Below are 57,671 nucleotides of genomic sequence, written 5' to 3' on the forward strand. Positions count from 1 at the left end.
CACCTCCGCCAACAATGACGATCTTGCCGGTTGTGGTCATGCTCCGACCGTATCCGGAGGTCCCGCGGCCGAACCCGCGTATTTCCCCGCCTGGAAGGACATCCCCGATATGGATGGAGGATGTGCACCGGGGCCACGCCACATTGCGCGGCAACAGCGAGGAACGCCCGCTGGTCCGGCTTGCCAAAGCCGATGCGGCATGACGGGAAGAAGTCGCTCACCCATGGCGCGGTGCGGCGCCGAAGCCCTTCGGTGTACGCATCCGTACCGGTCACGCTGGACAACGTCCCGACGGTCGCCACCTCGCTCAGCACGTGCAGCGCCTGCACGGTTCCGGGGAAGGACATGAGGGGGCCGACGGCAGGTCCCGGGGGAAGTCGGCGGGCGCGACGTGCAGGGCCTCGCACACGTCGGCCACGACGGCGTCATCGAACAGCGACTGCGTGTGCAGGCGATCACGGATCATCTCGCGCGCCTGCTTCGGACGGTGGAATGCGGGACTTAGCACACAGATCCTGTTCGTCAAGGGCTTCGGCAGAAGATTCCTACGGACAGCTTGTCCGCTCACGGCGATAGCAGAGTGGAATGGTCTCTGCACACCCAGTCGCAAGGGGGCGTTCCTATGGAGTCCGGCGCGCGGTTACCCGTCCAAGCGTGGCCGCACCAGTCGATGAGGGGCTTTCCGGCCACCACCCGCAGACGTTCCGCAGCATTCCAGCCGACGATCGTGACCACCGCGCTTGATTTTGGCGATTTCCTTCACAAGCAAGTGATTGGTACTAAATTCCACCGTCGCGGCGCCCACTTGCGAGACCTGCCCGCCTACCCGCCCTCAGGACGTCGAAGGCTTCTGCGGTCCCTCCCGAAGAGGCCATGCCGTACACCATTGGAGCATGACGTAGATCACGTTCACCTGGTCGACGCGGGCAGGAAGGCATGGGTGGGCAGCCGCGCCTCCAACCTCGTTGGCGGGAAGCCGGCACACGTGCCTCGTTCCACCGAGGACTGCCCGGCGCAGGAGGCCGCACCTGTCGAGACGAATGCCGCGTCGGTAACGCGGCATCGCACTACTCGGGAGGGTCATTGGGCTGTTATCGCATCAGGAAGGTGTTGCTTGGTGGGGGTTAACGGCGATATACGGCTGCCGCGCAGGCGCCCAGCCAACGGGTCCGACTGCCAATCACCGCCACCATCCGTCCGAGACGTGCTGTATCGCGTCAGTCTCGGGCTTCCCATCGCTTCGGGGACGGTTGGACGCGCGATGCTCGACCTCGCGGCTCTGCCCGACCACGCGGCCCGGGACAACCTGTTGACCGCCGTGCTGACAGGTCTCATGGCTCGCGGTCCAGCTGAAAGTGATGTCGTCGAGGTTCTGCGTGCGGCCCTCTCACTCGACGAGGTGGAGACTTTCGATCTCCCCTCCCCTTCGGGATCACGCCTGTTGCTTCTCGCGGGAAGCGGTAAGAAGGGGATCAAGTCCTTCAACGTCTCGACATCGAGCGCGATCGTGGCCGCCGCAGCCGGCGCCTCCGTGGTCAAGATGGGTTCACGGGCCACATCCTCCGTCATGGGTTCACGGGACCTCGCGGAAAGCCTCGGCCTACCGCACAGCCGTACCCGCTCAAGCATCATTACGGCGGTCGAGCGCTCACGCTTGGCGTTCGTCCCGATCGAGGACATGATTCCCGTCCTGGACCAGGTGTACGGGGGCCGATTCCACGTCCTCAACCCACTCAGCTTCGGCCTGGCTGCCCTTGCGGCGCGACTTCGCGGTGGGGTCCTGGTCTTCGGCCTCGCGCACCCGAAGGTCGATCTGGCAGCCCGCGTGCTCGGCCATCTCGGGGTCTCGGAAGCACTCGTCGTGGCTTCGGGCAACACCGCCGGCTACTTCGCTGACGAGTTCGGGCTGGGGGATCGTTCCCTCACCTGCCGCCTGACAGGCGGCACCGTCGGCGCCGTCCACACGTTCGAGGCAGATGACCTGAAAGACCTGGGGTTGAGCTCGCCGAACTCCGTCCACCCACCGAGATCAGCGACGGAGGCGGTGCAGTGGGTGCTGGACGCCCTCGCCGGAGAAGGAAACCCAGCGCATGTACATCTGATCGCCTTGAACAGCGCCGTGATGCTGATGGCAGCCGGGCTCGCCCGGGACTTGACGGATGGCTACGGCCAGGCGGAAGCGGCGATCAACAGCGGGCGAGCGTGGGCGAAAGTCGAAGCACTCAGGGAGGAAGCGCTGTGCCAACAAACGATATAGCCGCTGGCTACGTGGTCGAGCCAGGGCTCGATCCCGACCTCTACTTCCTTCCGTTCGGCTATGAACAGCGGGGTACGCCGGAGTACTTCGTCGATGACGAACAGGACGGTGTCGTCTGGCAACCGGACGTCTACCCCTTCGCCGCCCAGGTGGCACTGGCCAACGATTGCGACGTGGTCATCGACCTTGGCTGCGGACGTGGTGGCAAGCTCGTCACTCTGCAAGCCGCACAGCCCGGTTGGGAGTACATCGGCGTCGACATCGGCCCCAACATCGCCTGGTGTCAGCAGAACCTGCCGTTCGGGCAGTGGGTCGAAGCGGACTTGGAGACGTGCCGCACACTTTCGCTACCTGTCGAAGTGCTTCGTCGGACTGTCCTGGTCTGTTCGGACGTGCTTGAGCATCTTGTCCATCCCGAGGTTGCGATGGACCTCATCGGATCGCTCCTCCACGGTGGTGCGCGAGCGGCGGTGCTGTCGACTCCGGCACGCGAGCTGCGGGCCGGCCCCGCGGACCCGGGCCCTCCCCGCAATACCTCCCATGTCCGAGAGTGGGCCAGCCGGGAGTTCTGTGCGTTTGTTCGGGCACGAGGGTTGGAGATCGCCGACTTCTCGCTCACCCGTAGCGATGACGCCGGGGGAGGCAGGACCACCCAGTTGGCACTCATCCAGAGCAGGGTGGAGCCGGAGAAAGGCGCTGCACGATGAGGCTGCCGCATCGTCCTCGCGTGTTGTGGATTCCGTACGCGCAGCGAGGCAGCCTCTATCCGATCGTTCCGGCAGTGCAGGCGCTGGGAGGCCTGAGTACGGACACAATGCTTCTGGGCCTGCCGAGCTTGAAACCTCTCGCTGACACGCTTGGCACGCGCTTCATGGCCTATGAGTCCAGCATCACCTATGACTGGTCCCGCGCCGAGGGACGCGACCAGCACGGTCTGGGCCCTGCCGGCGGCACCAGTTGGTTCCATCACCGGGTGGCCTCCGAGTACGCCGAGATCGAACGAGCCACACGGCTGTTCCGCCCTGACGTCCTGCTGGTTGACTCCTTCGTCATCGGTGCCGGCCTTGCCGCTGAACATCTAGGCGTCCCCTGGGCCTCCTACGTGCACTACCTGTTCGACGAAGGTGCCGAGACCGATGCGATGCACCGCATCTGGTGGGAGAAGACCAGCGTCCCAGAGATCGAGGCGTACTCCGCTTGGTGGAACGGAGTCCGGGCGGCGGTCGGTCTCGGCCCTGAACCGAGGGAGCGGCAAGAGGCACCGTGGTTCCGGATGTCTCCGCAACGCACCTTCCTCCTCGGCCATCCGCACCTTCGCCGGGGCACTCGCCCACTACCGCACTTCGTCACCCGGACCTCGCTGCCCCCGTGGGACGAGCCCGGGCTGGCTTCTGCAGCCGCCAGCGCGAGTACGGCTTTCGGAGGGCGTTCCCGTGTCCTGGTGGCCAACAGCAGCGCCTGGCAGGACGATGTCGACCTCGTACGCGCGTCCCTGGAAGGGCTCGCGGACACGGACATGGAAATCTTGGTGACCGTCTCGGCGGACCACCCTCTCGGCGTCGGGATTCCACGCAACGCCACGGTGCTGGGCTATTACCCGCACGCCGACGTGCTGCCGTCGGTGGACGCGGTGGTCACGACCTCTGGGTATGGGATCACCAGCAAGGCGTTGTGGTTCGGCAAGCCGCTCGTCACCGTGCCTCGTGCCCGCGACCAGCACTATGTGGCGGCAGCCGCACAAGAGGCCGGGTGTGGACTCACCGTCGCATGGCCGCCCAAACCGGACGCTGTCGCTACGGCCGTCGACACCGTGCTGTCTTCCCCTGCCCACCAGGAGCACGCCCGCCGCTTGTCCGGCCCGATGCCCGGTTTCCCGTCGGCGAGCGATGTCGCTGCCGGGGTCCTTTCCCTCGCCCGGAGGACGTGATGGGTAGCCGGACGAAAGTGGTGCATGCGCCCGCCCGCACTCCGTATGCCCGCAAACTCACGAGCGAGCATGTCGAAATCGTCAACGGCACTGCACCGCACGGCACTGAAGCAGTGCCTCGGGACATGTCACTGCGATGGCTGCTCGAACACAGACCCTTCAACTGGTTCGACGTTCTGCATCTGCACCACGTCGAGTTCGACGACCTGCCGACTCTTAAGTCCGTCCTGTCAGAATGCGCCCGATTCCGCCGACGCGTGATCTTCACTGCCCATGACATCAGCCCCGTCTTCAGCGGCAGAATCGACTACCACCGCAAACTGCGCGCCCTGGTGAACGCACGCGTCCCCTTCGTCTGCCTGACCGAGGCGTCAGGGGCCGAGATACGCAGACGGTTCGGCAACCAGGTGGAAACCGTCACGATCCCGCACGGGTACGTCGTCCCGCCCAATGCCGTTCCCCGTCACCGGCCTCCGGGCAGTGGGCATGCGCGGTACTTTCTGTTCGGCTCCCTGCGGGACAACCGCGACATCACTACGGTGCTGTACAACTGGCGCTTCGGCCGCCATCAGCACGACACCTCCCTTTCGATGCTGCTCAGGGCGCGGGGCTACATCAACTTGCAGCAGGAACACGACCATTGGGCCGTGCTGCTCGCTACGGCCGTAGCTGAGCCTCGACTCCAGGTAGATGTCCTGCCCTTCCCCACTGATGAGGAGGTGGCGGAGACGGCGTCGGGATGCGACGCCCTGATCCTGCCGTATCGATGGGGATCGCACTCGGGACAGTTGGAACTCGCCTTCGACCTCGGACTGGTGCCGGTGGCCTCCGCTGTGGGCTACCTCCGCGATCAGTACCGCTGTCATACGGGAGTAATCGACGAGCCTGTGTGGTTCGACTGGTCCGACGGGGCGGAGTACGCCTACGGAGCCCGATTCCTCACCTCGCTGGACGAGGCGGCCGAGCGCCTCCGCAAGGGGCATCGTCTCGCTCCGTCAAAGGAGTTCAGCGAGCACCGGATCGAGGAGCATGCGGCGATCATGGCCACCTATCTGGAGGTCTACACACGCCCATGGACGTAGATCTCGCAGTGAACGCCAAGGCCGTCGGCAACACGCTCCCCAATATTTCGGTGTGCGTCCTCAGCCACAACTACGCCCACTTCCTGGGCCAGGCCGTAGAGAGCTGCCTGGCGCAGGAGCCCGGCGACTACCGTCTGGAAGAGATCGTCGTCCTGGACGACGGATCGACCGACCGGACGTTGGAGGTGTGTGCCGAATTCGGCTCTCGAATCCGGGTGATCACTCAGCCGCACCGTGGGTTTGCGGCGACACTGACGGAGAGCGTCCGGCACTGCCGTGGCGACTGGGTGGCTTTCCTGGACGCCGATGACTGGTTCGCGCCGGCCAAGCTCCGTACCGCGTCCGGCTATCTCCGCACCGGCGCCATGCTCGTGCAGCACTGGGAGCACGTTGTCGATGGTGACGGCAGCCCTCTGGTGCCCGATCCCCACCCGGGTGGCAACACGAGCACCATCATCGTCGACCGTGCTGCTGCCCTGAAACTGCTGCCGGTGACGAACGAGAAGTTCTTCCACGTACTCGACGACCTCGGTCTCGGTGCCCGGATGACGCACCCTCTGACGTTCTACCGGGTACACGGCGACAACATGACCGATCGAGCCACCCCTGGTGTCCACCAGGAATACATGGCGGATGTCTGCGGCGAAATCGCAGTCCGCCTCGCCGGCCTTCGGGTCACCCCTCCCCCGTGGGCCAGTCGGAGTGCGCTACGTCGGCTGACATGGCACTACCGGGCCGAGGCCCGAGCCCACGAGGTAGAAGCAGCCCTGCAACGAGGCCGTCGGCGAGCGGCCTGGGGGCCGCTGCTGCGCGAACTGGCGTCGACCGTGCTGGCAGGTCGAAACTACCGCGACCGGGGCCCCAGCATTCACAGCGTGCTGACCGGCCGCCCCTGCGTCCGCATGGCCCCGTCACCGCAGGAGGAGCCGTGACCATCCCTTCGCCCGGCCCCCTCGCGTATCCACAGGCTCTGGTGCTCGACCTGTTCGGGACACTGGTCGACGCGCCGACACGAGCGCAACGACTCCAGGCGGCCGAGACGATAGCTGCGGCCACCGCGGTACCCGCCGCCGTCATTGAGCAGGCGTACATCGACAGTTGGGCCGAACGCCATGATGGACGGTTGCCGACGCTCGACTCGCTCAGCGACCATCTCTGGCAGCGCTGCGGCGAAAGCACGCCAACTCCGCAGGACCTGTGCACCATCCTCCTGCGGCTGGCCACCGCCCGGCTCTCTGCGTCCCCCGACGTAGTTGCCGTCCTGCGGACGTTACGCGGGCGCGGTCTCCGGATCGCGGTGCTCAGCGACGCGTCCGCCGACATCGCCGAGGCATGGCAGGACTCAACGCTAAGCGAATCCGTTGATGTCGCGGTCTTCAGTTGCCGCGCGGGAGCCGTCAAACCGAGCATCAGCCTCTACCGCGCGGTGACGGGACAACTCGGCGTCGCGCCACAGGACACGATGTACTGCGGAGACGGCGGGGGCGACGAACTGCGCGGAGCGACCGCCGCCGGCCTGACCCCGGTTCGCGTCGAACGCAGAGGCGGCCCCTCAACCATTGCCTTCGGCGACAAGCCCTGGCACGGCCCTTCCATCAGCGGCGTCGAACAACTACTTGCCTTCATGCCGGTCTCGCGAGCACCACAACGACCGAAGGAAGGGGATGTATGAAGGCATGGGAAGTGCGCGAGGGCGCCCTGTCGTGGTCACGCCTGGCACGCCCGGAACCGCAGCCGGACCAGACGCTGGTCAAAGTGGCGTTCTCAGGTGTGTGTGGAAGCGACCTGGCCAAGATCACCAAGTCGCCTATTCCCACGCCTGGTCACGCCTGGCGCCCAGGCCATGAAGTCGTCGGCTGGGACCTCAATGCCCCCTCCGGCCCTCTTGTGGTGATCGATCCCCTTGTCCCCTGCGACAGTTGCGCGAGCTGCGCGACGGGAGCGATCCATCTCTGCCCGGCCATTCTTCGGCTGGGCTGGGACCTGCCCGGAGGATTCGCAGAGTTCGTCGTTGCACCCCGCCGCAACGTACTGCCTCTGCCCGAGGGGGCCGACCCCGCGCAGGCCGTCCTCGCAGACGCCCTCGCGGTCGCTATCCATGGCGTCCGCTGCGGCTTGTCGCACCATCACCCTGGAAACCTTGCCGTCGTCGGCTCCGGCCCGCTCGCTCTCTGCAGCGCGGCTTACGCCGCCTCCCAGGGCTGGTCAGTCACCGTACTCGTCCGCAACGCCGGCAAGCTGACCGCCGTGGCCGATCACATAGACGCCACCTTCACGTCCCTCCACGAGGCCCCAAGGAACGGATTCGAGGCCGTGGTGGACGCCGCGAGTGGCCGGGACGACCGCCCTCTCGACGCCGCCTTGTCCCTTGTCCGCGACGGCGGCACTGTCCTCGTACAGAACGCCTACGATCCGGGCGTGCGCCTGCACCACGACCTGCGGAACGTCTTCCGCCGGTCGATCACCATCACCGGATCGTTCAGCTACTGCCGCCAACACGGCACCGGCGACCTCCCGGAGGCCCTGCAGGTGCTTGCCCAGCGCCCGGCGTGGGCTGACCCGCTGGTCCGGTGCCGATTCCCGCTCCGCTCCCTGCCTTCGGCTGTCGCGGCCGTCACCACCGGTACGAGCATTCGACCGATCAAAGCCGTACTCGTTGCCGAAGCGACTTCGCCCGCATGACCTCGCCGAGGAGAGACCATGACCGCCAAACCCGTACTGTTCTCCGAGGACTACTACCGGAGCATCGTCAAGGAATACGGATACAGTCCCTTCGATCTCCAGAGGTTCGACTTCGACCTGGCCGGGTTGAGCCAGAATGAATTGAACCTCCGCTATCTGTGCCATCATGCGGCCGACCTCTATACAGCCGCATCCACGAGTAGCCGAATCGTTACGACGGGATTCGGAATGTCCGGACCACCCCACATGGCAACCGCCTCTCACATCATGAAGATGGTGCGCCTGCAAAACGGCGGAGAGAAGTGCCAGATCGTTTTGGGAGATCTCGACGCCTACAACGGTCGCGGACGGTCCTACGAGTTCACCAGTGAGCTGTCCGAACGCTTCCGTCTCTTCGCGCAACGTCTGGGATTCGACGATTCGAACGGAATCCTCCGCAACCAGCGAGACCATAGTGAAGCCCTGACCAACATGTACCTGCTCGGGCGATACACCCAGGAGAACGACTTCCTGACCGCAGAGGAGGACAACCACGCTTACTACGTCGCACGCGGCATCGTGGACGCGACCATGACCTTTCGCCGCCGCCTCTCGCTTGCCCTGATGGCCTCCGACTTCGTCACCTTGGGCCAGACCCACGAAGCCGTCCTGGTGCTCCTGGGTGTCGACGAGCACAAATACGTACGATTCGCGCAGGAGGTGGCCCGCCGATTCGATGACGACGCACCCTTGAGTGGCGGCTTCACTTTGGCCGCCCTGTACGCTCGACTTAACTCGGGGTTCAACGGCCACCCGAAGTTCTCGAAGAGCATCCCGGGGTCAGGGATCAGCGTCGAAACGCCGAACGACGAAATCCTCCGGCTCGTCCAGGACGATAATTGTCAAGACCCTGCGTCGTCGCCCGTTTTCCAACTGATGCATCAGATGACCTACTGCCCCCACGAGGATCTCATGCGCATCCATCAAGACTGCGCCGAGAACAATCACCGATGGAATTCGGAGAAGAGAAAATTCGCGGATTTTCTGGTGCACGTTAAAGAGCTGTGGCCATGAAAAACGCCAGCATCGGACACGTTCCCTCAGGTATACTCCGCCCGTCCTATGAGCGAGCCTTCGATCCATACAGGAACCCCATGACACGCCTTGGCGAATCCGAAGCGCGAGCCCTTGAGCTACTCGCGCAGGACCTCTCCTCTGACAAGACCGTCGAGGACCTTCTGGCCGAGACCAGCGCCAGGCGTCAGCTTGACCTGTCCGACCTCAGTCCCAAGGAGCAGGCTGAGCTGATCGCCGGCCGAACCGTCGGCATTCTGCCCTCGCTGGACTCTCTGACTTCGGCCATTGACGTGGCCAGGAGCGAGGGGAGGCCGCTGCGGGTCAAGCTCGGCATCGATCCCACCTCCGCCGATGTCCACCTCGGCCACACCGTCCCGATGATCATCCTCAGCCGGTTCCAGAGGATGGGACACCACGTTGTGCTCATCATCGGTGACATCACCGCGAAGATCGGCGACCCCTCCGGCCGGTCCGACGAGCGGCCTCCGCTGACAGACGAGGACATCGCCAAGAACCTGGCCACCTACCGGAACCAGGTGGCACCGTTCTTCGACTTCCAGCGAGCGGACTTCCGCCACAACAGCGAGTGGCTTGCCGAGATCCGACTGCCTGAGCTGATCGGGGTGCTGTCTCAGATCCCCGTATCGATGTCGTTGCAGCGAGAGGACTTCCGAACCCGCCTCGCCGAGGGCCAGGGTCTGGCGATGTCGGAGTTCATCTACGCCGTAGTCATGGCGATCGACTCCGAGAAGATCCACGCGGACATCGAGCTTGGCGGCGTCGACCAGCTGCTCAACATGCAGATGGGGCGCAAGGTCATGGAGATCGCCGGCCAGAAGCCGCAGCTGGTCATCAGCATGCCGCTGATCGAAGGCACCGATGGCACCGGTGCCAAGATGAGCAAGAGCAAGGGAAACTACATCCCTTTGACTGCCGCCTCAGACGACATCTTCGGCAAGATCATGTCGATTCCGGACCGGCTGACTGTGCCGTACCTCAAGGCATGGACTGAGTGGACCGACGCCGAGGTGGACGCCGCTGTCGCCCGGATCGAGAACAAGACCCTGCATCCGATGGACCTGAAGAAGGTTCTCGCCGGCGAAGCCGTCGCAGCTGTGCACGGCCGCGAGGCAGCGGCTGCCGCCCGTCGGCACTTCACCTCCCAGTTCTCCAAGCGCAGCTTCAGCGACGTCGAGTCGCTGCCCGTGGTGGATGCTTCGCACGGCGGCGAGTCGGTGGGCGCCGTACTGACCCAGGTCCTGGAGTTCACGCCCAGCATGTCCGCGGGCCGCCGCCTTGCCAAGCAGAACGGTCTGCGCGTCGTAGTGGAGACCGAGGAGGGCCAACGGACGGTGAACCTGTCGGAAGACGACATCGTCCGTCCTCTGCACGAGACCGTGACCGCCGCCCTCTCCGCCGCTGACCTGGTAGGAGTCTCTGACACCGTCTACCTCAAGGTCGGCCGCAAGGTGGCCAAGATCGAAGGCGTGTAGCGCAGAGCAGCCGCGCCGAAACCAGCTCCACGCATCAGGCACCAGTGGGGCGTGTTTATGCATCCAACGATGCACAAACACGCCCCGTCCCAGTCGCATTCTGGAGGGGAAGTCCGAAGTGTTGGTATTCGCGCTCAAGCCAGGCCACGACGGGACCGTCGCGGTGATCCGCGACCGGCAGCTGCTGTACTCCCTGGAGTCCGAGAAGGACTCCTTCGGACGCTACGCAGCCGTGAACGTCAACACCATCCTGGACATCGCCGAACACGTCGACCAGCTGCCCGACGTCGTGGCCCTCGGAGGATGGCGTGAGCAGGGGGCCATGCGGCATCGCTCGATCGGCGCCGGCTACGACGGGCTCGACGCCCTCACCCAGCGCCCGATGCGGTTCTTCGGCAAGGAGGTGCGCCTCTTCAGCTCCTCACACGAGCGCTCCCACCTCATGATGGCCCTCGGTATGGCACCGCGGGGCGAACACCCACTGCAGACCGTCCTCGTATGGGAAGGAGACACCGGTGCCTTCTACCTCGTCGACCAGCATTTCAAGGTCGTCAAGCACATACCCGTGCTCACCGAGCCCGGAGGCCGCTTCTCCTTCCTGTTCGCCCTCGCCGACCCGAGCTTCCCCGACGAGGGTGCGCTGCCCCGGCTGAACGACGCCGGAAAACTCATGGCCCTGGCGGCCTACGCCAATCCCGAGGACGCCGACGCGGACATCAGCGCCACCGTGGACCGGCTGCTGAAGACCGACAGTGTGTACCCGGCCCCCAAGAAGGACTTCCGCGACTGCGCGCTGTACAACGCCGGCGTTGAGTCCCAAGTGACCAAAACGGCCGCCGCCCTTCTCACCCAGCGGATCTTCGCCTTGTTCGCAGACGCGGCCCGCGAACACCTACCGGCTGGCACTCCCCTGCGCATCTCGGGCGGCTGCGGGCTCAACTGCGACTGGAACGCCGAGTGGGCCAACCTCGGCCACTTCTCCTCGGTGTTCGTCCCTCCCTGCACCAACGACTCCGGTTCAGCCATCGGCACCGCGATCGATGCGCTCACCACCATGACCGGCGACCCCTACATCGACTGGAACGTGTACAGCGGACTGGACTTCGTCCACGACACACGGCCAGACCCGGCCCTGTGGCAGCGCACCTCACTCGATCATCGAGCACTGGCACAAGCCCTCGGCCAAGGACGCGTGGTGGCCTGGGTCCAGGGCCGCTGGGAGATCGGGCCCCGTGCACTGGGCAACCGCTCGCTGCTGGCCGAGCCGTTTCGGCAGGACACCAAAGACCTCCTCAACACCATCAAGCAGCGCGAGACCTACCGCCCCATCGCACCGTGCTGCCGAATCGAGGACGTCGACACGGTCTTCGACGGAGCCTTCGAAGATCCCTACATGCTGTACTTCCGCAAGGTCAGGCGTTCCTCGACCGTCCAGGCCGTCACGCACGTGGATGGATCCGCCAGGGTCCAAACCGTCAGCCGAAACAGCAATCGGGAACTTCACACCCTGCTCTCCGCCTTCGCAGCCGAACACGGCGTCGGTGTCCTGTGCAACACCTCCCTCAACTTCAACGGCCACGGATTCATCAACCGGATGTCGGACCTCGTGCGCTACTGCGAAGCACGAGGCATCCACGACATGGTCGTCGGCGACCAGTGGTTCCAGAGGCGCCCAGGGGTGTGAAGGTGTGCCGTTCAGATGGCCGCAGCGGCGATGGGTAACGTCGGCAGGCTGCAGCCGTTCGTCGGCGCGGCACTCCTGGAGATGGCCTTCGACCCCATACGCCCGGCGGCCGATGTGAATCTCGCACCGCTCCAGAGGCTGAAGCGCACCAGTGTGACCGACGAGGTGACTTCGGGCGGGAGAAAACGATCTCTCCGAGTAACGACTGCTCGTTGATCGTCTGGTTCACCGCGGCGAGAGCGCTCAGCCTCGGTCCGTTGCTACATCAACGGTTAAGCGCACAGGCAGTGAGGCTCGCCGACCGCGTGCCCAGGATGGCCGCCCTCTGAGTGTTGGCGCTCCAGCCCGAGCAACTTCAGCAGATCGGCCGTCACCACCCGATAGGCGTTCCCAAGCCGCAACACCTTGACCGGATACTCCCCCTGCTTGGCGAGCCCGTATCCGGTGGAGCGGCCGATCATCAGCGCTCGGTTCGCGGTGTCGAGGTCGATGACCGCCGGGAGAGCAAGCAGTTCGTCGCTCGTGAGCGCTCGCGTCTCACGGGAAGCGTCAGGTGCCTTCATGATGCCCTCCCGGGGCCTATTAGTGCCGCAGTGGTGTCATAGATGTATCACGGAGTTGCGGCAGCACCTTTTACCGATCTAAAGTGCATCCATGAAACCTGATCAATGGCCGACGGCGTTCACCGCTCGCGTCGTCCAGGGGATGCGAGAGGCGCGTAGGGCCGCCGGCCTCACCATGGGCGATGTCGCTCATGGCTGCGCCGACCGCGGTTTGACGGAGATCACCGAGCAGTCCGTGAAGAACCTGGAGTCCGGCCGTAAGGCGAGCATGACGATCGCCGACTTCGTCGTCCTGGCCGACGTCCTCGGCGTCCCGCCTGTGACCCTCCTCTTTCCGCTCGGCACCTCCGCCACCGTGGAGGTCCTGCCTGGGCGCGAGGTATCAACCTGGGACGCGCTCGCTTGGTTCACCGGCGAGACCCCCTCGACTCACCCCAACCCCGAGGGCACCGCCCGCGAAGTCCTCGACGTCTTCCGCAACCACGGCGACCTGGTGGCCGCAGCCACGGCCTCCACCGCCCTGGCTAAGGAACGGCGGCGAGCGGCGAGCACCACCTTGGACCGGACCCGCCGAGCCACCCTCCTGCAGCGCGCCGAAGGCTACGAAGAGCACGCCTTCGAGGACTGCCAGGAACTGCGCGCCTTCCGCGCCCGGATGCGTGAACGCTCCCTCGTACCCCCGGCCCTTCCCGACGAGATCACCTTCGTCGACCAGCCCGAAACACAGACCCAGCCGGAGGACGGCCTTCAATGAGTGGCACGACCACCCGGCGGTGTTCCTGCCGCGACCCGAAGACCGGGAAGAACTACGGCAAGGCGTGCCCGAAGTTCGCCAGCAAGCGTCACGGCACCTATGCCGTACGCCACGAGTTGCCCGCCCGCCAGGACGGTACCCGGCGCGAGTACCGCCGCTCGGGCTTTCCCAGCGCCACGAAGGCATCCGAGGAACTGGACAAGATCCGGGCACTGCTGGCCATACCCGACGAGGACGACCCCGCCGGACTGATGCTCATCAGCGATCTGCTGGAATCCTGCGCCCGGAGCAAGGAGCCGCTACCCGACTACGACGAGACCCGGCGCCGGTTCACCACCGGGCAGACCCTCAACGCGAAGACCACCGTCGCCGAGTGGCTCGACCTGTGGCTCGCGGGCCGCAAGCGGCTGCGGCCGACCGGACTCAAGCGCTACGAGCTGGACGTGCGCGTACACCTCAAGCCGCACCTGGGCGAGCTGCGTCTGGACAAGCTCCGGGTGCACCACCTGGACAAGATGTTCGACGCCGTCAACGAGGCCAACATCGAGATCAGCGAGCAGAACGCACAGCGGCGGGCCGCCATCACGCAGCTCAGGGCAACCTCGCGCAAGGGCGCGGACGGCCGGGCCCAGCGCGCCGCGCTCCAGGAGTCGATCCAGGCCATGCCGCCCTTCCGCCGGGTCACCGGGGCCAGCACCCAGCAGCACATCAAGGCCACCCTGCGCGCCGCGCTGAACGTTGCCATCGCCCAGCAGGCGATGCCGAACTTCAACCCGGCCGAGCACGTCGAAGTCGAGCCCGGCGCCAAGCCCAAGGCGCTGGTGTGGACCGACGAGCGCCTCGCCCACTGGCAGGCCACCGGCACCAAGCCCTCCCCGGTCATGGTCTGGACCCCGGAACAGACCGGCCGTTTCCTCGACTTCATCGCCGATGACCGCCTCTACGGCCTGTGGCACCTCATCGCGTTCCGGGGACTTCGGCGCGGTGAAGCCTGCGGGCTGCGGTGGATGGACCTCAACTGGGCGGACTCCTCGCTCGCCGTGGCAACCCAGCTCGTCCAGGACGGCTGGGAAATCACCGAAGGCGCCCCCAAGACGAACTCAGGCATACGCACCATCGCATTGGACGAGGAGTCCATCGCCTACCTTCGCGAGCACAAGAAGCGGCAGGCCGGCGAGCGCGCTCAGTGGGGTTCCGCCTGGAAGCTGACCGGGCGCATCTTCACCCAGGAGGACGGCTCCTGGCTCCACCCCGGCAAGGTTTCCGACCTGTTCGAGCGCCTGGTGGCCACCGCCGGACTGCCCCCGGTCCGCCTCCACGACCTGCGCCACGGCGCCGCCACCCTCATGCTCGCCGCCGGAATCGACATCAAGGTCGTCTCCGACACCCTTGGCCACTCCGACACCCGCATCACCCGGGACATCTACCAGGCCGTTCTCGACGACCTCGCCCGCGCCGCAGCCGAAGCCGTCATCAAGCTCGTCCCCCGAGCCCGCACCCGGGGCAGCAAACCCCGTGCGGCGGAGCCGCCCCGGCCGATGCCGGGCATGGCCCCACCGAAGCGCCCCCATGGCCACGCGGATACGGCCGACGGCCAGAGCGCGTAAGCGCTCCAGCCAAACATCAGGCCCCGGTCAGCATCTCGCTGACCGGGGCTCTCTCGTTGCCATCTCAGCAGGGCGAACCGTCCGCCAGTCATGGAAGCGAGCAGGCAATAGCGGCCCTGCCGCAGGCACATTGCAGCCACCACCCTGCTCTGCGGAGATCCTGCGTCAGAGTCGATACTGCGCCACCAGTCTCCCCGCCATGCTTCCCCCGCGGCAAGGCCGGGGGGCGACCACCGCCTCGGGTGTCGCGACCGCACTACGGACCGGGGCGAAGCGCCTCGGCGTCGAGCGCGCCACCGTCGCCCGAACCCGCCGCACCGTACGCGGCGGCCGAGCCACCGCCACCCTTCGCGTGCACCACTGCGCCCGCTCGCAGGTCGCCCAGATCGCCGCGCGTACAAGCCGCGCAAGGCCGGCTGCAAGGCCGCGACCGCCTGCCTCGCCCGCACCGTCACGGCGGCGTGGTCAGCGCAGCGCCCTTGGGGGAGCTACCGCCCGCGACTTCGCTCAAGCTCTTCGAAAGCGCGCATTTTACGCGCGACTTACTGGATGGTAACCGACCTTAGGGCGACGCCCACCAAACGGAGAAGGGGCACCCCCGTCCGATCCGCCAAGGCCACTAAGACAAGAGGCAAGCGGCCTCGGACCCGGTGTTCACGGGACCGAGTCCAAGGCCTTGACCAGAACCTGAACCCACCAGGAGTGATCGTGAACCACACCACACAGTCCGCTGCCGCCCTGACCATCCCGCCGCTATTCGACGCCGACGCCCGCACCACCGAGCCCACCATCCAGGACCGCGCCAACCTCACCCTCGTCCCGTCCGCGCCAGCCTGCATCGTCTGGTCGTGGTGCACCGTCACGGGCGACCACGAGATGCACACCTCCCACGACGTCACCATCGAGCAGTCCGGCGGCGGGACCGTCCTGGACGCCCGCGTCATGGCCGAGGACGGCCGCGACGGCGGCCCCGGCCTCGCCCCGTTCATCGACTACTGCGAGACCGACCTCACCCCCGATGGGCTGCGCGCCGAGGTCGCCAACATCCGCGCTGCCCTGCCCCGCCTGGAGGCGCTGGCGGACATCGTCGACGGCACCCCGACAAAGCTGTCGGTTGCCCAGGTTCTCGACAGCCTCGACCGGTTCCTCACCACCGACGGCGACCCGAAGGTCACCGCCTTCGTCGACTACGTCAAGGAACAGGTCGCCGAGTCCGACGACCCTGCCGCGACGGTGGAGGACATCGCCTTCGCCATCGCCCACCACCGGGCCAGCAAGTCCGTCACAGCCCGCCAACGCCTCACCGAGTTCCTCACCGAGCACAACATCACCCAGATTCCGGCCAACGGCCCGAACGGTGACGCGCTGACCGGGCCGCTCTACTTCCGCGAGCGCGACGGCCGCCGCTTTCTGGTGACGCCGGTCGGAGCGGCCCCGGCCGAAACGCTGGAATACCTGCGCGGCGTATTCACCGCCCAGGAGCAGGCCGCACCAGAGGCACGCACCTGGTCCATCACCACCGAAAGCGGGGCGACCGTGAGCGGCCACCTCCCGGCATGGACCGAGGGCGACCCGAGCAGGACCGATCTGCCCGACGACAAGCTCCAACTCCACCTCTCCGACGTGACGCACTACCAGGCCCTCCCCGGCCAGCCGATGGTGATCAACACTCCGTTCGGCATCGATGGGGGCCGCGAAATCTACGAAGAGAACGTGTTCTGCGCAACGATCACGTGCTCCCCGCATTCCCCCATCCCCGCCCACCGTGTCCCGACCGCGACCATCACGGTCGTCGAGGACTGCGTCATGGAGGACTTGGACCCACAGGACGTCACAGCCGTCGCGGCCAAGCTGTGCGCGCAGGCCGACCGCCTCAACCAGGTCGCGCGGCAGCTCGCCGACGCCCGCGCAGACTGGGCCGCGAACGCCGAGGCGACGGCGTGACCGAGCAGCAGCCGACGGCCGGGGCCCAACGCCCCGACCGTCCGGCCACCGACCACATCCTGTGTGTAGGCCAGCGATAGCCGGGCACACCATCGCCACGTCCGACCACGACGGCGTCACCGTCCCCGAGCCCGCCTGGTGCCTCGGTCACCACCCAGTCGGCGCATACCGCGGACATCGGCCAACGGCCGCTCACCGAGCGCGAGCCCGGTACCGGGGCGGTCGTCAACCTCAGCTCGGCGGCAACTGGTACCTCACCACCCTCACCGGATTCCTCGGTCGACACCCTCCAGCAATGGGTGGTGGGCGACTCGCAGATCATCTCCCTGCGGTCGAGGAAGACTCGGTGGTGGGCGGCGAGGGCGCAGCGAGCGACGCCGTGCCGGCAGCGCGCGAGTGCAAACTGCGTTAGCCGGCCGACGCGGCCTTCGTGCCAGATGGATGGTGCAGCCTACGCCGGCTGCGGCAGCACGAGGCCCATTGCATGTACGAAGTCCGTCGAACCGTCGCCGCGAACACTCGAGGTCGCCTGTCCTCGGCTGGGTTGCATCGGCTGGTCTGTGCACGCCTTATCGAGTGTTCGGTGCGTGTTGGCATCGCCGAGCGTCGAAACAACCTGTTCGAGCAATTGACGCCGCACGATGAGACCCGCCATTACCGGGCTGGCTCCATCACATGGCGATTACTGCTGGCTCAAGCGATGGGCGAGCGCAGCGTCGGCGCGCAGGGTCGCCGACATGCCCGCATCCACTTCGTTCTGGTCGTGCTCATCGCCGCAGGGGCAGATACTCCAGCCGTCACGTTCGACCCGTAGGGCTACCGTCTCGCCGATGTCGGCGAGTTCGGTCAGGACACCGACCGGGGTATCGGCCTTATCGCCGACGCCTGCGAAGGCCAGGGCCGCTCCGATCTCGGTGGCCAAGTCCAGCGCATGGGAGGCGGTGCGGCCGTCACCGTTCAGCGCCGCGTACTTGCCAGCCTGGCCGGCAGCCATCACCAGGCGGCCGGCAACCTGTACGGGGACCGCGACGGTGCGGGCGTCGACCCGTACCGGCCGCACGGCGTGCACGTTCTCAGCGCCCTGACGGCCCGGATCCGCGGCAGCGGTGATGGCCTCGGCCACCGCCTCCGGCTGGACCAGGTGGAGCGCCTCCTCCTCGTCCATGCCGATCCGCTCGGCCACGGAACGGACCATCAGCGTTACCACGTCGCGTACGGCCACCGGTTCGACCTCGACTCCGCGCGTCAGCAGCACAGCGCCCGTCTGGGCGACGATCGCCTTGAAGCCCACGTTTTCCTGAATGTCCGGCACCCCTTCAGCCTACGGGCTGCTTCTTGTCGGGATGCGACAACTCAGTAAGGGCAGCGCACCGCTCCACGCGTCCGCCGTCGGGTACCTGGCTCTGCCCGCCGGACAGTCGCGAGCGCCTGCTGGCATCGCTGGACCACCACACGAACAGCGCCCCCAGTGAGCCCCTGCGGCGCGCACCGCGCGCTCCCCAGAAACGGCCCGTTGTGCTCCGCCTGTCCCGACGCGCTCCCCTCGCGCTCCCCTGGCCATCTGCGGGGGCCCCCAGCCGAACCAGCGGAACCGCGATGCACAGGGAGAAAGCAAAAGCCCCAGGTCACGGCGAGTGAGTCCTGAGGCTTTCACAGAGCCGCCTTCGGGATTCGAACCCGAGACCTACGCATTACGAGTGCGTTGCTCTGGCCATCTGAGCTAAGGCGGCGCGCTGGCCGCACACCATGGTGGGTCAGCAACGTCGGCAAGTCTACACAGTTTCCGAAGGTGCTCCGCACACCCCCCGGACGCCTCCCCCGGGGGTACCGCGTCGGGCGTGAGGGGGTCATGAGCAGCGTTTGCCCTGGGGTGGAGGGGTGCCTCGGAGCAGGTAGGTGTCGATCGCGGAGTCGATGCATCTGCTGCCGCGGCCGTAGGCGGTGTGGCCGTCCCCCGCGTAGGTGAGGAGGCGGGCCGAGGTGAGCTGGCGGGCGAGGGACTGGGCCCAGCGGTAGGGGGTCGCCGGGTCGCGGGTCGTGCCGACGACCATGATCGGGGCGGCGCCCTTCGCCTCGATGCGGTGCGGTTCACCCGTGGCCCTGACCGGCCAGTACGCGCAGCCCAGGGAGGCCCAGGCGAGGCCCTCACCGAAGACGGGGGACGCCTTCTCGAAGGCGGGCAGCGACTTCTCGACCTGGTCGGTGGAGGTGAAGGCGGGCGGGAGGTCGAGACAGTTCACGGCGGCGTTGGCGGACATGAGGTTCGAGTAGCGGCCGTCCGCGTTCCGCTCGTAGTAGCTGTCGGAGAGGACGAGGAGCCCCGCGCCGTCCTTCTCCCGCATCGCGGAGGTGAGCGCCTCGCGCAGTCGCGGCCAGGTCGACTGGTCGTACATCGCGGCGATGACGCCGGTGGTGGCGAGGGCCTCGCCGAGTCTGCGGCCGTCCGCGTCGCCGGTGGCGATCGGGTGGGCGTCGAGTTCGCGGAAGAAGGCCTTCAGGTTCGTCCCGACCCGGCCGGGTGTGGTGCCTCTGCCGCCGAGCGGACAGTCCGTCTGCCGTACGCAGTCCCTCGCGAAGGACTGGAACGCCGTCTCGAAGCCCGCCGTCTGGTCGAGGTTCATCCGCCGCGCGGGGAGGGAGGGGTCCATCGCGCCGTCCAGGACGACGCGGCCGACCCGGTCCGGGAAGAGGCCCGCGTACGTCGCCCCGAGGAACGTCCCGTACGACGCCCCCACGTAGGCCAGCCTCCGGTCCCCCAGGACCGCCCGCAGGATGTCCATGTCCCGCGCCGCCTCGACCGTGGAGACATGGCGGAGCAGCTTCGCCGAGTGCGCACCGCAGCTCGCCGCGAACTTCTTGTCCTCGGCGACGAGTCCGGTGATCTCCTTGCGGTTGTCGGGGGTGGTGTCCGTCTGCGTGTACGTGTCCATGTCGCGCCCGTCGAGGCAGGCGACGGGTTCGCTGCGGGCGACGCCCCGGGGGTCCATCGCGACCATGTCGTAGCGGGCGCGCACCTCGGCCGGGTAGCCGACGCCGGCGTACTGCTGGAGGTAGCCGACCGCCGAACCGCCGGGTCCGCCCGGGTTCACCATCAGCGAACCGAGGGGCTTGCCCTTGCCGGTGGCCTTCTTGCGGGCGACCGCGAGCCTGATGTCACCGCCGGCGGGCCGGTCGTAGTCCAGGGGGGCCTTCATCGTGGCGCACTCGAATCCGGGCACTCCGCAGGTGCGCCAGCTGAGCTTCTGCCCGTAGTACGGGGACAGCGTGCCCGGCGTGGAACGTGGCAGCGCGGCCAGCACCGCCTCCGCCGCCTTGGTGGTGGTCGTCGCACTCCCCGTGGACGCGGAGCAGGCCGACACGAGCAGCGAGGTGGCGGCCAGGAGCGCTCCGGCGATACGGGCCGTGCGGGCCGGGGAGGTGGTGGGGGCCGTCCGGTCGCGCCGGCTCGTGCGGGCAGGAGGGAGGGGAGGACGCCTGCTGTGCAAGTGCATCATGCGAGCGTAACTCTGAGCGATCGGTCGGACGCCCCACGTGAGGGATGTGCCTCTTACGAGTGACGCCGTCAACGCGCGGCACCGCGCACCGCCTCGGCTCCCCCGGGGCCCCCCGCCCGGCTCTCAGCCCGCTCTCAGCGCCATGGTCATCGCCTCCACCGCCAGCAGGGGTGCCACATTGCGGTCGAGCGCCTCCCGGCACGCGGCGATGGCCTCGATGCGGCGGAGCGTCGACTCCGGGGAGCCGCCGCGGGCGAGACGCTCCAGGGCCTCCTCCGCGTCGGCGTTGGCGATAGCCACCCGGGAACCGAACTGAAGGGCCAGGACATCGCGGTAGAACGCGGTCAGGTCGGTCAGCGCGAGGTCCAGGCTGTCGCGCTGCGTACGCGTCCTGCGGCGCTTCTGCTTGTCCTCCAGGTCCTTCATCACGCCCGCCGTGCCGCGCGGCATCCGGCCGCTCTGGCTCGCGCCCATGGCGGTCTTCATCTCATCGGTCTCCTTGCCGTCCCGCTCCTCGGCGAGCTGCCTGGCGTCCTCCGAGGCCGCGTCGACCAGTTCCTGGGCCGCCTTGAGGCAACTCCCCACGTCGTCGACGCGCAACGGCAGCTTCAGCACCGCCGCCCGGCGCTCCCGGGCGGCCGGGTCGGTGGCCAGCCGGCGCGCCCGGTCGACGTGCCCCTGCGTCGCTCGGGCGGCGGCCGCGGCCACGACCGGCTCGATGCCCTCCCGCCGTACGAGCATGTCGGCCACGGCGTCGACCGACGGCGTGCTCAGGTTCAGGTGGCGACAGCGGGAGCGGATGGTGGGCAGGACGTCCTCGATCGAGGGGGCGCAGAGCAGCCACACGGTGCGGGGGGCGGGCTCCTCCACCGCCTTGAGGACGGCGTTGGCCGACTTCTCGTTCAGCCGCTCGGCGTCCTCCACGAGGATGACCTGCCAACGGCCGTTCGCCGGCGAGGTGAACGACTTGCGGACCGTGTCCCGCATGTCGTCGGCGAGGATCTGCGAGCCCACCGCGGCGACCGTGCTGACGTCGGCATGGGTGCCGATGAGCGCCGTATGGCAGCCGTCGCAGAAGCCGCAGCCGGGGATTCCGCCGAGCGCCCGGTCGGGGCTGACGCACTGGAGGGCGGCGGCGAAGGCCCGCGCGGCCTGGGTGCGGCCGGCGCCGGGAGGTCCCGTGAACAGCCAGGCGTGCGTCATCTTCGACGCCTCGGGCGGCGCCGTGCCGGTCGCGACGGCGGTGACCAGGGCGTCGGCGTCACGGGCTGAGGCGGCGAGCTGGTCGCTCACCTTCTCCTGGCCCACCAGGTCGTCCCACACGCTCATGGGTCACCGGCCCTTTCGTCACGCCGCGCACTCGGGGTTACGCGATCCATTGTGCGGGGCGCCACTGACAACGCGGTCCGAGGCGCCGGCACGGACCCTCGCACCGGCGCCCACAGTGGCCTCGACGCCCCTGACGCCCTCAGCCTCGGCGTCCCCTGCCGCGGCCCCTGCCGCTCGGGCCGGGGCCATCGCCGTGCTCGTCGTCATCGTCGCGCGGGCCGAGCAGCTCGTCCGCCAGCGTCGGCAGGTCGTCCAGCGGAGTCTCCTCGGCCCAGTCGGGCCGCGGCCGGCGCCGGGGCGCCCCCTCCTCGTCGACCTGCGGCAGCTCCCGCGTACGGTCCTGACCCGCGCCGGAAGCCGCGTCCGCAGGCTTCCCCTCCGGGCGGCCACCCGGCCGCTCGTCCCGGAAGAAGCCCGAGGGCACCCGGTTCGAGGGACCCTGCCCGCGCACCGGAGGCAGCACCGCCGTCTCGTCCGCCGCCCTGGAGGGAACGGGAGGCAGTACGGCCGTCTCGTCCGCCGCGCCCTTGGGCACCGGGGGCTGCGGCAACTGAGCCGTCACCTCGGACTCGGAGACGGCCGCGGACCGCTCACCCGACCGCCCGGCACCGGACACCGGCCGCAGCACCGCCGTCTCCTCGGCTGAACGAACTCCCTTGCCACGTTGCGCTTCTGACTGACCGTCAGCAGACCGTCCGGTTCCCGGTCGGCCTGCCCCGGCCCGGCTGCCCGCACTCGGCGGCCTGACCATCGGCGTCTGCACGGTCGACGCCTCCGACGGCGTCCCGGCGGGGTCGGACGGCCGGCGAGCGGCCACCTCGGCAGCGGCGGCGGCCTCCGCCGCGAGCCGCCGGGCCTCTTCGGCGGCGAGCAGGGCCGCCTCCGCCTTGCGCTGCTTCTCCCGGCGGCGCTCCTCGGCCTCGGCACGCAGCCGGGCCTCCTCCTCGGCCTGCCTGCGCAGCCGGTCCGCCTCGGCCCTGCGCCGGGTTTCCTCGGCGGCGCGGGCCTCCTCCTCGGCGAGCAGGCGGGCCTTCTCCTCCTCGGCACGCCGGCGCGCGTCCTCGGCGCGCTGCCGGGCCTCCTCCGCCTGGCGTTCTGCCTCGCGGCGCTGCGCCTCCTCCAGCTCGCGCCGCTTGCGCTCCTCCTCCTCGGCGCGCAGTTTGGCGAGCTGCTCCTGGCGCTCACGCTCCAGGCGCTCCTCCTCGGCCTTGCGGGCGGCCTCTTCCTCGGCCTTGCGGCGGGCCTCCTCCTCGGCGGCCCGGCGGGCTTCTTCCTGGGCCCTGATCTCGGCCTCGGAGAGCGGCAGGACGGTGTCGAGCCGGTGCCGGATCACGGTGGTGACGGCCTCGGGCTCCTGGCCCGCGTCGACCACCAGGTAACGCCCGGGATCGGCGGCGGCCAGGGCCAGGAAACCGGACCGCACGCGCGCGTGGAACTCGGCGGGCTCCGACTCCAGCCGGTCCGGCGCCTCCGTGAACCGCTCGCGGGCGGTCTCCGGGGCGACGTCCAGGAGGACGGTCATGTGCGGGACGAGTCCGTCGGTCGCCCACCGGTTGATCCGGGCGATCTCGGTCGGGGACAGGTCGCGGCCCGCGCCCTGGTAGGCCACGGAGGAGTCGATGTAACGGTCCGAGACGACGACCGCGCCGCGCTCAAGAGCCGGTCGTACGACGGTGTCGACGTGCTCCGCGCGGTCGGCCGCGTACAGCAGCGCCTCCGCGCGGTGGGACAGTCCCGCCGACGACACGTCGAGCAGGATCGACCGCAGCCGCTTGCCCACCGGGGTGGCGCCGGGCTCGCGGGTCAGCACGACCTCGTGCCCCTTGCTCCGTATCCACTCGGCGAGCGCCTCGGCCTGGGTGGACTTGCCGGCGCCGTCGCCGCCCTCCAGGGCGATGAAGAAGCCGCTCGTGGCGGGCACCGTGACCGGGTCGTCGCCGCCGAGCAGCGCGTCCCGCAGATCGTGCCGCAGCGGCACCCCGGAACGGTCGTCGACCTTGGCCAGTACCAGCGCGGCCACCGGCAGCAGCAGCGCGCCGACCAGCATCAGGGTGAACGCCGCGCCGCCGTGCGCGAACACGAACTTGCCGTTCTCCAGCCGGTGCGGGCCGATCAGGGCCGCGACCAGGGGGGCGATCAGCGCGCCGAGCGCGACGGAGATCCGGACGACCGCGTGCAGGTGCTCGGTGGTGCGGCCCCGCCGGTAGTCCTCGGCCTCCTGGTCGAGCAGCGTGTGCCCGGTGTTGGCGGCGACGCCCGCGCCGATGCCGGCCAGGGCGACGATCAGCAGCACGGTGGTGACGTCCGGGACGAGTCCGGCGGCGAGCAGGGCGACGCCGGTGAAGGCGATCGCCAGCGCCAGCAGCCGGCGCCGCGACAGGGACACCAGCACGGCGGGGGCCGTACGGATGCCGACGACGACACCGCCGGTGAGCACCAGCACCAGCAGCCCGAAGGTCACCGGGCCGCCGCCCAGGTCCTTGGCGTGCAGCACCGCCACGCCGACGACGGCCGCGACCGCCCCGGCCACGGCGGCGCAGGCGAGCACCAGCAGCGGGATGGCGCCCGTACGGCCCTTGTCGATGCCCGTGCCGGTACGGGGGCGGCGCAGTCCCTCCAGCGGCGACCGCGCGCGCGGGGTGCGGATGCCGGGCAGTTCCAGGTAGGTCAGGACGGAGAGGGATCCGGCGAACAGCCCGGCGGCGACGTAGGAACCGAGGGCGACCTGGTGCTGCGCGAACCAGGTGATGCCGGTGCCGAGCAGGTTGTTGAGCAGGGCGGCGACGACGAGGGCCGCGGCGGCGACGGGGATCGTGACGAAACTCGTCCGCAGCGACAGCCTCCGCAGCGCGTCCATGTGGTCGGGCAGCGGCCGGACCGTCGCTCCCTCGGGAGGCGGTCCCGGCAGCAGGGCGGGTGCGGCGCTCTCGCGGCACACCGTCCAGAAGCGCTCGGCGACTCCGGTCACGAAGGCGGTGACCAGGAGAACGGCCAGCGCGTTGGCGGGAGTCCAGTCGATCCAGAGCGGGGCGACGATCAGCAGTGCGGCCCGCAGACCGTCGGCGCCGACCATGGTCCAGCGCCGGTCGAGCGGGCCGTCGTGCGAGGTGAGCGAGGTCAACGGGCCGAGCAGGACTGCCCCGAAGAGCAGCGTCGCCAGGACGCGCGCCCCGAAGACGGTCGCCACCGCGAACGCCGCGCCCCGGTAGCCGCCTCCGAACGAGCCCTGGCCGATCGCCGCTTGGAGGGCGAGCACGACCAGCACCAGGAGGGCGAGGATGTCGCCGACACCTGTCACGAGCTGTGCGCTCCACAGCCGCTTGAGCTGCGGTTGGCGCAGCAGGGCGCGGACGGCACGCTCGCGGGAGTCCGCGACAAGGGCGTCGTCGGGGGCCGGCTGGTGGGCCGTTGGCTGCTGGGCTGGCGTCATGCTTTCAGCCTATCGGCAGCCACCGACAACCGGCCGCGCCCGCCCTGACGTCCGAACGCCCCGACACCAAAGTGATGCCGAGGCGTTCGTTTCGCGAAGCCGAAACCGAGAACCATCCGGTCCGAACCGGTCGATCAGTCCTCGGAAGTGGCCTTCGAGGCGGCCGTCTTCTTCGCGGTGGACTTCTTCGCGGCCGTCGTCGTCTTCGCCGCCGTCTTCTTGGCGGTCGTCGCCTTCTTGGCCGGAGCCTTCTTCGCGGCGGTCGCCTTCTTGGCGGGCGCCTTCTTCGCCGTCTTCTTGGCGGGCGCCTTGGCCCGCTTCTCGGCGAGCAGTTCGAAGCCGCGCTCCGGGCTGATCTCCTCGACGCTGTCGCCGGAGCGCAGGGTCGCGTTGGTCTCGCCGTCGGTGACGTACGGCCCGAAGCGGCCGTCCTTGACGACGACGGGCTGTCCGCTGACCGGGTCCTCGCCCAGCTCCTTCAGCGGCGGCTTGGCGGCGGCCCGGCCGCGCTGCTTGGGCTGGGAGTAGATCTCCAGCGCCTCTTCGAGGGTGATCGTGAAGAGCTGGTCCTCGGTCTGAAGGGAGCGGGAGTCCGTGCCCTTCTTCAGGTAGGGCCCGTACCGCCCGTTCTGCGCGGTGATCTCCACGCCCTCGGCGTCCTTGCCGACGACGCGCGGCAGCGACATCAGCTTGAGCGCGTCGGCCAGGGTGACCGTGTCGAGGGACATCGACTTGAACAGCGAGGCCGTGCGCGGCTTGACGGCGTTCTTGCCCGTCTTCGGGGTGCCCTCGGGGAGCACTTCGGTGACGTACGGGCCGTAACGGCCGTCCCGGGCGATGATCTGGTGGCCCGACTCGGGGTCGGCGCCCAGCTCGAAGTCGCCGCTCGGCTTGGCGAGCAGTTCTTCCGCGTGCTCGACGCTCAGCTCGTCAGGCGCCAAGTCCTCGGGGACGTCGGCGCGCTGGTGGTTCTCGGAGTCCTTCTCGCCGCGCTCGACGTAGGGGCCGTAGCGGCCGACGCGGAGCATGATGTCGTTGCCGATCGGGAAGGACGACACCTCGCGGGCGTCGATCGCGCCCAGGTCGGTGACGAGTTCCTTGAGGCCGCCGAGGTGGTCGCCGTCGCCGTTGCCCGCCTCGGCGGCGCCGGTCGCCTCGCCCTCGCCGAAGTAGAAGCGCCGCAGCCACGGCACGGCCTGCGCCTCGCCGCTGGCGATGCGGTCGAGGTCGTCCTCCATCTTGGCGGTGAAGTCGTAGTCGACGAGCCGGCCGAAGTGCTTCTCCAGGAGGTTGACCACGGCGAAGGAGAGGAAGGACGGCACCAGGGCCGTGCCCTTCTTGAAGACGTAGCCGCGGTCGAGGATGGTGCCGATGATCGACGCGTACGTCGACGGGCGGCCGATCTCGCGCTCTTCGAGCTCCTTGACGAGGCTGGCCTCGGTGTAGCGGGCCGGGGGCTTGGTGGCGTGCCCGTCGACCGTGACCTCCTCGGCGGAGAGCGGGTCGCCCTCGGTGACCTGGGGAAGCCGGCGCTCGCGGTCGTCCAGCTCGGCGTTCGGGTCGTCGGCGCCCTCCACGTAGGCCTTCAGGAAGCCGTGGAAGGTGATCGTCTTGCCGGAGGCGCTGAACTCGACGTCCCGGCCGTCGGACGACGTGCCCGCGATCTTCACGGTGACGGAGTTGCCCACCGCGTCCTTCATCTGGGAGGCGACGGTCCGCTTCCAGATGAGCTCGTAGAGCCTGAACTGGTCGCCGGTCAGGCCGGTTTCGGCCGGGGTGCGGAAACGGTCGCCCGAGGGGCGGATCGCCTCGTGCGCCTCCTGGGCGTTCTTGACCTTCGCGGCGTACACGCGCGGCTGGGCCGGCAGGTAGTCGGCGCCGTACAACTGCGTCACCTGGGCGCGGGCGGCGGTGACCGCCGTCTCGCTCAGGGTCGTGGAGTCCGTACGCATGTAGGTGATGTAGCCGTTCTCGTACAGCTTCTGCGCGACCTGCATGGTGGCCTTGGCGCCGAAGCCGAGCTTGCGGCTGGCCTCCTGCTGGAGCGTCGTCGTACGGAACGGGGCGTACGGCGAGCGTCGGTACGGCTTCGACTCGACGGAGCGGACCTTGAAGTCCGTGTTCTCCAGGGCGGCGGCGAGGGCGCGGGCGTTGGCCTCGTCGAGGTGGAGGGTGTTCGGGCTCTTGATCTGACCCAGGGAGTCGAAGTCACGGCCCTGGGCGACCCGCTTGCCGTCGACGGCCTGGAGGCGGGCGACGAGCGACGACGGGTCCGAGGAGTCTCCCGCGCGGCCGGTCGAGAAGGTTCCCGTCAGGTCCCAGTATTCGGCGGACCGGAACGCGATGCGCTCGCGTTCCCGCTCGACCACGAGCCGGGTGGCGACGGACTGGACACGGCCGGCCGACAGGCGCGGCATGACCTTCTTCCACAGGACCGGCGAGACCTCGTAGCCGTAGAGGCGGTCGAGGATACGACGGGTCTCCTGGGCGTCGACCATCAGCTGGTTGAGGTCGCGCGGGTTGGCGACGGCGGCGCGGATCGCGTCCTTGGTGATCTCGTGGAACACCATGCGCTTGACCGGGACCTTGGGCTTCAGGACTTCGAGGAGGTGCCACGCGATGGCCTCGCCCTCGCGGTCCTCATCGGTGGCGAGGAAGAGTTCGTCGGAGTCCTTGAGCAGGTCCTTGAGCTTCTTGACCTGGGCCCGCTTGTCGGCGTTGACCACGTAGATCGGCGCGAAGTCGTGCTCGACGTCCACTCCGAGGCGGCGGACCTCACCGGTGTACTTCTCGGGCACCTCCGCGGCGCCGTTGGGAAGGTCGCGGATGTGCCCGACGCTCGCCTCGACGATATATCCGGGGCCGAGGTAGCCCTTGATCGTCTTCGCCTTGGCGGGCGACTCGACGATGACGAGTCGGCGGCCGCCGTGTGCGGTCTCGCTGGTCGGGGACAACTTCGCTCTCTTCTCCGGTTGACGCTGGGCCTCCCCTGGGGCCTTCGTCCCGGGGTCGGGTCATGGTGACGCTGCGGAGTGTGACGGTACATCCCGCCCCCGTGTCAAACGGGAAAAGCCCGCAACGGCCACTCGAACGGTAACCCGACTCCCGCCATTCCTGCCGCCCGGAGTACCCCCGGCCTTTTCGGACCTGTCCGGAGGGTGACCCGCCCCTCGCCCCCGGCGCGCTCTCCCGGGGCTTCTCGGGCGGGCGTGTGGCACGCGGTTCCGAGGGCCGGGGCGCCGACGGCGGCGAGGCTCGCGAGGGCCGCCGATGCGACCGGACTCACACCTCGGTCCCCCGGTCCGCGGTCCCGCGCCCGGACCGAGGTCCACGGCAGCGGCACGCCCCCGAACAGGGCGGACACCGTGCCCGCGAAGACCACGGGTACGCGTTCCGTGCGCCTCTCCCCCACCGCGATGCCCCGGTCCGGAAGGGCCGGCCCCCAGGGGCGGCCGGCGGCCCGACCCCCGGTGCACCCGCGGGAGTCGACGCTCAGGGGGTGGTGCCGAATGACGCCTCCGCCCGGGTCGGCGCCGAGTGACCCACCTGACCCGCCGTGCACGCGGCCGTCCCGAATCCGGCCTTCCGGTCCGGTTCGCCGGACGGACGGGCCGCTACGGCGGGTTCGGCGCCGGGTGCCCAAGTCGACTCGAACTCGTTGCCGCACAAGGCGGGTCACACCACACCGACGGTCGGGGTCGCCCCCGGGGTCGCCGTTCGGTACCTCCGGAGGACGACGCCGCCGGGGCGCGTACGCCGGGGCGCGCCGGGGCGGCTCGCGGTGGATCACCGCCGGCTCCGCCGTCCCACGCGAGCCATGCGCGACCCATGGGCGAGCCGTGCGCGAACCGTGCGCGAACCGTGGCGAACGTACGAAGGGTCACCCGGCCGGTTCCAGGAAGCCCTGCTCCACCAGCAGCCGGATCTGCGCGGGGGTGCGGTCGCGCAGCAACACCGGGTCCTCGCCGACCAGTTGGGCGATGGCGTCGAGGATGCGGCCCGCGGTGAGCGTGCCGTCGCAGACGCCGGCGAAGCCCGCGCCGACCGTGTCCACCTTCGTCGCCCGGCGCATGCCCCGGTGCTGACGCAGTACGACGTGCTCGGGGTCCTCGGCGCCGGGCAGCCCGACCTGCTCCTGGACGATCTCGGCCGCCAGCTCGAAACGGCCCGCGAGCAGCGCCGCGTCGTCGTTGGCGCGCAGGTAGTCGAGGCGCTCGAAGTGGGCCCGCACCGTGTCGCCGAGCGGCTGCTCGACCGGATGCGGCCACTCCTCCACGGTGATCGAGGGCACGGCGGCGGCGGTCCTGCGCAGGGTGATCCAGCCGAAGCCCACGGCCTTCACCTTGCGCGCCTCGAACTCGTCCAGCCAGGCGTCGTAGAGCGCCCGGTACTCGGCCGGGTCGCTCCGATGGTCGCCGGCGTCCCTGAGCCACAGCTCGGCGTACTGCGTGACGTCCTGTGTCTCGCGCTGCACGATCCACGCGTCACAGTCGCGCGGCACCCACGACCGCAGCCTGTCCTGCCAGTCCTCCCCCTCCACGTGCTGCCAGTTGGCGAGGAACTGCGCGAATCCGCCCTCACGCAGCCGCTCCCCCGCCTGCTGAACGAGCGTGCGGCACAGATCGTCCCCGCCCATCCCGCCGTCGCGGTAGGTGAGCCGGGCACCGGGAGAGATCACGAAGGGCGGGTTCGACACGATCAGGTCGTACGTCTCGTCGTCCCGGACCGGCTCGAAGAGCGAACCCTCGCGCAGATCGGCGGCCGGGGCGCCGGAGAGGGCGAGGGTGAGGGCGGTGATGTGCAGGGCGCGCGGATTGAGGTCGGTGGCCGTCACGCGCGTGGCGTGCCGGGCGGCGTGCAGCGCCTGGATGCCGGAACCGGTGCCCAGGTCGAGCGCGGCGGCCACCGGTGTCCGTACGGTGATGCCCGCGAGGGTCGTGGACGCGCCGCCCACCCCGAGGACGACGGCCGTGTCCGCCTGAAGACCCCGGCCGCCGATGCCGCCGGCCCCGCCGACCGCGCACCCCAGGTCCGACACGATGAACCAGTCCTCGCCGCCCGGTCCGCCGTACGGCCGTACGTCCACGGTCGCCGCGACGTCGGTCCCCGCATCGCCGGCCGGCACGAGCCACCCGCTCTCCAGGCACTCGGCGAGGGGCAGGACGCCCTCCACGCGTGCGTGCGGTACGGGCTGCTGGAGCAGGAAGAGCCGGACGAGCGTCTCCAGCGGGGTGTCTCCCCTGGTCGCCCGGAGCGCCGGCACGGTCTCGCTGCGGGCCAGCGCCGCGTAGGCGGGGGCGTCGAGGAGTTCGAGGAGGCCGTCGGCGGTGAAGGAGGCCGCGAGCAGGGCGTCCCGCAGCCGGGCGGCGACGTCGGCGCGGTCACCCGCCGGCAACGGGGCCAGGGGGACCGGGGACGCCGGAGACGTCGGGTAAACCGCGGAGGGCAGGGTGTCATCACTCACGACCCCATTGTGTCCGCTCGGACCGACAACGCGCCCGCGCACCCGGAAAGCGCGGCACGCGCGCGTGGAGCGTTCGCGCACACGAACACCCGCCACGCGCGCGTGCACCCGTCCGGGCCCACGGAGCCTCCGGCACCGGCACGGAGAGTCCGTCACCCGCGCGCGAACGAGAGCAGAGCCCCGGCACGCGCGCGTGCGGGGCTCTGCGATGTCCTGGGCCTGCCAAGTCTGGGGCCTGCCAGGTCTGGGGCCTGCCAGGTCTGGGGCCTGCGATGGGCCCGGCCGCTCGGGCCGTGCGCGGGTCCGCGCCGCCGTCAGCTCGCCGCCGAGGACGAAGTGGCCGAGGAGGAGGCCGACTTGCAGCTCGCCTGCTTGGTCATCGCCTTGCCGACGTCGCCCTCTTCGAGGGTCTTCAGGGCGTCGTTCCCGCTCGTGCTCAGCTTCTCCAGCGAGGTCGCGATGCCCTTGAGGCCGTCGGCGAACTTCGCCTGGTCCTTGGTGTCGAGCGTGTCGACCTGCTTCTTCAGGGCGGCGTAGGAGGCGGCGATGCCGTCGAGCTCCTTGACCGCGTTCCGCTGCTTCGTGGCGCCGCCGTCGACGTTCGGCGCCCCCGCGCCGTTGACGGCCGCGCCGATCGCCTTGTAGGCGTCGGACATGTCCTGGAAGGCCTGGGAGTCGGTCTTCCGGACCTCGTCCGGTGTGCTGTTGTCCGAGGTCTCCTTCTGGATGGCGGTGTTGGCGGCCTCGATCTTCTTCGCCTGCGGATGCACCGCGACGCAGACCTTCTTGGCCCAGGCGTCCAGCTTGGTGTTGCTGTTGTCGGTGCTGCCACTGCTGCATCCCGACAGTGCCGCTACGAGTACCGCACCGCCGGACAGTGCGGCCGTGAGCTTCTTGTTCACCGGTTTGGTCCCTTCACCTGGCTCTCGGCCCCGGAACATACACGCCAGATGGGCGACAACCGCATGCCTACCGTCCACTAAGCGGCCTTTTGCAACCTTTTGCACCAAGCGAGAGAAGGCTCACGGTGGGGCGGTGAACGCGCGAGACGGGCGGCCGGCGCGCCAACACGCGCCGTCCGCCCGCCTTTTGGACCGAACCTCCGAGGACTCGCTACGAAACCACCGCTGGGTCAACGGACTTGGCGGACCGTTCCGCGTCGCCCTCGTCGCCCTCGTCGCCCACGGCGATGCCGCGCCGCTTGGAGACGTACACCGCGACGACGATCACGAGGAACGCCAGCCCCGCGATCAGAATCCGTACGGCGAGGTTCTTGTGGTCGCCGTAGCTGAACCTGATGACCGCGGGCGCGATGAGCAGCGCGACCAGGTTCATCACCTTCAGCAGCGGGTTGATCGCCGGACCCGCGGTGTCCTTGAAGGGGTCGCCGACCGTGTCGCCGATCACGGTGGCGGCGTGGGCCTCGCTGCCCTTGCCGCCGTGGTGGCCGTCCTCGACGAGCTTCTTCGCGTTGTCCCAGGCGCCCCCGGAGTTGGCTAGGAAGACCGCCATCAGCGTGCCGGTGCCGATCGCGCCCGCGAGGAACGAGCCGAGCGCGCCCACCCCCAGCGTGAACCCGACCGCGATCGGGGTGAGCACGGCGAGCAGGCCGGGCGTGGCCAGCTCGCGCAGCGCGTCCCTGGTGCAGATGTCGACGACGCGCCCGTACTCCGGAGTCTCGGTGTAGTCCATGATCCCGGGGTGCTCGCGGAACTGCCGCCGCACCTCGTAGACCACGGAACCGGCGGACCGGGAGACCGCGTTGATCGCCAGCCCCGAGAAGAGGAAGACGACCGCGGCGCCCACGATCAGGCCCACCAGGTTGTTGGGCTGTGAGATGTCCATCATCAGGTTCAGCGGCGCGCCCGCGCCGGAGACCTTCTCGCCGACGTCGTTCGCGGCGGTGACGATGGCGTCCCGGTACGACCCGAAGAGCGCCGACGCCGCCAGCACGGCGGTGGCGATGGCGATGCCCTTCGTGATGGCCTTGGTGGTGTTGCCCACCGCGTCTAGGTTGGTGAGCACCTGGGCGCCCGCGCCCTCGACGTCGCCGGACATCTCGGCGATGCCCTGCGCGTTGTCGGAGACCGGCCCGAAGGTGTCCATGGCGACGATCACACCCACCGTGGTGAGCAGTCCGGTGCCCGCCAGCGCCACCGCGAACAGCGCCAGCATGATCGACGTACCGCCCAGCAGGAACGCCCCGTAGACCGCGAGGCCGATCAACAGGGCGGTGTAGACGGCCGATTCGAGGCCGAGGGAGATACCGGCGAGGATGACGGTGGCCGGGCCGGTGAGCGAGGTCTTGCCGATGTCCCGCACGGGCCGGCGGTTGGTCTCCGTGAAGTAGCCGGTCAACTGCTGGATGAGGGCGGCGAGCACGATGCCGATCGCCACGGCGACGAGGGCGAGGATCCGCGGATCGCCGTCCCTGGCCTTGATCGCCGCGTCCGTGACGCCCTTGAGGCCGGTGTACGACGACGGCAGATAGATGAAGACGGCCGCCGCGACCAGTACGAGCGAGATCACCGCGGAGATGAAGAACCCCCGGTTGATCGCGCTCATGCCACTGCGGTCGGTCCGGCGCGGCGCCACGGCGAAGATGCCGATCATGGCGGTGACCACGCCGATCGCCGGTACCAGCAGCGGGAAGGCCAGCCCGAAGTCGCCGAAGGCCGCCTTGCCGAGGATCAGCGCGGCGACCAGCGTCACGGCGTACGACTCGAAGAGGTCGGCCGCCATGCCCGCGCAGTCGCCGACGTTGTCGCCCACGTTGTCGGCGATGGTCGCGGCGTTGCGCGGGTCGTCCTCGGGAATGCCCTTCTCGACCTTGCCGACCAGGTCGGCGCCGACGTCGGCGGCCTTGGTGAAGATGCCGCCGCCGACCCTCATGAACATGGCGATGAGGGCGGCACCGAGGCCGAAACCCTCCAGCACCTTCGGCGCGTCGGCCGCGTACACCAGCACCACGACGGAGGCGCCCAGCAGGCCGAGCCCCACCGTGAACATGCCGACGACGCCCCCGGTGCGGAAAGCGATCTTCATCGCTCGGTGCGAGACGGTGGTGAGATCTTTTTCCGGCTCGCCTTCTGCCGGGGTCGCTTCCCGGGCCGCCGCGGCGACGCGCACATTACTGCGCACGGCGAGCCACATGCCGATATAGCCGGTGGTCGCCGAGAAGACGGCGCCGATCAAGAAGAACAGCGATCGGCCGGCGCGCTGTTTCCAGTCGTCCGCCGGCAGCAGCAGGAGCAGGAAGAAGACGACCACGGCGAATACGCCGAGCGTGCGCAGCTGCCGTCCGAGATAGGCGTTGGCGCCTTCCTGGACCGCTGCCGCGATCTTCTTCATGCTGTCGGTTCCCTCGCCCGCCGCGAGCACCTGGCGCACCAGGATGCCCGCGACCACGAGCGCGGCCAGGGCGACGACCCCGATGACCGTCACGAGGATGCGGTTGTCGTGCGTGAGTACTGCGGCTGCGAAGGTTGTGGGGTGGTCAAACCGATGAGGGGTAGAAAGCCCCGCCATTCGTCCTCCTTGACGCTTGGGCTGAGCTCAAGATGTGGACGGATTCTAGGTACCCGACCCTGATCAAAACAGGGTGCGGTAAGCGGAATTAGCCTTCACATACTCAACAGCAAATGATCGACGACACGCCGTGACACCCGAAAGCAGTAACGCCCCGAGGGCATTGACGCTTGATCAAATTATCGGGTGATTGATCGTGAATTCGTTCACGAATAGCGGAGCCTGATCAGGGAAATAAAGAAGGGCCCTGCTCAGCAGGGCCCTGAAGGGTGACGCGGACGAAGGCCGGACGGGTTCCGGTGAGCTCTCAGGAGAGCACGGTGGCCAGTGGTGTGGTCGGCCAGGTCATACGGATCAGTCCGCCGTGCTCCCCGGCGGTGACCTCCACGTCGTCGACGAGCCCGCTGATGACCGCGAGGCCCATCTCGTCCTCCTCGGTCTCCATGTCCGGATCGTCGGCCGCGGCACCGGGCGCCCGGTCACCGGGAGCCGAGTGCGGCGCCTCGTCGCCTACCTCGATGGAGAACTGCTTCTCCTCCTCGATCAGCAGCACCTTCACCGGCGCGTCGATACCGCCGCTCTGGTGGAGCCCGACGGCGCGGGTGCAGGCTTCGCCGACGGCGAGTCTCACCTCGTCGAGAACGGCCTCGTCCACCCCGGCCCTGCGCGCCACCGCTGCCGCCACCAGTCGGGCGGTCCTGACGTGCTCGGGCAGCGCGCTGAAGCGGAGTTCAACGGTGGCCATGCATCCCCCTCGGGACTACGAACGTGCTGTAGGGGGCCGGGCAGCCGAAAACCCGGACCCCCGGTCGTTTCCTGCCGGCGCCCGGGAGCGGTCACTCGCCGCTCCCGGAACGGTCGTTTCAGTCGGTGGCCGCCACCGCTTCCTCGACCGAGGTGTGAATCGGGAACACCTTGGTGAGGCCGGTGATACGGAAGATCTTCAGAATGCGCTCCTGGTTGCAGACCAGGCGCAGCGAGCCCTCGTGGGCACGCACCCGCTTCAGGCCGCCGACCAGCACGCCGAGCCCGGTGGAGTCGAGGAAGTCGACGCCCTCCATGTCCACGACGAGATGAAAACTCCCGTCGTTCACCAGCTCAACCAGCTGTTCGCGCAACTTGGGCGCGGTATATACGTCGATTTCGCCACCGACCTCGACGACCGTACGATCGCCGACGGTACGGGTCGACAGGGACAGGTCCACGGATCCTCCAGCACCTTGCTATCGAGCGGTCATCCCATGGGACACCTCGGCAGAGCCCCCAGGACGGTTCGCCAGCCGCGATGGCATTCAATCACTTACCGGCAGGCGTGCACGACGCCTTGGCTCCATTGTCCGTCACGCCAGTGACACACTCGGTGCCGATGGCCAAGAATCACCGATCCGATCGACCCTCGGCGGACCCCGTGTCCAGCCCCTCTCCGAGCACGGTTCTGAACCGTCTCGCGTCGGGGCCGAGCCGAGCTTCGCGCATCACCCATACGGAGCACTTGCCCCCACGTGCGGGCCGCCATGCAGTCTGGCCTGACCGGATTCGTACGGAGGTCCTCGCCGCCGTGCGCGCCGCCGGTATCGAACACCCCTGGGCCCACCAGGCACAGGCCGCCGAGCACGCCCTGGACGGCGAGTCGGTGATCGTCGCCACAGGGACGGCGTCGGGCAAGTCGCTGGCTTATCTCGTACCGGTCCTCTCCGCGCTCCTGGACGGCTCGGAGGCCCCGAACGGCCGCGGCGCCACCGCCCTCTACCTGGCCCCCACGAAGGCCCTCGCCGCCGACCAGCGCCGTTCCGTGAAGGAACTCTCACAGCCTCTGGGCCACGCCGTTCGTCCAGCCGTGTACGACGGCGACACTCCGTTCGAGGAACGCGAATGGGTACGCCAGTACGCCAACTACGTCCTCACCAACCCCGACATGCTGCACCGGGGCATCCTGCCCTCCCACCAGCGCTGGTCCTCCTTCCTGAAGTCGCTCAAGTACGTCGTCGTCGACGAGTGCCACACCTACCGGGGCGTCTTCGGCTCCCACGTCGCCCAGGTGCTGCGCCGGCTGCGCCGCCTCTGCGCGCGCTACGGCGCGTCGCCCGTGTTCCTGCTGGCTTCCGCGACCGCCGCCGAGCCCTCGGTGGCCGCCGGCCGCCTCACCGGCCTGCCGGTGGTGGCGGTCGCGGACGACGCCTCACCGCGCGGGGAACTGGTCTTCGCCCTCTGGGAGCCGCCGCTCACCGACCTGCACGGCGAGAGGGGCGCGCCCGTCCGCCGCACGGCCACCGCCGAGACGGCCGACCTGCTGACCGACCTCACCCTCCAGGGGGTGCGCTCGGTGGCCTTCGTACGGTCCCGGCGCGGCGCCGAGCTCGTCGCGGTGATCGCCCAGGAACGCCTCGCCGAGATCGACCGCCCGCTGGCCCGGCGTGTCGCCGCCTACCGGGGCGGCTACCTCCCCGAGGAGCGCCGCGCCCTCGAACGCGCCCTGCACTCCGGCGAACTCCTCGGACTCGCCGCCACCACCGCCCTCGAACTCGGTATCGACATCTCCGGGCTCGACGCCGTACTGATCGCCGGCTACCCGGGCACCCGCGCGTCCCTGTGGCAGCAGGCCGGACGGGCCGGACGGGCCGGACAGGGCGCCCTCGCCGTCCTGGTCGCCCGCGACGACCCGCTGGACACGTTCCTCGTGCACCACCCGGAGGCCCTGTTCGACCAGCCGGTGGAATCCACCGTCCTGGACCCCGACAACCCGTACGTCCTCGCCCCTCACCTGTGCGCGGCCGCGGCGGAACTCCCGCTCACCGACGACGACCTGCCCCTCTTCGGCCCGGCCTGCGCGGAACTGCTGCCGCAGCTGGAGGCCGCGAAGCTGCTGCGCCGGCGGGCGAAGGCCTGGCACTGGACCCGCCGCGAGCGGGCCGCCGACCTGGCCGACATCCGCGGCGGGGGCGGGACTCCGGTCCAGATCGTCGAGCACGGGACCGGCCGCCTCCTCGGCACGGTCGACGCGGGCGCCGCCCACGCGACGGTCCACGAGGGCGCGGTCCATCTCCACCAGGGCCGCACGTACCTGGTGCGGTCGCTGGATCTCGACGACTCGGTCGCCCTGGTCGAGGAGGCCAACCCGCCGTATTCGACGGTCGCCCGCGACACCACGTCGATCTCCGTCCTGGAGACGGATGTCGAACTCCCTTGGGGCGACGGCCGGTTGTGCTACGGCTCGGTCGAGGTCACCAACCAGGTCGTCTCCTTCCTCCGCAGACGGGTCATCACCGGTGAAGTCCTGGGCGAGTCGAAACTCGACCTCCCTCCTCGAACACTGCGCACCCGTGCCGTCTGGTGGACGGTCACCGAGGACCAGCTCGACGCGGCCCGCATCAACCCGGAGATCCTCGGCGGCGCCCTGCACGCCGCCGAACACGCCTCCATCGGCATGCTGCCCCTCTTCGCCACCTGCGACCGCTGGGACATCGGCGGAGTCTCGATCCCCCTCCACCCGGACACCCTCCTCCCCACGGTCTTCGTCTACGACGGCCATCCCGGCGGCGCGGGCTTCGCGGAGCGCGCCTTCCACACGGCCCGCGCGTGGCTGACCGCCACCCGTGAGGCCATCGCCTCCTGCGAGTGCGACGCCGGCTGCCCGTCCTGCATCCAGTCCCCCAAGTGCGGCAACGGCAACGACCCGTTGCACAAGCGCGGCGCTGTACGGCTGCTGACCGAGCTGCTGCGGGGCGCACCCGAGGAGATACCGGACGAGGGCTAGCAGGCGGTCAGGCGGGTACTGAGGGCGGTGTGGGGGACTCACCCGGCTCTCGCCCGGCTCACCGGACTCCTTGAACTCACGGGACCGACGGGACCGACGGGACCGACGGGACCCGCCGAGCCTGAGGGCCCCGCCCGCGCCCTGACCTCCGCCGTGAACGGCTCCCGGCCCGAGGCCGCCGTCACGTCCGACGTGTCGCCCACGATCACGCACCGCACCAGGCGGGAGCCCTGGGCCCGCGCCACCCGCTCCGCGCGAGCGCAGGCCGCCGTGCCGCCCTCCGTCCAGTGGTCCGCCGCCGCGAGCGCCGCGAGATCCGCGCCCCCGGCCGCCCGGTGCCGGGCCACGACGGCCTGCCCCAGGGCGAGCACGACCCCGAACACCACACACAGCACGGCGATCGCCCCCACGCTCCACACGGTGGCGGACCCCCGGTCGGAGAACCGACCCCGCATACGCCCCTGAGTCACGAACGCGACTGCTGCGCAACGGAGTTGCCAGCATCTGCCCCTCACGGTCCCTCCTTCCCCGCGCCCACCGTCTCCTCAGCCATCGCGACGGCCTCCTCCCGTACCTCGAAGGGGAGGGCGCCCAGCATCGGAGGCTTCGCGACGACCACCACGTGGACCTGGTCGCCCACCCGGCCGACCGTGACCTTCGCCCCGCGCGGGGCCGTCTCCCGGGCGACCCCGATGACCGCGTCGGCCGGATCCTGCCGAGCCGCCGCACGGGCGCCCGTGCGGGCCGCGTCGACACAGCGGATCTGCGCGGCGACGACCAGCAGCCCCCACACCAGCGCCATGGCGAACAGCACCAGCACGGGCAGCACCACGGCCGCCTCCGCCGTCACGAACCCGGCGTCCGACGCCCGTTCACACCTGCGCATCGAGAGCCCGTTTCACGATGTTCTGAAGCTCCTCGCTGACCGTCCCGCTGGTCACCACCTTGTAGAGCACCACGGCGAACGCCACCGCCGCCACCAGCCCCATCGCGTACTCGGCGGTCGCCATCCCCGCGTCCTTCCGTGCCGACCGCACCCGCCGCCCCACGGCGACCAGCCCAGCCCGTACAGCCGTTACTACCTTGTTCATTGCAACCCCCGCGCTCGTCAGTCCTGTTGGTTTTGACTCAGTTGGTCAGTTGGTCAGTTGGTCAGTTGGTCAATCGGTCGTTCGTCTGCTGTCGTTCGTGTTGGGCCGCTCGTCGTTCGCCGCTCGTCACGGCCGTCACCGCCTCCTCTCACCTCAGCCGATGCCGGCTCCCCGCACCCCGCCCGCGAGTCCGATCACCACGGGCAGCACTCCGACCGCGATGAAGGCGGGCAGGAAGCAGAGCCCCACCGGTGCGGTGACCAGGACGGCCGCCCGGCGGGCCCGCGCGGTGGCGGTGCGTGTCCAGTCGGCGCGGGTGTCCGCGGCGAGCCGGGCGACAGGGCCGGCCGTGGGCAGTCCGGACTCGTCGGCGCGCTCCAGCAGGCGGGCCAGTGGGCCGGCGCCCGGCACCGACGCCAACGACCGCCAGGCGTCGCCCGGTTCGCCACCGAGCCGTATCTCCGCCGCTCCGCGCGCCAGCCGCTCCCCGACCGGCCCCGCGATGGCCTCACCGACGGCCTGCGCCGCGACCACGGGACTCGCTCCCGCGGCGATACAGGCCGCCAACAGATCTGCCGCGAGCGGGAGTTGCTGTGCGGCAACGGAGGCGTCGTACTCCCTCTCGGACTCGGTGGTCGTGCGCCCGCGGTTCCAGCGCCACCACGCAACGGCGCCGATCGCACCCGCCAGCACCCCGGTGACACCGCCGACGAGCGCCCATCCGGCACTCACCACCCCCACGACGGGCATCCAGCGCCGCACGATGCCCCGCACCTCGAAGTGGGCCCGGACAGATGCCGCTTCACGCACCAGCAACCAGGTCAGCCGCCGCCGTGCCCTCCGCTCGCGCCGCACGTCCTCCCACCCCCGCAGGAACCAGCCCAGGGCCAGCACCACCCCCAGCCCCACCCACAACCTGTGGACAACTTCCGCGCTCACAGCGCCTCCTCTCTCCGGTCGTTCACGCCGTCTCCACTCCTCGCACGATCCGCAGCGCCCACCACAGCCCCACGCCCTCCAGCACCCCGCCGATCAGCAGGCAGCCCAACCCCGCACCTGTGTGCAGCAGCACGTGCAGCGGATCGGCGCCCATCGCCGCCCCGAGCAACAGGCCCAGCACCGGAAGCCCCGCGAGCATCACGGCGGTTGCCCGGGCGCCCGCCAACTGGGCACGAAGGTCCGCACGTTGGTCCCGGTCGGCGCGCAGCGCGCCCTCCAGCCGGTCGAGTCCCGCCGCGAGGCCGGCACCCTGGTCCACGGCCACCCGCCAGCACGCCGCGAGCCCCAGGAGTCCGTCGGCGCCCGGCTGCCGGGCCGCTCCCGCGAGTGCGGCCGGTACGTCCCCGCCGAAGCGCGCCGCCGCGAGTACCGTCGCCTGCACCGAACCGAGGCCGCCGGAGTCGTGCGCGGCCCGCAGCAGTGCCTCGCCCGGTTGCCGTCCCGCGCGCACCTCCCCGGCGAGCGCCGAGCACAGCGCGATCACCGCGTCACCCCGCCGCTCCCGCGCCCTGCGCGCCTCCCCGGCCAGCCGCACCCGCCGGAGCAACGGGACCCCGGCCGCCCCCGCGACGGCCGGAATCACCGAGGCGCCCAGCACGGCCAGCGCCACCCCCACCGCCAGCGCCCACCACTCGGCTCTCAACCGTCCCCGGATCCGCCGGAGTTCGCCGGGGATTCGCTCCCACGGGGGCGGTTGGGCCCGCACCACCCCGCTTCCGGCCAGCAGCAGCCGGGCCCGCCGCGCCCCGGACTGCCCGCCGTCCATCAGCCAGACCACGGCCCCCGCGCACACCGCGGCCACCCCCACCGGCATCTCACCCATCCGACCCACCGCTCCCCTTCGCCGTCCCGGTCCCCGCCATCCCGCAGACCTGTCGCACGTCACTCGCCCCCGCTCCGGAGCAACTCCCGCAGCCGCTCCCATCCGCGCTCGTACGCGAACGCCTCCGCTCCCCACCGCAGCGCCGGCACCGTCCTCACCAGCCCGGTCGGATCGCGCTCCAGGACATGCACCTCGGCGATCCGGCGGCGCCCGGTCCGGTCCCGTACGAGATGGAGCACCACCGAGAGCGCGGCGGCCAACTGGCTGTGCAGGGCCGCCCGGTCGAGGCCCGCCGCCGTGCCCAAGGCCTCCAGACGGGCCGGAACATCGGCGGCCGCGTTGGCGTGCAGAGTCCCGCAACCGCCTCCGTGACCCGTGTTGAGAGCTGCCAGCAAGGAGACGACCTCAGGACCTCGGACCTCGCCGACGACCAGACGGTCCGGCCGCATCCGCAGGGCTTGGCGCACCAGGTCCTGGAGGGTGACGAGTCCCGCGCCCTCCTGGTTGGCGGGTCTGCTCTCCAGCCGTACGACGTGCGGGTGGTGGGGGCCGAGTTCCGCCGAGTCCTCGGCGAGCACGATCCGTTCGGTGGGTCCGACCAGGCCGAGCAGCGCGCTCAGCAGCGTCGTCTTGCCGCAGCCGGTACCGCCGCTGATCAGGAAGGAGAGCCGGGCCTCGACCAGCGCCCGCAGCACCCGGTCGCCGCCCGGCGGCACCGTGCCCGCCGAGACCAGTTCGGCGAGCGTGAACGCCCGTGGTCGTACGACGCGCAGCGACAGGCAGGTGCAGCCCACGGCGACCGGCGGGAGCACGGCGTGCAGCCGCGTTCCGTCGGGCAGCCGGGCGTCGGCCCAGGGCCGCGCGTCGTCCAGTCGGCGTCCGGCCACCGCGGCCAGGCGCTGCGCGAGGCGTCGTACGGCCGCAGCGTCCGGGAAGGTGACCGAGGTCAGTTCCAGACCACCGCCGCGGTCGACCCAGACCCGGTCCGGCGCCGACACCAGGACGTCGGTCACCGACGGGTCGGCGAGCAGCGGTTCCAGCGGGCCGCTGCCGACCAGCTCGGACCGCAACTGCTCAGCCGCTACGAGGACTTCGGCGTCACCCAGCACGCGGCCCTGTTCCCGCAGCGCCTGCGCCACCCGGGCAGGCGTCGGTTCACCACCGCGCTCGGCCAGCCACCGCCGCACCCCATCGAGCAGCCCCACCGGCAGACCCGACGGCACCCCGGCCGCCGCGGTAACCCCCGCCCGGCCGGCCGGCCATCGCCCGCGCGCCCCGTTCCCCGAAGCGGCCCGCGATCCACCGATCCCCCGGGGCCCAATAGCCCCAGTTCCCGTCTCTGCGCGCCTACTTGTCCACGGCGGCCCGCTGACCGCGCCGACCGGCGGATCACCGACCGGCCCGAACCCGTCGGCCCCCTCGACCGAAGAGACCCCAACATCCGTATCAGCCAGCGCACTTGCCCCCGAAGCCCCGCGCCCCGCAACCACCACCGGCGGAGCCGCCCTGACATTCCCGGTGACGACGACCAGCCCGCTCATACGCCACCCACCTCCGTCAACGCCCGCTCCCAGAAGTCCCGGCAGAACCGCGCCAGTGGTCCCCTCGCCGCCGCTCCCGGCGGTGCCTTGCCCTCGTGCGGCCGTAGGAGCCCGGAGTCGACGGGCACCTCGCCGGCCAGGGGCAGCCCGAGCAGCCGGGCCACCTCGCGGTCGTCCAGGCCGGGCGCGTACGGTCCCCGTACCGCCACCCGCAGGTCGCGCAGGACCATGCCGACGGCCGAGGCCACCCGGCCGGCCGCCGCGACCGCGCGCAGTTCGGCGGGGACCACCAGGAGCCCCAGGTCGAGCTGGGCGAGGGTCTCGGCGGCTCCGTCGTCGATACGGCGCGGCAGGTCGACGACGACCGTGCCGCCGCGCCGGCGGGCCGCGGCGAGTACCGCCCGCACCGCCTGGGGCGGGACAGCGACGCAGTCGCCTCGGTCCCAGCTGAGCACCCGGAGCGAATGCAGTTCGGGCAGGGACTCCTCCAGGGCGCCGCCGCCGACCCTGCCGCGCGAGGCGGCGAAGGCGGGCCAGCGCAGGCCTTCGGTTGTCTCGCCGCCGAGGAGTACGTCGAGTCCGCCGCCCAGGGGGTCCGCGTCCACGAGCAGGGTGCGCAGCCCTTCACGCGCGGCGGTGACGGCGAGCGCGCAGGCCAGTGTGGAGGCTCCGGCTCCGCCCCGGCCGCCGATGACGCCCACGGTGAGCGCGGGTCGGCCGATGCCCTCGGCCACGTCGGCGATGCGGTCGACCAGCCACTGCTCGCCATCGGGGAGCATCAGGACGTGGTCGGCGCCGATCTCGACGGCCCGCCGCCAGACGCCGGAGTCGTCCTGGTCGCGGCCGACCAGCACCACCCCGCGTCTGCGGGCGGCCCCGCGCACCCGGCGGGCCGCGTCGTCGCCGACCAGGACGAGCGGTGCCCCCTCCCAGCCGCCGGGGCGCTCCGGGAACCCGGGGTGAACCTCGGGTGTCGCGCCCGCCGCGGCGCACAGCCGCAGCAGGTCGTCGAGGAGCCCGGGGTCCTCGGTGACGATCAACGGTCCGCCCTGCCGCCCTCCGGCTGCGGGCGGCGGTTCGTGAGTAAGACTTCCGGCCACGGTGTCCGGCCCCCTTCATGCATCTCTCGCGCGGCCTCCGCGGACCGCGATTCCCCGACATGTGAAGAACCGGCAATCGGTCCCTTATGCACGGCCGATAGGAACCGGCCAAACGCGTCCGACAAACGGAACCGGCCATGAACTCGCCACGGGCGGCGTCGCGTTGGAATCACGGTGCGGCCATCTCGGAAATCGTGTGGATCTTGGTCGAAAAGTGTGGACAACCCAGAGGCTGTGAATATCGCCGTCACCCATACCGGCTACTTCCGTCCGACCTGTGCTCGAGTTCCACAGCGGAGTCCGTCGACTACACACCGTGATGGACTCCGGGCATGAAAAAAGAGGCGGCACCAGCCGCCTCTGCTGGCCTCACAGCCACATACAGGAGGGGAAAACGCGTCCGGACATGCGACGACCCCCACCGGGGGGGAGAGTGGGGGTCGTCTCCACGGCCGGCTCGGGGGGGGAGGAGCCGGACCGGGTTGACACGGTCGCGAACGATCCGTGACTTCCATGGTGTACCCGAGAGCCTTCTCAGGCAAACCCACGCGCCACACCTTACGCCGAATGGGCTGCGCCTATGCTCGGGGCGTGGAAAACCACTCCTTGCCCCGCACAGCGGCCTTCTTTGACCTGGACAAGACGGTCATTGCGAAGTCGAGCACGCTCACCTTCAGCAAGTCGTTCTACCAAGGCGGACTGATCAACCGCAGGGCCGTCCTGCGGACCGCCTATGCGCAGTTCGTCTTCCTCGCGGGCGGCGCCGACCACGACCAGATGGAACGGATGCGCGCCTACCTGTCCGCGCTCTGCCGCGGCTGGAACGTCCGGCTGGTCCAGGAGATCGTCGCCGAAACCCTGCACGACCTGATCGACCCGATCATCTACGACGAGGCCGCCTCCCTCATCGAGGAGCACCACTCGGCCGGCCGCGACGTCGTGATCGTGTCCACATCGGGCGCCGAGGTGGTCGAGCCGATCGGTGAACTCCTGGGCGCGGACCGGGTGGTGGCGACCCGGATGGTGGTGGGCGACGACGGGTGCTTCACGGGCGAGGTGGAGTACTACGCGTACGGTCCGACGAAGGCGGAGGCGGTCAGGGAGCTGGCCGAGTCGGAGGGCTACGACCTGGCGCGCTGCTACGCCTACAGCGACTCGGCGACGGACCTGCCGATGCTGGAGTCGGTGGGCCATCCGCACGCCGTGAACCCCGACCGCGCCCTGCGGCGGGAGGCCGTCACGCGCGGGTGGCCGGTCCTGGACTTCAACCGTCCGGTCCGGCTCAAGCAGCGGCTGCCCACGCTCTCCGTACCGCCCCGTCCGGCGCTCGTGGCGGCGGCCGCGATAGGTGCCGCGGCGGCCACCGCGGGGCTCGTCTGGTACGCGAGCCGGCGCCGGAGCACGATCCGAACGGCGGCCGTTCAGGCCGTTTGACGGCATTTGAACCAGAAAGTAAAGAAGTGCGGTCAGGGGTTCCGCTTGCATCGGGCCAGGAGTACAAAGGACTCAACGGCCCGCGAGACCAAGGACATCCGCGAGGATCACCTTCACCACGCATTCGGCCCCACGGACCGCGCATGGACACCAGGCACCCACGCGACGTCGACCCGTCGATTACGGGCCAGCCGCACCAGGTGACGGGCAAAGTCCCGACCTGATGGGCAATTTTTCGAGGACGCTTGGTAACCAGGTGGACCATGCCAGCGGCGGTACGAGTTCTCGTACCGCCGCTCCCTTGTACGGACTCGGGGGCTCCGAGCGCTCCCTACGCCGCCCCGCGTTGCAGCGCCTCGCACACCGCGGTCGACTCGCGGGCACCGAGTCCGACCGCCTTGCCGCAGTGGGCGATCCAGGCGGCCATGCCGTCGGGGGTGCCGGAGACGTAGCCGCCGAGTGCCGCCAGATAGGCGGCCCGGCCGAGTTCGCCGTGGCCCACCTCCGCGGGACAGACCGACTTCGGATCGAGTCCGCTGCCGACCAGGACGATGCGCTCGGCCGCGCGGGCCACCAGGCCGTTGTGCGAGGTGAAGGGGCGCAGCGCGAGCAGTTCGCCGTGCACGACCGCGGCCGTGACCAGGGCGGGCGCCGCGCCGCCGGCGACGATCAGCTCCGAGAGGCCCTCCAGGCGCCCGGAGACCTCGGCGGCGCCCGGCAGTGGCAGTTCGACGAGCGGCTCGTCGACCGCCTCCCCGGGCAGCCTCGGGCGCCCCACCTCGCCCTCCTTTCCCGCGGCGGCGACCAGGTGCAGCCGGGCGAGCACCCGTAGCGGCGACTGCCGCCAGATGGACAGCAGTTGCCCCGCCTCGGCGGTCAGGCGGAGGGCGGCGCCCACCGTCCGGGACTCCCCGTCGACACTGAAGTCGGTGCGCCGGCGCACCTCTTCGAGCGCCCAGTCGGCCCCGGAGAGCGCCGCCGACCCCCGGGCGCCGCGGAGCGCGGCCTCGGCGGTGATCTGGTTGCTGCGGCGCCGCATGATCCGGTGTCCGTAGACCCGGTCCACGGATGTGCGCACGGACTCCACGGACTCGGCCACCCCGGGCAGCTCACCCAGGGCCGCGAGCGGATCGGCGGTCGCGCCTGTCGTACTCATGAGTACGAGATTACGGGGCGCGGGCACACGCCCCTCGAAGGAGTGGTCTTCTTCACTCCTCCCTGCCACCTGGAGCTACCACGCGACTACTCTTCGTGAACATGAAAATTGCTTTCGTGGGGAAGGGCGGCAGTGGCAAGACCACGCTGTCGTCCCTCTTCATCCGCCACCTCGCGTCGACCGGCGCACCGGTCGTCGCCGTCGACGCCGACATCAACCAGCATCTCGGGCCCGCGCTCGGCCTCGATGAGGCGGAAGCGGCCGGACTGCCCGCGATGGGCGAGCGGCTGCCGCTGATCAAGGACTACCTGCGCGGTTCCAACCCCCGGATCGCCTCCGTCGCCACCATGATCAAGACGACTCCCCCCGGCGCGGGCTCCCGGCTGCTTCGGGTACGCGAGACCAATCCGGTGTACGACGCCTGCGCGCGGCCGGTGGAACTCGACGGCGGCGCCGTCCGTTTGATGGTCACGGGCCCCTTCACCGACGCCGACCTGGGGGTCTCCTGCTACCACTCCAAGACGGGAGCGGTGGAGCTGTGCCTGAACCACCTGGTGGACGGGCGCGACGAGTTCGTCGTGGTGGACATGACGGCGGGCTCCGACTCCTTCGCCTCCGGCATGTTCACCCGCTTCGACATGACGTTCCTCGTCGCCGAGCCGACCCGGAAGGGGGTCTCCGTCTATCGCCAGTACAAGGAGTACGCCCGTGACTTCGAAGTCGCCCTCAAGGTCGTCGGCAACAAGGTGCAGGGCCGGGACGACGTCGACTTCCTCCGCTCCGAGGTCGGGGACGACCTGCTCGTGACGGTCGGGCACTCGGACTGGGTCCGTGCCATGGAGAAGGGCCGGCCGCCCCGGTTCGAACTCCTGGAGGACGCCAACCTCCGTGCCCTGCGCACCCTGGAGACCGCCGCGGACGCGACGTACGAACTGCGTGACTGGGAGCGCTACACCCGCCAGATGGTCCACTTCCACCTGAAGAACGCCCAGAGCTGGGGCAACGAGAGAACCGGGGCCGACCTGGCGGCACAGGTCGACCCCGGGTTCCTGCTCGGCGAGGGCGTCACCGCCCCCGCGTGAGGGCCGTCACCGCTTGCCCGCAGGCGCCCCGGGCACGCCCTTGGGTGCCGGGGCCGGGCTCGCCGACAGGAAGGACGCCCAGCCCTGCTTCGGGGCCTCTCCGACGTTCAGCGTGCGCATTTTCGCCACGGTCCGCGGGTCCTGGGCGTCCAGCCAGTCGGCCAGTTGCCGGAAGGAGACACACCGCACTTCGGGCTTGTTGCACACGGTCTGGACGACGTCTTCGAGGGCCCGCATATAGGTGCCGCCGTTCCAGGACTCGAAGTGGTTGCCGATGATCAGGGGTGCGCGGTTGCCGTCGTAGGCGCGCTGGAAGCCCTTGAGCAGGCCGCCGCTCATCTCGTCGCCCCAGTGCTCGAACTGGTCGGGGTCGCCCTGGGTCCGGGTGCCGGACTGGTTGACCATGAAGTTGTAGTCCATGGTCAGCTGCTCGAAGGAGTGGCCCGGGAAAGGCACGAGCTGCATCGACAGATCCCACAGCCCTTCCTTCTTCTTGGGCCAGATCTGGTCGTTGACCCCACTGGTGTCGTAGCGGAAGCCCAGTTCACGGGCCGCCTTCATGAAGTTCTGCTGGCCTTCCAGGCAGGGTGTGCGGGCGCCGATCAGCTCCTTGTCGTAGTCGAAGGGCAGCGGGGCCGCGTTCTTCATGCCCGTGTTGGTCTTCCAGCTCTTCACGAACTGCTTGGCCTGGGCGATCTCGCTCTTCCACTCGGCGACGGACCACTCGCCGACGCCGCCGCCCTTGCCGCAGAAGTGGCCGTTGAAGTGGGTGCCGACCTCGTTGCCCTCCAGCCACGCCAGGCGCAGTTGCTGCACGGTGTCGGAGATGCCCTGCTTGTCGTTGAAGCCGATGTCGGAGCTGCCCTGCGCGTGCTGCGGGGGGCGGTAGAGGTCACGCTTGCCCTCCGGCAGCATGTACACGCCGCTGAGGAAGTACGTCATGTTGGCGTGGTTGGCCTTGGCGACCTTGCGGAAGTGGGAGAACAGCTTCTGGCTGTCCTCGCCGGCGCCGTCCCAGGAGAACACCACGAACTGCGGCGGCTTCTGGCCGGGCTTCAGGCGCTCGGGTCTGGGCAGGTGCGGCTGGGCCCCGGTGTACGAGGTGGAGCCGTCGCCGATCAGCCGGACCGCGCTCTTCGGCGCCGGGGCGGGCGCCTTCTGCGGACGGTGTCCCCCGGACTGGGACCCGCCGTCACCGATCGCGCAACCGGCGAGTGACGCGGCACAGGCCGCGGCGATCACGGCGCCCGCGGTGATCCTCTGGGTGGCGGCCATCTCCGCCCACCTTCTTCCTTTGTCTCTGACGTGTCTCTGACCGACGCCGACAGGGGCGTTCGCCGGCGATGTGCCGGGACGTGCCGACAGCGCCGTCAAAGTCGCATGGGACCGAAGGTGGGATTAGTACGACAAGCCGATGAAAAGACCACTTCACCCGTTGAAGTGAATGCTTAGGCCATTTGCCGGGAAACTCTATTCCACGCCTTTACTTTGCATTACGGTTTATTTACCGAGCGTTGAAGAAAAATCCGCGCGCTGCACGCCGTGATCCACGGCCGCGACCCGGCCCGCCCTCGACGGGGACCACCAGTTCCGCGACCGCCGCGCCGTGCCCTGCCCTGCCCCGCCCCGCCCGAAGGAGAGGGAAACGATGTCAGCCTGCGTACCCGACCGTGCCACCGACCCGAACCACACCAGCCGCGACCACCAGCCCCACAGCCCGCCACCGCCACCGTCACCGCACCGGCGCTTCCGCGTCGTCGGCGCCGACGTGTCCGCCTCCATCGCGGTCTTCCTGATCGCCCTGCCCCTCTCCCTCGGCATCGCCCTCGCCACCGGCGCGCCTCTCCAGGCCGGCCTCGTCGCCGCGGCCGTGGGCGGTCTCGTCGCGGGCCGGCTCGGCGGCTGCCCGCTCCAGGTCAGCGGACCCGCCGCCGGTCTCACCGTCGTCACCGCCGACCTGATCCACCGCTACGGCTGGCGGACCACCTGCGCCGTCACCGTGCTCGCCGGAACAGTCCAACTCGCCCTGGGCTGCGTGCGCGTGGCCCGCACCGCGCTCGCCGTCAGCCCCGCGATCGTGCACGGCATGCTCGCCGGCATCGGGGTGACCATCGTCGTCGCCCAGGTGCACATCGTCCTGGGCGGCACCCCGGAGAGCTCGGTCCTCGCCAACCTCCGTGCCCTGCCGGTGCAGTTGACGCGGGTGCATCCGGCCGCCGTGTCGATGAGCCTGCTGACGCTGGCCCTTCTGCTGCTGTGGCCCCGCCTCCCCGGCCGGGCGGGCGGCGCGCTGCGCAGAGTTCCGGCCGCGCTCGTCGCGGTCGCCGGGGCCACCGCCACCGCCTCGCTCGCCGGGCTGACCCTGCCCAGGGTCGACCTGCCGTCCTGGAGCAGTCATGCCCTGGCCGGGCTGCCCGAGGGCCCGGTGCTCGGCATCGCCGCGGCCGTGCTCACCACCACGCTGGTGTGCAGTGTGCAGTCACTGCTCGGCGCCGTCGCCGTGGACAAGCTCGTCGCCGGCCGGACCGGGCCCTCCGCCCACGTGGGCCGCTCCGGCCTCGACCGCGAACTGCTGGGCCAGGGCGCCGCCAACATCGTCTCCGGCGCGCTCGGTGGGTTGCCCGTCGCCGGTGTGGCGGTGCGGAGTTCGGCGAACGTACGGGCCGGTGCGGTGAGCCGGAACTCCACGATGCTGCAAGGCGTTTACACCGTAGTGGCCGCGCTGCTGATGGTCCCGGTGCTTGAGCTGATCCCCCTCGCCTCGCTCGCCGCACTCGTGATGGCCGTCGGCATCCAGATGGTGTCCCTGCACCACATCCGCACGGTCACCCGCCACCGGGAAGTGCTGGTCTACGTCGTCACCACCCTCGGCGTGGTCTTCCTCGGCGTCCTGGAGGGCGTGGCGTTCGGGGTCACCGTGGCCGTCGGCGTCGCCCTCAACCGCCTCGCCCGTACCCGCGTCACGCACGACGAGAAGGAGGGAGTCCACCACGTACACGTCCAAGGACAGCTGACCTTCCTCGCGGTGCCACGGCTGAGCCGCATCCTGCACCTCGTGCCCCAACGCGCGCATGTCGTCGTGGAGTTGGACGGTTCGTTCATGGACCACGCGGCATACGAGTCGTTGCAGGACTGGCGGAGCTCCCACACCGCGCGCGGCGGCTCCGTCGAACTGACCGGCCGCCGTACCGGAGTCAACGTCCCCGAGCCGGGAGCCGGCTCTACCGGAGCCATGGGCCCGGCCGACATCCCCCGCACACCTGGCGCGAGCCTCCCGACCCGTACGGCCGACGCCGCCGCCCTCTGCTCCGCGACCGCCTCCGCGACCGGCTGCCGGTGCCGTCCCTGGACGCCATGGCGGAACCACCGGTGCGGAAGCGCGACACCGGCGCCACCGGCGGGAAGTGAGGGAGGTACCGGCTGGGCGGCGAACCGTTCCGGGCATCAACTCGCCCTGGGGATCGGCGCGTTCCAGCGCGACACCGCACCCCTGGTGCGGGACGAGCTGGCCCGGCTGGCGCGAGAGGGACAGCGGCCGACCCAGCTCTTCCTCACCTGCGCCGACTCCCGCCTGGTCACGTCGATGATCACCTCCAGCGGTCCCGGTGACCTGTTCGTGGTGCGCAACGTGGGCAACCTCGTACCGCCGCCGGGCGAGGAGAGCGGGGACGACTCGGTGGCCGCCGCGATCGAGTACGCGGTGGACGTGCTCGGAGTGGGGTCCATCACCGTGTGCGGGCACTCCGGGTGCGGGGCCATGCAGGCGCTGCTCGCCACCGAGCCCGGGGGCACGCGGACCCCGCTCAAGCGCTGGCTGCGGCACGGGCTGCCCAGCCTGGAGCGGATGGCCGACGGTGACCGTCGCCCGGCGCGGCTGGCCGGCCGGGCGCCCGCCGACACCGTGGAGCAGCTCTGCCTGACCAACGTGGTGCAGCAGTTGGCGCAGCTGCGGGCCCACGAGTCGGTGGCCCGGGCGCTGCGGAACGGCACGCTGGAACTGCACGGGATGTATTTCCACGTGGGCGAGGCCCAGGCGTATCTGCTCACGGAGGGGGGTGACGGCGAGGTCTTCGACCACGTGGGGGCTGCGGAGCTGTCCGCCTGACCCCGTGTGTCCGGCGGCCGGCAGCGGCACGACCCGTCCGAACCTCGTCCCGGCGGCGTCCGTGGGTACGGATGTCCCAGGCCATCAGCACACCTCGAAAGGTCTAAACCAATTATCGGCCGACCCTTGTCATCGGACCCCCGGGTCTGATGAGCTGTGGCCTGGGACACAACGGACAACCTGGGAAAGGCAGATGCCGTGAGCAACGAGAGCCTGGCCAACCTGCTCAAGGAAGAGCGCAGGTTCGCACCCCCCGCCGAGCTGGCCGCACACGCGAATGTCACGGCGGAGGCGTATGAGCAGGCCAAGGCTGACCGGCTCGGCTTCTGGGCCGCTCAGGCCCGCAGACTGAGCTGGGCCAAGGAGCCGACCGAGACGCTGGACTGGTCGAACCCGCCGTTCGCCAAGTGGTTCAAGGACGGCGAGCTCAATGTGGCGTACAACTGCGTGGACCGGCACGTCGAGGCAGGTCACGGCGACCGCGTCGCCATCCACTTCGAGGGCGAGCCCGGCGACACCCGCGCGATCACCTACGCCGAGCTCAAGGACGAGGTCTCCCGCGCCGCGAACGCCCTGCTGGAGCTGGGGGTCCGCAAGGGCGACCGGGTCGCCGTCTACATGCCGATGATCCCGGAGACGGCGGTCGCGATGCTGGCCTGCGCCCGGATCGGCGCCGCCCACTCGGTGGTCTTCGGCGGCTTCTCGGCCGACGCGCTCGCGACCCGCATCCAGGACGCGGACGCCAAAGTGGTCATCACCTCCGACGGCGGCTGGCGGCGCGGCAAGCCCGCCGCGCTCAAGCCGGCCGTGGACGACGCGGTCGACCGGGTGGAGAGCGTCGAGCACGTGCTCGTGGTCCGCCGTACCGGCCAGGAGGTCGCCTGGCACGACGGGCGGGACGTGTGGTGGGACGAGATCGTCGCCCGGCAGTCGGCGGAGCACACGCCCGAGGCGTTCGACGCGGAGCACCCGCTCTTCATCCTGTACACCTCCGGCACGACGGGTAAGCCGAAGGGCATCCTGCACACCTCCGGCGGCTACCTCACCCAGGTCGCCTACACCCACCACGCGGTCTTCGACCTCAAGCCGGAGACCGACGTGTACTGGTGCACGGCGGACGTCGGCTGGGTCACCGGCCACTCCTACATCGTCTACGGCCCGCTGGCCAACGGCGCGACCCAGGTCATGTACGAGGGCACGCCCGACACCCCGCACCAGGGCCGCTTCTGGGAGATCGTGCAGAAGTACGGGGTGACGATCCTCTACACGGCGCCCACGGCGATCCGTACGTTCATGAAGTGGGGCGACGACATCCCCGCCAAGTTCGACCTCGGCAGCCTGCGGGTCCTCGGCTCGGTCGGTGAGCCGATCAACCCCGAGGCGTGGATCTGGTACCGCAAGCACATCGGGACGGACCGCACCCCGATCGTCGACACCTGGTGGCAGACCGAGACCGGCGCGATGATGATCTCGCCGCTGCCGGGCGTCACGGCGACCAAGCCGGGCTCCGCCCAGACCCCGCTGCCCGGCATCTCCGCGACCGTCGTGGACGACGAGGCGAACGAGGTCCCCGACGGCGGGGGCGGCTACCTGGTGCTGACCGAGCCGTGGCCGTCGATGCTGCGCACCATCTGGGGCGACGACCAGCGTTATCTCGACACGTACTGGTCGCGCTTCGAGGGCCGGTACTTCGCGGGCGACGGTGCGAAGAAGGACGACGACGGCGACATCTGGCTGCTGGGCCGGGTCGACGACGTGATGCTCGTGTCCGGGCACAACATCTCCACCACCGAGGTCGAGTCCGCGCTCGTCTCGCACCCGTCGGTCGCCGAGGCGGCCGTGGTCGGCGCGGCCGACGAGACGACCGGCCAGGCGATCGTCGCGTTCGTCATCCTGCGCGGCACCGCGAACGCCGAGGACGAAGGCCTGGTCGCCGCCCTGCGCAACCACGTCGGCACCGCCCTCGGCCCCATCGCCAAGCCCAAGCGGATCCTCCCGGTGGCCGAGCTGCCCAAGACCCGCTCCGGCAAGATCATGCGCCGGCTGCTGCGCGACGTGGCCGAGAACCGCCAACTGGGTGACGTCACCACGCTGACCGACTCCACGGTCATGGATCTCATCCAGACCAACCTCCCGGGCGCCGCGAGCGAGGACTGAGCGAGTCGTACACGAACGGGGGGCGCCCGGCGGGCGGCAGGCCGGGCGCCCCTTCCGTACGTACGGCGGGAATCGCCGGATGCGTCCCGCCGCGTTTTCGGTACAGTACGAAAAAGTAGAAAACACGCCAAGATCGTCAAGGTGCGCCGGGAAGTCTGGTCGGCAAATGCTCTGTGCTGCCCACCGACCGGAGGTCGCCCCGTGACCGCGCCCCGCCCCCCTCGCAAGGCCTTCGGCGGGCTCTCCCTGCCCGAGCGCAATTACGTGGCGGACGCGCTGCGCACCGAGACCGTCGGCGGACTGCTGCTGCTGTGCGCCGCGGTCGCCGCGCTGATCTGGGCCAACGTGCCTGCTCTGCAAGGCAGTTACCAGAGCGTCAGCCACCACCGCCTCGGCCCCGCCGCCCTCGGCCTCGACCTGTCGGTGGCGCACTGGGCCGCCGACGGACTCCTCGCGGTCTTCTTCTTCGTCGCCGGCATCGAGCTCAAGCGCGAGCTGGTCGCGGGCGATCTGCGCGACCCCCGGGCCGCCGCGCTCCCCGTCGTGGCGGCGCTGTGCGGGATGGCCGCACCGGCGCTCGTCTACACCCTCACCAATCTCGTCGGCGGCGGCGCGCTGAGCGGCTGGGCGGTCCCGACCGCCACCGACATCGCCTTCGCGCTCGCCGTCCTCGCGGTCATCGGCACCTCCCTGCCGAGCGCCCTGCGCGCCTTCCTGCTCACCCTCGCGGTCGTCGACGACCTCTTCGCGATCCTGATCATCGCGGTCTTCTTCACCGCCCGGATCGACTTCGCCGCGCTCGGCGGGGCCGCCGTAGGGCTCGCCGTCTTCTGGCTGCTGCTGCGCCGGGGCGTACGCGGCTGGTACGTCTACGTGCCGCTCGCGCTCGTCATCTGGGCGCTGATGTACAAGAGCGGCGTGCATGCGACCGTCGCCGGCGTCGCCATGGGCCTGATGCTGCGCTGCACCACCCGCGACGACGAGACCCGCTCCCCCGGCGAGCACGTCGAACATCTCCTACGGCCCCTCTCCGCGGGTCTGGCGGTGCCGCTGTTCGCCCTGTTCAGCGCGGGTGTCGTCGTCTCCGGCCAGGCGCTCGGCGAGGTGTTCACCAAGCCGGAGACCCTCGGTGTGGTGCTCGGACTCGTCGTCGGCAAGACGGTCGGTGTCTTCGGCGGGACCTGGCTGACGGCCCGCTTCACCCGCGCCTCGCTCAGCGACGACCTCGCCTGGCCCGACGTGTTCGCGGTCGCCGCACTGGCCGGCGTCGGCTTCACCGTGTCGCTGCTCATCGGGGAGCTCGCGTTCGACGGCGACCCGGTGCTCACCGACGAGGTCAAGGCGGCCGTTCTGACGGGCTCCCTCGTCGCGGTGGTCTGCGCGACCGTGTTGCTCAAGGCGCGCAACGCCCGGTACCGCAAGATGGACGAGGACGAACGGCGGGACGAGGACCTCGACGGCGTCCCCGACGTCTACGAGCAGGACGATCCGGCGTACCACCTGCGGATGGCCGAGATGCACGATCGCAAGGCCGCCGAGCACCGCAGGCTCGCCCGCACGACGGCCGCGGCCCGGCACACGGGTGGCGAAGTGACGGGCGGGGCAGGCGAGGAGAACGACGGTCCGGCATGATCTGACCAGACGGTAGGAACACTTGCAGAAGAGGGAGTACGTGATGAGCGCACCCGACGGCAGCCCGGTCGGCGCCGAACGCAGCATCGGCCAGCTGTTCGCCTCGGCGACGACCGAGATGTCCGCGCTCGTGCATGACGAGATCGCACTGGCCAAGGCGCAGCTCAAGCACGACGTCAAGCGCGGGGCGGCGAGCGGCGGCGCGTTCTCGGCCGCCGCGGTGCTCCTGCTGTTCTCCCTGCCGATGCTGAACTTCGCGCTGGCGTACGGCATTCGGAGCTGGAGCCACTGGAATCTTGCTGTCTGCTTTCTGCTCTCCTTCGCGGCGAACGTGCTCGTCGCGATCGTCCTCGCACTGATCGGTGTCTTCTTCGCGAAGAAGGCCGCGAAGAGCAAGGGCCCGCAGAAGGTCGCCGCCTCGGTCAAGGAGACGGCGGGCGTTCTGCAGAACGCGAAGCCCCATCCGCGCCCGGCGTTGGAGGAGCACGCCCCCGAAGCCATCGAGGCTGTGGCACGCTCGTCCTCATGACGGACCCCAGCACCCCTTCGGCGCAACCCGCTTCGGTCGTACGGCTCGACATCCCCGGTGGGCGCGAGGTGACCCACCGGGACGTCGCCGCGAACGGCGCGCGCTTCCACATCGCCGAGCTGGGCGACGGACCACTCGTACTGCTGCTGCACGGCTTCCCGCAGTTCTGGTGGACCTGGCGGCACCAGCTGACCGCCCTCGCCGACGCCGGGTTCCGGGCCGTCGCGATGGACCTGCGCGGCGTCGGCGGCAGCGACCGCACCCCGCGCGGCTACGACCCCGCCAACCTCGCCCTCGACATCACCGGCGTGATCCGCTCCCTCGGTGAGCCCGACGCCGCGCTCGTCGGCCACGACCTGGGCGGCTATCTGGCGTGGACGGCGGCCGCGATGCGCCCGAAGCTGGTGCGCCGCCTCGCGGTCGTCTCGATGCCCCACCCCCGGCACTGGCGCGCCGCGATGCTCTCCGACGTCCGCCAGACCAGGGCGAGTTCGTACATCTGGGGCTTCCAGCGGCCGTGGCTCCCCGAGCGCCGGCTGATCGCCGACGACGGCGCGCTGGTGGGCCGGCTGATCCGCGAGTGGTCCGGCCCCCGCCTGCCGGACGACGACACGATCGAGGCGTACCAGCGCGCGATGTGCGTCCCGTCGACCGCCCACTGCGCGATCGAGCCGTACCGCTGGATGGTCCGCTCCATGGCACGTCCGGACGGCATCCAGTTCAACCGGCGGATGAAGCGGCCGGTGCGGGTGCCGACGCTGCATCTGCACGGCTCGCTCGACCCGGTGACCCGTACCCGCACCGCGGCCGGCTCCGGGGAGTACGTCGAAGCGCCGTACCGCTGGCGGCTGTTCGACGGACTGGGGCACTTCCCGCACGAGGAGGACCCGGGTGCGTTCTCCACGGAACTCATCAACTGGCTGAAGGACCCCGAACCCGATCGGTGACCGGCCGCCGCACCCGGTATCCGGAAACTGAACACCTGTCCTACGAACGGCCATTTGCCTGGCGCATAGGCCAATTGGGGCCCGATGGGGCGGTTATCGACCTTGGGGCAAGGGCAGACGTCGGGGTATGGGCTGGACGCACGACTACAGTGACGTAGCACGCAATCGCCGCTCGGGCCATGGTCTGGGCTCCCACCAGCGAGGCGCTCCGGGGCTGCCGGGCACCGAATTCAGGGTGGGGATCCCGCGCATTCTGCGCCGCCGGGCCCGCTGGGTCTCGGTACGCCTGCGTCACCCCCGAGGCTGACGCGTCCTCTCCCGCACCACACCCTTCGGGGCCGGCTCAGAGCGCGCAACTGTCGCTGTCCACTGGGTGGTTGGCGGTACGGCCCTTGGCGATGTCCACCTGGATCTCGTCGGCGGTGAGCGCGTAACCGGTCTCGGGGTCGTCGAGCGACTTGGCGAAGACGACGCCGTAGACCTTGCCGTCGGGGGTGAGGAGCGGGCCGCCCGAGTTGCCCTGACGGACCGTCGCGTAGAGCGAGTAGACATCGCGGCGCACGGTGCCGCGGCGGTAGATGTCGGGGCCGTTGGCCGTGATGCGCCCGCGCACCCGCGCGGCCCGTACGTCGTAGGACCCGTTCTCCGGGAAGCCGGCGACGATCGCGCTGTCGTCGCGGTCCGCGTCCTGGGTCGCGAACCGCAGCGCGCGCGCGGTCAGTTGGGGGACGTCGAGCACGGCGATGTCGCGGTGCCAGTCGTAGAGGACGACTTTCGCGTCGTATCTGCGGCCCTGACCGCCTATCTGGACGGTGGGCTCCTTGACGCCGCCGACGACATGGGCGTTGGTCATGACCCGGCGGTCACCGAAGACGAACCCGGAGCCCTCCAGGACCTTGCCGCAACTCTGCGCGGTGCCCGTGATCTTGACGATGGACTCCTGGGCGCGGGTGGCGACCGAGCTGCTCGCGAGCGCCGGGTCGGGCGGCTGGACGTCGTTGATCGGCTCGTTGGAGAACGGGCTGAA

At 70.0% G+C, this 57,671-nt stretch carries 44 protein-coding genes and 1 tRNA gene (2 of these 45 only partly in view); 22 read left to right on the forward strand and 23 right to left on the reverse strand.

The features are described from left to right. Positions 1–40: the 5' portion of an FAD-dependent oxidoreductase gene (locus ABZT12_RS00775; protein WP_356375047.1), read on the reverse strand. Its footprint begins 713 nt before the window's first position; only the first 40 of its 753 coding nucleotides appear in the window; its start codon is at positions 38–40; the stop codon falls past the left edge of the window. A 1,221-nt stretch (positions 41–1,261) separates the two neighbouring features. Here ABZT12_RS00775 and ABZT12_RS00780 point away from each other — a divergent pair. The 10 genes from ABZT12_RS00780 (at position 1,262) to ABZT12_RS00825 (ending at position 12,181) form a co-directional block, all read left to right on the forward strand. Continuing rightward, the gene (locus tag ABZT12_RS00780) at positions 1,262–2,257 is read left to right on the forward strand and encodes a hypothetical protein (protein WP_356375050.1); all 996 of its coding nucleotides are present in this window, start codon (positions 1,262–1,264) and stop codon (positions 2,255–2,257) included. Further along, the gene (locus ABZT12_RS00785) at positions 2,239–2,964 is read left to right on the forward strand and encodes a methyltransferase domain-containing protein (RefSeq protein WP_356375053.1); all 726 of its coding nucleotides are present in this window, start codon (positions 2,239–2,241) and stop codon (positions 2,962–2,964) included. The genes ABZT12_RS00780 and ABZT12_RS00785 overlap by 19 nt, the downstream gene beginning before the upstream one ends. A gap of 20 nt (positions 2,965–2,984) precedes the next feature. Continuing rightward, positions 2,985–4,184 carry a glycosyltransferase gene (locus ABZT12_RS00790; protein WP_356375056.1) on the forward strand — a complete coding sequence of 400 codons (1,200 nt, stop codon included), beginning with the start codon at positions 2,985–2,987 and terminating at the stop codon, positions 4,182–4,184. Then, complete coding sequence (locus tag ABZT12_RS00795; RefSeq protein ID WP_356375059.1) at positions 4,184–5,266, forward strand: hypothetical protein; 1,083 nt, start codon at positions 4,184–4,186, stop codon at positions 5,264–5,266. The genes ABZT12_RS00790 and ABZT12_RS00795 overlap by 1 nt, the downstream gene beginning before the upstream one ends. Further along, positions 5,257–6,198 (forward strand): glycosyltransferase family 2 protein, encoded by a 942-nt coding sequence (locus ABZT12_RS00800; RefSeq protein ID WP_356375062.1) that lies wholly within the window; start codon positions 5,257–5,259, stop codon positions 6,196–6,198. Before ABZT12_RS00795 ends, ABZT12_RS00800 begins: the two co-directional genes overlap by 10 nt. Then, positions 6,195–6,938 (forward strand): HAD family hydrolase, encoded by a 744-nt coding sequence (locus ABZT12_RS00805; protein WP_356375065.1) that lies wholly within the window; start codon positions 6,195–6,197, stop codon positions 6,936–6,938. Before ABZT12_RS00800 ends, ABZT12_RS00805 begins: the two co-directional genes overlap by 4 nt. Next, complete coding sequence (locus ABZT12_RS00810) at positions 6,935–7,948, forward strand: alcohol dehydrogenase catalytic domain-containing protein (protein ID WP_356375068.1); 1,014 nt, start codon at positions 6,935–6,937, stop codon at positions 7,946–7,948. Before ABZT12_RS00805 ends, ABZT12_RS00810 begins: the two co-directional genes overlap by 4 nt. 18 nt (positions 7,949–7,966) lie before the next feature. After that, on the forward strand, positions 7,967–9,001 hold the full coding sequence (locus tag ABZT12_RS00815; protein ID WP_356375071.1) for a hypothetical protein: 1,035 nt from the start codon (positions 7,967–7,969) through the stop codon (positions 8,999–9,001). Positions 9,002–9,081: 80 nt separating this feature from the next. Continuing rightward, complete coding sequence (gene tyrS, locus ABZT12_RS00820; RefSeq protein ID WP_356375074.1) at positions 9,082–10,497, forward strand: tyrosine--tRNA ligase; 1,416 nt, start codon at positions 9,082–9,084, stop codon at positions 10,495–10,497. A 118-nt stretch (positions 10,498–10,615) separates the two neighbouring features. Continuing rightward, positions 10,616–12,181 carry a carbamoyltransferase C-terminal domain-containing protein gene (locus ABZT12_RS00825; RefSeq protein WP_356375076.1) on the forward strand — a complete coding sequence of 522 codons (1,566 nt, stop codon included), beginning with the start codon at positions 10,616–10,618 and terminating at the stop codon, positions 12,179–12,181. A gap of 272 nt (positions 12,182–12,453) precedes the next feature. Here the strand turns inward: ABZT12_RS00825 and ABZT12_RS00830 are convergent, their stop codons facing one another. Further along, positions 12,454–12,744, reverse strand: a complete 291-nt coding sequence (locus tag ABZT12_RS00830) for a hypothetical protein (protein ID WP_356375079.1) — start codon at positions 12,742–12,744, stop codon at positions 12,454–12,456. 91 nt (positions 12,745–12,835) lie between these two features. Here ABZT12_RS00830 and ABZT12_RS00835 point away from each other — a divergent pair, with 91 nt between their 5' ends. From ABZT12_RS00835 to ABZT12_RS00845, 3 genes are all read left to right on the forward strand, one after another. After that, a complete protein-coding gene (locus ABZT12_RS00835; protein WP_356375082.1) occupies positions 12,836–13,498 on the forward strand; it encodes a helix-turn-helix transcriptional regulator in 663 nt (220 codons plus the stop codon). Further along, on the forward strand, positions 13,495–15,105 hold the full coding sequence (locus ABZT12_RS00840; RefSeq protein WP_356375084.1) for a tyrosine-type recombinase/integrase: 1,611 nt from the start codon (positions 13,495–13,497) through the stop codon (positions 15,103–15,105). The genes ABZT12_RS00835 and ABZT12_RS00840 overlap by 4 nt, the downstream gene beginning before the upstream one ends. A 708-nt stretch (positions 15,106–15,813) precedes the next feature. After that, on the forward strand, positions 15,814–17,049 hold the full coding sequence (locus ABZT12_RS00845) for a hypothetical protein (RefSeq protein WP_356375087.1): 1,236 nt from the start codon (positions 15,814–15,816) through the stop codon (positions 17,047–17,049). A 682-nt stretch (positions 17,050–17,731) separates the two neighbouring features. Here the strand turns inward: ABZT12_RS00845 and ABZT12_RS00850 are convergent. The 11 genes from ABZT12_RS00850 to bldG form a co-directional block, all read right to left on the reverse strand. Beyond that, entirely contained in the window at positions 17,732–18,361 is a 630-nt protein-coding gene (locus ABZT12_RS00850; RefSeq protein WP_356375090.1) for a hypothetical protein, read from the reverse strand. Positions 18,362–18,705: 344 nt separating this feature from the next. Then, positions 18,706–18,779: transfer RNA gene (locus tag ABZT12_RS00855), tRNA-Thr, on the reverse strand. 117 nt (positions 18,780–18,896) lie between these two features. Further along, positions 18,897–20,534: an alpha/beta hydrolase gene (locus ABZT12_RS00860; RefSeq protein WP_356376660.1), complete on the reverse strand. Its 1,638-nt coding sequence runs from the start codon at positions 20,532–20,534 to the stop codon at positions 18,897–18,899. A gap of 132 nt (positions 20,535–20,666) precedes the next feature. Continuing rightward, positions 20,667–21,872, reverse strand: coding sequence for a DNA polymerase III subunit delta' (locus ABZT12_RS00865; RefSeq protein WP_356375092.1), 1,206 nt, complete (start codon positions 21,870–21,872; stop codon positions 20,667–20,669). A 139-nt stretch (positions 21,873–22,011) separates the two neighbouring features. Next, on the reverse strand, positions 22,012–25,302 hold the full coding sequence (gene tmk, locus ABZT12_RS00870) for a dTMP kinase (protein ID WP_356375095.1): 3,291 nt from the start codon (positions 25,300–25,302) through the stop codon (positions 22,012–22,014). Between the two features lie 134 nt (positions 25,303–25,436). After that, positions 25,437–28,256, reverse strand: coding sequence for a type I DNA topoisomerase (gene topA / locus ABZT12_RS00875; protein WP_356375098.1), 2,820 nt, complete (start codon positions 28,254–28,256; stop codon positions 25,437–25,439). Positions 28,257–29,182: 926 nt separating this feature from the next. After that, entirely contained in the window at positions 29,183–30,751 is a 1,569-nt protein-coding gene (locus ABZT12_RS00880; protein WP_356376663.1) for a class I SAM-dependent methyltransferase, read from the reverse strand. Positions 30,752–31,080: 329 nt separating this feature from the next. After that, the gene (locus tag ABZT12_RS00885; protein WP_356375102.1) at positions 31,081–31,668 is read right to left on the reverse strand and encodes a small secreted protein; all 588 of its coding nucleotides are present in this window, start codon (positions 31,666–31,668) and stop codon (positions 31,081–31,083) included. A gap of 211 nt (positions 31,669–31,879) precedes the next feature. Further along, the gene (locus tag ABZT12_RS00890) at positions 31,880–34,294 is read right to left on the reverse strand and encodes a sodium-translocating pyrophosphatase (protein WP_356375105.1); all 2,415 of its coding nucleotides are present in this window, start codon (positions 34,292–34,294) and stop codon (positions 31,880–31,882) included. 307 nt (positions 34,295–34,601) lie between these two features. Beyond that, the gene (locus ABZT12_RS00895) at positions 34,602–35,039 is read right to left on the reverse strand and encodes an ATP-binding protein (RefSeq protein WP_356375108.1); all 438 of its coding nucleotides are present in this window, start codon (positions 35,037–35,039) and stop codon (positions 34,602–34,604) included. Between the two features lie 118 nt (positions 35,040–35,157). After that, positions 35,158–35,499 carry an anti-sigma factor antagonist BldG gene (gene bldG, locus ABZT12_RS00900; protein ID WP_003975386.1) on the reverse strand — a complete coding sequence of 114 codons (342 nt, stop codon included), beginning with the start codon at positions 35,497–35,499 and terminating at the stop codon, positions 35,158–35,160. Between the two features lie 80 nt (positions 35,500–35,579). Here bldG and ABZT12_RS00905 point away from each other — a divergent pair, with 80 nt between their 5' ends. Continuing rightward, a complete protein-coding gene (locus ABZT12_RS00905) occupies positions 35,580–38,048 on the forward strand; it encodes a DEAD/DEAH box helicase (RefSeq protein WP_356375111.1) in 2,469 nt (822 codons plus the stop codon). A gap of 38 nt (positions 38,049–38,086) precedes the next feature. Here ABZT12_RS00905 and ABZT12_RS00910 read toward each other — a convergent pair whose 3' ends face one another. The 7 genes from ABZT12_RS00910 to ssd all read right to left on the reverse strand — a co-directional run bounded on the left by ABZT12_RS00910 (position 38,087) and on the right by ssd (position 43,602). Next, the gene (locus ABZT12_RS00910; protein WP_356375114.1) at positions 38,087–38,503 is read right to left on the reverse strand and encodes an Rv3654c family TadE-like protein; all 417 of its coding nucleotides are present in this window, start codon (positions 38,501–38,503) and stop codon (positions 38,087–38,089) included. 56 nt (positions 38,504–38,559) lie between these two features. After that, on the reverse strand, positions 38,560–38,934 hold the full coding sequence (locus ABZT12_RS00915) for a TadE family type IV pilus minor pilin (protein ID WP_356375117.1): 375 nt from the start codon (positions 38,932–38,934) through the stop codon (positions 38,560–38,562). After that, positions 38,921–39,139, reverse strand: coding sequence for a DUF4244 domain-containing protein (locus tag ABZT12_RS00920; RefSeq protein ID WP_356375120.1), 219 nt, complete (start codon positions 39,137–39,139; stop codon positions 38,921–38,923). The genes ABZT12_RS00915 and ABZT12_RS00920 overlap by 14 nt, the downstream gene beginning before the upstream one ends. A 153-nt stretch (positions 39,140–39,292) precedes the next feature. Next, complete coding sequence (locus ABZT12_RS00925; protein WP_356375123.1) at positions 39,293–40,078, reverse strand: type II secretion system F family protein; 786 nt, start codon at positions 40,076–40,078, stop codon at positions 39,293–39,295. A 22-nt stretch (positions 40,079–40,100) separates the two neighbouring features. After that, positions 40,101–40,961: a type II secretion system F family protein gene (locus ABZT12_RS00930; RefSeq protein ID WP_356375127.1), complete on the reverse strand. Its 861-nt coding sequence runs from the start codon at positions 40,959–40,961 to the stop codon at positions 40,101–40,103. A gap of 59 nt (positions 40,962–41,020) precedes the next feature. Further along, complete coding sequence (locus ABZT12_RS00935; protein WP_356375130.1) at positions 41,021–42,166, reverse strand: TadA family conjugal transfer-associated ATPase; 1,146 nt, start codon at positions 42,164–42,166, stop codon at positions 41,021–41,023. A 332-nt stretch (positions 42,167–42,498) separates the two neighbouring features. Beyond that, positions 42,499–43,602: a septum site-determining protein Ssd gene (gene ssd, locus ABZT12_RS00940; protein ID WP_356375133.1), complete on the reverse strand. Its 1,104-nt coding sequence runs from the start codon at positions 43,600–43,602 to the stop codon at positions 42,499–42,501. Between the two features lie 567 nt (positions 43,603–44,169). On the opposite strand from ssd, the gene ABZT12_RS00945 reads away from it, so the two are divergent. Next, the gene (locus ABZT12_RS00945) at positions 44,170–45,036 is read left to right on the forward strand and encodes an HAD-IB family hydrolase (protein ID WP_356375136.1); all 867 of its coding nucleotides are present in this window, start codon (positions 44,170–44,172) and stop codon (positions 45,034–45,036) included. A gap of 331 nt (positions 45,037–45,367) precedes the next feature. Here the strand turns inward: ABZT12_RS00945 and ABZT12_RS00950 are convergent, their stop codons facing one another. Next, on the reverse strand, positions 45,368–46,192 hold the full coding sequence (locus tag ABZT12_RS00950; RefSeq protein ID WP_356375139.1) for an oxidoreductase: 825 nt from the start codon (positions 46,190–46,192) through the stop codon (positions 45,368–45,370). Between the two features lie 101 nt (positions 46,193–46,293). Between ABZT12_RS00950 and ABZT12_RS00955 the strand changes: the two genes are divergently transcribed. After that, positions 46,294–47,274 (forward strand): ATP-binding protein, encoded by a 981-nt coding sequence (locus tag ABZT12_RS00955; protein ID WP_356375142.1) that lies wholly within the window; start codon positions 46,294–46,296, stop codon positions 47,272–47,274. Positions 47,275–47,280: 6 nt separating this feature from the next. Here the strand turns inward: ABZT12_RS00955 and ABZT12_RS00960 are convergent, their stop codons facing one another. Next, positions 47,281–48,549: a hypothetical protein gene (locus ABZT12_RS00960; protein WP_356375144.1), complete on the reverse strand. Its 1,269-nt coding sequence runs from the start codon at positions 48,547–48,549 to the stop codon at positions 47,281–47,283. A gap of 373 nt (positions 48,550–48,922) precedes the next feature. On the opposite strand from ABZT12_RS00960, the gene ABZT12_RS00965 reads away from it, so the two are divergent. The 6 genes from ABZT12_RS00965 (at position 48,923) to ABZT12_RS00990 (ending at position 56,951) form a co-directional block, all read left to right on the forward strand. Next, positions 48,923–51,379: a SulP family inorganic anion transporter gene (locus tag ABZT12_RS00965; protein ID WP_356375147.1), complete on the forward strand. Its 2,457-nt coding sequence runs from the start codon at positions 48,923–48,925 to the stop codon at positions 51,377–51,379. 156 nt (positions 51,380–51,535) lie between these two features. Then, positions 51,536–53,536 carry an acetate--CoA ligase gene (gene acs, locus ABZT12_RS00970; RefSeq protein WP_356375150.1) on the forward strand — a complete coding sequence of 667 codons (2,001 nt, stop codon included), beginning with the start codon at positions 51,536–51,538 and terminating at the stop codon, positions 53,534–53,536. A gap of 201 nt (positions 53,537–53,737) precedes the next feature. After that, positions 53,738–55,168, forward strand: a complete 1,431-nt coding sequence (gene nhaA, locus ABZT12_RS00975) for a Na+/H+ antiporter NhaA (protein WP_356375153.1) — start codon at positions 53,738–53,740, stop codon at positions 55,166–55,168. A gap of 43 nt (positions 55,169–55,211) precedes the next feature. Further along, positions 55,212–55,697 carry a phage holin family protein gene (locus tag ABZT12_RS00980; protein WP_356375156.1) on the forward strand — a complete coding sequence of 162 codons (486 nt, stop codon included), beginning with the start codon at positions 55,212–55,214 and terminating at the stop codon, positions 55,695–55,697. Further along, positions 55,694–56,644 (forward strand): alpha/beta hydrolase, encoded by a 951-nt coding sequence (locus tag ABZT12_RS00985; protein ID WP_356375159.1) that lies wholly within the window; start codon positions 55,694–55,696, stop codon positions 56,642–56,644. Before ABZT12_RS00980 ends, ABZT12_RS00985 begins: the two co-directional genes overlap by 4 nt. 127 nt (positions 56,645–56,771) lie before the next feature. Beyond that, entirely contained in the window at positions 56,772–56,951 is a 180-nt protein-coding gene (locus tag ABZT12_RS00990; protein ID WP_356375162.1) for a hypothetical protein, read from the forward strand. Between the two features lie 36 nt (positions 56,952–56,987). Here the strand turns inward: ABZT12_RS00990 and ABZT12_RS00995 are convergent, their stop codons facing one another. Continuing rightward, positions 56,988–57,671: the 3' portion of a MarP family serine protease gene (locus ABZT12_RS00995; protein WP_356375165.1), read on the reverse strand. Its footprint extends 516 nt past the window's final position; the window shows 684 of its 1,200 coding nt (coding positions 517–1,200); the start codon falls outside the window, past its right edge — the gene reads right to left on this strand; the stop codon is at positions 56,988–56,990.

This window comes from Streptomyces sp. NPDC005423 (genome assembly GCF_040606415.1).
Classification (GTDB): domain Bacteria; phylum Actinomycetota; class Actinomycetes; order Streptomycetales; family Streptomycetaceae; genus Streptomyces.

Excerpts from the sequence above, each read along its gene's own strand:
- ABZT12_RS00780 (WP_356375050.1), top strand. The coding sequence starts at position 1,262 with ATGCTCGACCTCGCGGCTCTGCCCGACCACGCGGCCCGGGACAACCTG.
- ABZT12_RS00795 (WP_356375059.1), top strand. The coding sequence starts at position 4,184 with ATGGGTAGCCGGACGAAAGTGGTGCATGCGCCCGCCCGCACTCCGTAT.
- ABZT12_RS00800 (WP_356375062.1), top strand. The coding sequence starts at position 5,257 with ATGGACGTAGATCTCGCAGTGAACGCCAAGGCCGTCGGCAACACGCTC.
- ABZT12_RS00810 (WP_356375068.1), top strand. The coding sequence starts at position 6,935 with ATGAAGGCATGGGAAGTGCGCGAGGGCGCCCTGTCGTGGTCACGCCTG.
- ABZT12_RS00815 (WP_356375071.1), top strand. The coding sequence starts at position 7,967 with ATGACCGCCAAACCCGTACTGTTCTCCGAGGACTACTACCGGAGCATC.
- tyrS (WP_356375074.1), top strand. The coding sequence starts at position 9,082 with ATGACACGCCTTGGCGAATCCGAAGCGCGAGCCCTTGAGCTACTCGCG.
- ABZT12_RS00830 (WP_356375079.1), bottom strand. The coding sequence starts at position 12,744 with ATGAAGGCACCTGACGCTTCCCGTGAGACGCGAGCGCTCACGAGCGAC.
- ABZT12_RS00835 (WP_356375082.1), top strand. The coding sequence starts at position 12,836 with ATGAAACCTGATCAATGGCCGACGGCGTTCACCGCTCGCGTCGTCCAG.
- ABZT12_RS00840 (WP_356375084.1), top strand. The coding sequence starts at position 13,495 with ATGAGTGGCACGACCACCCGGCGGTGTTCCTGCCGCGACCCGAAGACC.
- ABZT12_RS00865 (WP_356375092.1), bottom strand. The coding sequence starts at position 21,872 with ATGAGCGTGTGGGACGACCTGGTGGGCCAGGAGAAGGTGAGCGACCAG.
- tmk (WP_356375095.1), bottom strand. The coding sequence starts at position 25,302 with ATGACGCCAGCCCAGCAGCCAACGGCCCACCAGCCGGCCCCCGACGAC.
- ABZT12_RS00890 (WP_356375105.1), bottom strand. The coding sequence starts at position 34,294 with ATGGCGGGGCTTTCTACCCCTCATCGGTTTGACCACCCCACAACCTTC.
- ABZT12_RS00895 (WP_356375108.1), bottom strand. The coding sequence starts at position 35,039 with ATGGCCACCGTTGAACTCCGCTTCAGCGCGCTGCCCGAGCACGTCAGG.
- ABZT12_RS00905 (WP_356375111.1), top strand. The coding sequence starts at position 35,580 with ATGGCATTCAATCACTTACCGGCAGGCGTGCACGACGCCTTGGCTCCA.
- ABZT12_RS00910 (WP_356375114.1), bottom strand. The coding sequence starts at position 38,503 with ATGCGGGGTCGGTTCTCCGACCGGGGGTCCGCCACCGTGTGGAGCGTG.
- ABZT12_RS00915 (WP_356375117.1), bottom strand. The coding sequence starts at position 38,934 with ATGCGCAGGTGTGAACGGGCGTCGGACGCCGGGTTCGTGACGGCGGAG.
- ABZT12_RS00920 (WP_356375120.1), bottom strand. The coding sequence starts at position 39,139 with ATGAACAAGGTAGTAACGGCTGTACGGGCTGGGCTGGTCGCCGTGGGG.
- ABZT12_RS00930 (WP_356375127.1), bottom strand. The coding sequence starts at position 40,961 with ATGGGTGAGATGCCGGTGGGGGTGGCCGCGGTGTGCGCGGGGGCCGTG.
- ABZT12_RS00945 (WP_356375136.1), top strand. The coding sequence starts at position 44,170 with ATGGGCTGCGCCTATGCTCGGGGCGTGGAAAACCACTCCTTGCCCCGC.
- ABZT12_RS00950 (WP_356375139.1), bottom strand. The coding sequence starts at position 46,192 with ATGAGTACGACAGGCGCGACCGCCGATCCGCTCGCGGCCCTGGGTGAG.
- ABZT12_RS00955 (WP_356375142.1), top strand. The coding sequence starts at position 46,294 with ATGAAAATTGCTTTCGTGGGGAAGGGCGGCAGTGGCAAGACCACGCTG.
- ABZT12_RS00960 (WP_356375144.1), bottom strand. The coding sequence starts at position 48,549 with ATGGCCGCCACCCAGAGGATCACCGCGGGCGCCGTGATCGCCGCGGCC.
- ABZT12_RS00965 (WP_356375147.1), top strand. The coding sequence starts at position 48,923 with ATGTCAGCCTGCGTACCCGACCGTGCCACCGACCCGAACCACACCAGC.
- ABZT12_RS00980 (WP_356375156.1), top strand. The coding sequence starts at position 55,212 with ATGAGCGCACCCGACGGCAGCCCGGTCGGCGCCGAACGCAGCATCGGC.
- ABZT12_RS00985 (WP_356375159.1), top strand. The coding sequence starts at position 55,694 with ATGACGGACCCCAGCACCCCTTCGGCGCAACCCGCTTCGGTCGTACGG.
- ABZT12_RS00990 (WP_356375162.1), top strand. The coding sequence starts at position 56,772 with ATGGGCTGGACGCACGACTACAGTGACGTAGCACGCAATCGCCGCTCG.